Here is a 57,671-nt window from a genome sequence, read left to right as displayed (position 1 = left end):
GACCTTCCCGTGGAGTTGGTACAGGATATTATCCTTGGGGTCGCCAGTGGCTCAGCGGGTGATACGGCCGTGGGGCTGCGTGCCATCATGTTGAGCAACAGGTTTTTAAAGGCGTCGGTATTGGGTAGGAGGTCGGTCAAGGAGCATTACGATTTTATGAAACCGTTGATAGGCGCCTTCAAAGCGATCAAACCCCAGCTGGCGATTCACCAGATAAATAGCCAGATGTTGGCGTTGATGGGGCCTAAACAGCGCAAGGCGCTGGTCACGGCCGCCCTCGGTCTGGCCGACGACTGGCACAAGGCCACGGCGATCGCCGGGTTGGGCGCCGGGCTGGCGGCTCTCGAACGGCCGCAACAACAAGCGCTGGTCACGGCCGCCCTCTGCCTGGCCGGCGACTGGGACAGGGCTCGGGTGATCGCCGGGTTGAGCACCGGGCTGGCGGCTCTCGAACGGCCGCAGCAGGAGGAACTGGTCAAGGCCGCCCTCGGCCAGGTCGACGGCGGGCACAAGGCTTGGGGGATCGCCGTATTGGGTGCTGGGCTGGTGGCTCTCGAAGGGTCGCAGCAGCAGGCGCTGGTCAGGGCCGCCCTCCGCCTGCCCGACGACAGACACAAGGCCGAGGCAATCGCCGGGTTGGGTGTCGGGCTGGCGGCTCTCGAACAGTCGCAGCAGGAGGCGCTGGTCACGGCCGCCCTCGGCCTGGCCGGCGAGAAGCACAAGGCCCAGGCGATTGCCGGGTTGGGCCCCGGGCTGGCGGCTCTCGAACAGTCGCAGCAGGAGGCGCTGGTCACGGCCGCCCTCGGCCTGGCCGACGAGAAGCACAAGGCCGAGGCGATCGCCGGGTTGGGCGTCGGGCTGGTGGCTCTCGAAGGGTCGCAGCAGGAGGCGCTGGTCACGGCCGCCCTCGACCTCGCCGAGTCTTGGGACAAGGCCAAGGCGCTCGCCGGGTTGGGTGCCGGGCTGGCGGCTCTCGAACCGCCGCAGCGGCAGGCGCTGGTCACGGCCGCCCTCGGCTTGACCGACGTGTGGCCCAAGGCCCAGGTGATCGCCGCGCTGGGCGCCGGGATGGCGGCTCTCGAGCGGCGGCAGCAGGAGGAGCTGGTCACGGCCGCCCTCCGCCTGCCCGAAGGGTTTCAAAAGGCCCTGGTGATCGCCGCGCTGGGCGCCGGGCTGGCGGCTCTCGAAGGGTCGCAGCAGGAGGTGCTGGTCACGGCCGCTCTCCGCCTGCCCGACGAGAGGCACAAGGCCGAGGCGATCGCCGGGTTGGGCGCCGGGTTGGGCGCCGGGCTGGCGCACCTGAGCGAGTCGCTGCAGCAGGTGCTGGTCAAGGCTGCCCTCGGCTTGGCCGACGAGAGGCACAAGGCCAAGGTGATCGCCGGACTGGCCAATGGTTATCAAGCTTCGAGGGTTCGTGACTATCTTCGTTGAAAGACTGGCCGATACCCTGCGCAAGCTGGGGGCTCTAAGCCGGCCCCCCAGAAAACTCCGTCATCCCAGATTTAACCCGGCCACGAGTGCCCCAGGTTGATCGTCGTTGTGAAACGTGTAATGCCCGTTTAGTAGGATATGCCGCCAGGCAGCTAGTGTTCTGCTCTCGAATTAACATTTCTCCGATATTGGCTACAACGTTCGAAGAGCCGCAGGTGAACGCACTCAACATCGGCTTCAGCTCAGAAGATCACGCCCAACTAAGCCGGCGTGTACGTTCACCATCAGCCAGCGCGACGGCCATCACGCACGAGTGACTCTGTTGGCGGCCAAGGGTATACGCGAGTAGAGATTGCCCGGTTGACCAGGTTCTTACTCCCAGTTATCACGTGAGAGGGCCACATCAGTTCGCTACGCGAACTGGAGACCTCGATGACCACGTTCCTGGCTTTGCAAAATGCGCAGCCGACTCGGTATATCCGGAACGCAAAAGGCGAAAATCTTGAATGTAATTCAGTGCGCCCGTGAGGCAATGGCCTCACAAGCTGGGTAGATTGTTTCGAGAAGGGCACATTAGGTGCCTTTGCCAGGCGGATCGGTGATCACGGATTTATAGGGCTGCCCAATAACCTGCTGTAGCCGTTCATGTTGATGAAAGTTCAAGCGTATGGGAACCAGGCAGGCTGGAAGCAGCACTAAATCAAGTCACTACTTTGAAATTTCAACATCAACCTGGCTATCACCGTTTATGGAAGCTGAAGCCATTTGATATCAAATGCAAGGGGATATAAATGGGTGGCTGTATTTCGCGAGACAAGATGGGGCCTGACCTCGCGACACCTCTTTTCACAGTGCCACAACCGACACCTGCCCCTGCGCCCACACCACCCACCCACCTGTTGACTCCCCGCAATCCGGAACGTATGGATGCGAACGGGGCGCTGATTCGGGCGGGCAAGTCCTCACAAAAAACTTCGCTGTCCCAGGTGGCCCTTAAGGCGGCCCTTGATCGATCGGACACCTCGCCCAAGACCGGACTCCGGGACCTTCCCGTGGAGTTGGTACAGGCTATTATCCGTGGTGTAGCAGCCAGTGACTCGGCGGGTGATGCGGCCGGGGGGTTGCGTGCCATCATGTTGAGCAACAAGTTTTTAAAGGGAGCGGTATTGGGTGAGCAGTCGGTCAAGGAGCATTACGAATTTCTGCAACCGTTGATAGGCGCCTTCAACGCGCTCAAACCTCAGCTGGCGATTCACCAGATAAATAGCCAGATGCTGGTGTTGATGGGGCCTAAACAGCGCCAGGGGCAGGTCACGGCCATCCTCGACCTGCCCAACTCCTGGGACAAGGCTCTGGCGATCGCCGGGTTGGGTGCCGGGCTGGCGGCTCTCGAAGGGTCGCAGAAGCAGGCGCTGGTCACCGCCGCCCTCGGCCTGGTCAACGGGTTGCACAAGGCCCACGCGATCGCCGGGTTGGGTGCCGGGCTGACGGCTCTCGAACGGCCGCAGCGGCAGGCGCTGGTCACCGCCGCCCTCGGCCTGGCCGACGGCTGGCATAAGGCTCAGGCAATCGCCGGGTTGGGCGCCGGGCTGACGGCTCTCGAAGAGCCGCAGCGGGAGGCGCTGGTCACCGCTGCCCTTGGCTTGGACAAGGGCCCCAAGGGACTGGCGATCGCCGGGCTGGGTGCCGGGCTGGGGGCTATCGAACTGCCGCAGCAGGAGGCGCTGGTCACCGCTGCCTTCGGCCTACCCGACTCCTGGGAGAAGGCCCAGGCGATCGCCGGGTTGGGTGCCGGTCTGACGGCTCTCGAAGAGTCGCAGCAGGAGGCGCTGGTTACGACCGCCCTCGGCCTGGCCGCCGGGTTTCAAAAGGCCCGGGCGATTGCCGGGTTGGGTGCCGGGCTGGAGGCTCTCGAACGGCGGCAGCAGGAGGCGCTGGTCACGGCTGCCCTCGGCTTGGACATCGACTGGGACAAGGCCCAGGCGATCGCCGGGTTGGGTGCCGGGCTGACGGCTCTCGAACAGCCAAAACAGCAAGAGCTGGTCACGGCCGCCCTCGGCTTGGCCGGGGGGTGGGACAAGGCCCAGGTGATCGCCAGTCTGGGCGCGGGCCTGACGGCTCTCGAACGGTCGCAGCAGGAGGCGCTGGTCACCGCCGTCCTCAGCCTGACCTACGAGAAGGACAAAGCCCTGGCGATCGCCGGGCTGAGCGCCGGGCTGACGGCTCTCGAACGGCCGCAGCAGCAGGCGCTGGTCATGGCCGCCCTCGGCTTGGCCGACGACAGGTACAAGGCCGAGGCGATCGCCGGGCTGGTCAATGGTTTTCAAGCTTCGAGGGTTCGTGGCTATCTTCGTTGAGGGGTTGACCGATCCCAGGCGAGGACACCCCTGTTAATCACTGGGTCCGCGAAAAGAACGACACCCTCCGTGAGTATCTGGCGAACACCAACCCTCAAGGCTATTTGCGCGACAACGCGGAAATAGCCCTCGCAGTATTCAGTTCATGACAAACCCATACATTCGCCCCTGCGCTTCATGAGCCAGGAGGATTTCCCCATGGGTCAGGTAGCTGTAGCCGGAACTCGAACCGCGCTCATACCACCCAAGACATTCGACACACAGGGCCGTGAATCAACCCACGGTTACGCCGCCGGCTTCCGTGTGCCGGCCGTCAACTGAACCGCAAGGAATCTACAACCAATGACGCGTATTTCCTCTGCCAGCCCGCCGCCACCCGCTGTTGTGCCAGACGTAACAGCCTCCGCAGTCGTCTCCATTTCGACTTCAACGACAGCGACACCAGAGCCACCCGGGAAGCGCATGGATCGTACGGATGCGACAGGGACACCGATCAAACCGGGCAAGTCCTCACAAAAAACTTCGTTGTCCTCGGCGGTCCTTGAGGCGGCCCTTGATCGATCGGACACATCGCCCAAGACCGGACTCCGGAACCTTCCCGCGGAGTTGCTACAGGAGATTATCCGTCGGGTCGCCAGTGGCTCAGCGGGTGATACGGCCGCGGGGTTGCACGCCCTCATGTTGAGCAACAGGTTTTTAAACGCGTCGGTATTGAATGGGAAGTCGGTCAAGGCGCATTACCTTTTTCTGCAACCGTTGATAGGCGCCTTCAAAGCGCTCAAACCCCACCTGCCGATTAATGAGATAAATAGCCAGACGCTGGCATTGATGGGGCCTAAACAGCGCCAGGGGCTGGTCAATGGTTATCAAGCTTCGAGGGTTCGTGACTATCTTCGTTGAGGGGTTGGCCGATACCATGCGCAAGCTGGAGGGGCTAAACCAGCCCCCCTGAAAATTCCGTCACCCCAGATTTTACCCCGGCCGCGAGTGCCTCCTGGTCGAACACTTTGCCGTCGTTGTGAAACGTGTAATACCCGTTTAGTAGGATATGCCGCGAGGCAGCTAGCGAGCTGTTCTCGAATCAATATTTCTCCGACATTGGCTACCTTCCTGTGTCTTCCAGCGTTTGGAGAGACGCAAGTGAACGCACTCAATATTGTCCTGAGCCCAGAAAAAAAGGCCGTGCCTTATACGCTGGACACTCACGAGCGTCAGCTTCCGCGATGAGAGAGTGAAATTACGGTTGTGTTATATGGCGTCTGGCTAAATGGGAAAATAGGACGGTCGGGCGCTCGCCAAAGCTGTGGGTCACCAGTAAAGGACCAGGCCCTCGGGGTGCAGCTGAATCTGACATCACACGTTCTCTGCGGATGTTAGTAAAATAAATATTTTATTTGGAACCGAAGGGGCCAGGTGTGTCACATCAGAGATGTATATAGCCGTTTTGTTAAAATCTGAAGGCGGAGCGTTTTGTATCGCCGGCTAGGTGTCGAGACGCTTGGTTAAATAAAATGTTGCAATTGAATTTTGACGTTGACAGTGTCGAACTAGCGGAATGTTTACAGTGAAGTTTGCACTGGTAACCGGCGCATGGGGGGGGGCGACGCTTTGTTTCGAGTTATCATGCTCGGTAGAAACAAATACCGTTGTTGACATGTCTAGGTGAAAAGTTGGTGTTGAATTGATTTGCAACAAAGGCAGTATGGTTCATCTAATTTAGCGGGATGCTTCTAAGGTTTAGGAAAATGACAACGGTTTTGACCTTAAAAAATAATTTTTGAGCACTAAATCACACCGTCAACGCAGAAGCGTCCAATGAGGCTCTGTTGTTGCTGAAACAAATAAGGGAGAGCGCTGACGGTGTTTTTCGAAGTGATGTAGAAAGCATATAATTGTATCTGAATTAAATAAATGGCTTGTGTCTAGAGTTGGAGGTGCAATGGTAAGCATTGCTTCTGTTGCTGGGATAAGCTTTCAATTTATAGTGCTTTTTAATAGTGAATGGTATTGTGCTGAGGATGCGCATAGCATTGATACGTTGCGTTGAGTCTTGGTTTCTAATTGTGATGATGTGCATGAAGGAGCATCTATGATGGGTTGCGGTGATATTGACCTGCCTCAAATAATGCAGAGTAAAGGTGTAAGCTATTTTTTCATGATGCATCTAGCTGCCGCGCTCACTATATTGATAGGGCGGCGATTGATAATATCTTCAATCAATATCTGGAACAAGCATGCCAAAATGTGGGGGTGCAATACAGAGAAGTCGGGAATTTTAATAGGAGGCAAAACACGTATCAACAAATTTTGAAAAGACTCTTGACCAAAGAGAGTGGACTCTAGAACCGTTTGAAAAACTCAAAACCCGCCTTGGGGGCTGATTGTATCATTCGAGCGAGTGTATTGCTCCCCCTTCCCTCTGAAGAGGGGGGCTAATAATTTATTTATATAAGGAAATGGTATGGACAATCGTGCGTTAAAATTGCTGGGTAGCGTCAATTGGGGCGACATCCCCCCTGTTAACATCTATCATGAATATCTGATCGAACAGGAGCATCGCTGGTTGACGAGTCTCGGCATGAACCAAGATAGTCCTGTATTGGACCGTTATAAAAAAATCAATGTGCCTTTGCTCGCTGCTATGACTCACCCATGTTCGACTGAAGAAGGTTTGTCAATAGCACACCGATTCATGTCATGGTTGCTAATACTTGATGACCAATTCGATGAAAGCAGTACCACAGAAAATTATGCGCTTTTACAAGCTGTGTTAAATAATGTAAAGCGGGTTTTGGCCGGCGAGCCAGTTGCGGAACATAGTCATGCTGGTCTTTTTAGAGGGCTCGCCGATATCTGGTCTGACCTGGCGCGTATCACCTCCCCTCATTGGCAGTCCCGCTTTACACAACACGTTATCGATTTTCTGAATGCCTATGCATGGGAGTACGATAATCGCCGGGACAATCGAGTACCCTCGGTAGAGGAGTACCTTACGTGGCGTCAGGCCACTGGTGCCGTGTTGCCATGTTTCGATCTTCTTATTCCTACGCTAGGTATAGAATTAGACGAACTGGCTTCCTCGGCGCACGAACTTGGAATTTTAGAGTTTTTAGCGTGTGAAATTATTACACTTTCGAATGACCTGGTGTCCTATCATAAAGAGATTAAAGCGCAAGATTTCCATAATCTGGTCACCATATACACTCGTAACGGTTTCAGTACTCAGTCAGCGATGGAGCGGGTGGTCCAAAAGATTAAACTGGACATCGCGGAATTCGACCGCGTAGCCAATCTGCAGCTCTCCGTAAGTCCGAGCGTCAACTTGGCCCGCTATATTTCCGCGTTGAAGAACTGGACCACCAGTAACTTTTACTGGTCCACTGTGAGTGCGCGCTATTCGCTTGATTCTTGATGCCACAAGGCAGCATGCGAGCGAGCGCAGTTTGCAAGAGCTTCGGAAGGCCAGGTCAACGCAGATCTGTGCCTCAAGAGGTGGGTTGAGCGAGCGCACGTCTTTGTCAGCCACGATACCCACTCTAGTTTGGGTGAGTGCTGCAATGCCTGCCTACTCGGACTGGCCAGATCGAGTTCAAGTGTAAGCGCTCCATACACCCACATTCAAAGTTACCACCTGACCCCGATGCTGTGCTCTCGATTCCTTTCCTGAGCCAGCGCATCATGATGCGTTCCGACGTAAAGTCGAAAAAATCTATCTCTACCCAAGCACGTCGACTTCCGAAACTCCATTGGTGCTCGTTGCTCCGGTCACACTGGACATCACGGTCGCAATGTTAGACTAAGTGCTTTTCGTGTTTATCAACAAACCTCGAAATCGAGTGCAGATTTTGTATTGGGGACACAGCGGATTATGCCATCGGCTAAAGCGATCTGAGCCAGATTGCTTAAAACATCGCGGGAATATTCGGATGGACGCATGCGCACCGAAATGCATATTACTGCAAGAGTGCAACCAATTTAAATTTAGATTTTTTTATGGAGAGACCTGTCTGCATAATAGCTAATCGCCTATCAGGTTTCGAGGAAAAACACTGGATTTCTATCAATATTCAGTCTATTTAAAATGGAACCAAACTCTCATTAATGCCACTCATAAAAGACCCTTAGTTAGGATGAGCTGTCATGCCCGAAATCAGCTTCAGTGGATGGAATAGTGGGTTTACATTTGGCGCTCCAAGTCAGGAAGCGGAATTGCCGCTTGTAGGGGAGGGTAATCCCATATCTGTGACTGACCTCGCAATAAAAAATATCAAGGAGGTCGAACACAAAGCCGGGATTTGCGAGGAGCATTTGTTCAAGCTTCATGAGGTCGCAGTGCGTCATGATTGCGTGATTGCGTTTAGACCGGTCAGTAAGCATAATGCCCCGCTTATAGCACTAGGACACCCTACTAAGGGGTTAAATATCAAGGGTAAAAGTTCAAGCCTTGGTCCTCTGTATGGCTTTATACCTGTGCAGCAAGAATTGAGTCGTCCAGGAGAATATAAGCGAGATGCGATATTGTCCGCAAATAAGGAAATAATGTCGTGCATCGCGAAGGGGGAGGTTTCGAAAGCCCCACTAGAACTTTCGTTAAGTCGAATCAATTACTTGGCTGGTAATGGAATAATTAAAGTGCGGCATGCATTAAACGGCTACATGCTTTCTTCAGTGGTGCATCCAGAAAAAGTATTTACTGCCTCCCTGACTAAGCAAGGAAACTACTCAATTTCCATTGATGAAAAGTCAGTCGAAGTTCTCGTGCCAAAAGGAATGGAGAATGAATCTAGTATTGAAAGGTACTATACTGCAGATTACGATCTTCTCTTTTTGATGCCTTCATGGGCGAAGGCGTCAGACCAAAGTGTAAGGCGGTCATCAATTAAGCCTTTGGCTCCGAACGAGAGTCCAACACGGCTAGGGCTATCCAGTCTGCACGGGCTAAGCAATTCTATACAATTACAGCGCCATGTAGATACGGCAGGCGCAGAAAATGTCAATTACATAACGACGCTTGAAGAGCGTGTGATTGCGGATATCAATAAGACTTTGCGTGGTGATATCTTAAATACGCACCCAGGCAGTGGCTCAATAGACTGGAATTTAGTGCGTCATGGCTCTGATGAGGGCAACCCAAACACCGATATGAACAGTAATATTCCTTCAACCATAATTGCGCCGACCGCTTTGGGGCGTTTTGGTGTGGTTTCGATAGCCGGTACCGAGCAAGAATTATCGGCAATCATTCAAGAGGCGAGGGATGCTAATTATGTGCTAACTGGCAATAGAAACTGGTTTGGCAGCATTATTAAAACCAATGTCCGAAAGCAGAGTGAGGACTTTGAACGTAGGATAAGCTGGTCCTCTGTAATTTCATCATCTTCGAGCAGGCGAGGCAGCAATATTTCGGAGATAGACATTGCAGTTCTGAATGCCGCAGCTACACGTCGGAATAGTGTTCCTTTTCTAGCGAATTTGCCGATACGTCGTAGCTCAATAGCCCCAACCACAGACGAAGATAATAGATCGACCTAGTGTCCTGTGTATAAAATAATTTCCTCAGAAACTGGCTATGCTTTGTCGGTCATGATCTCGTTGGAGGCGAACAGATTAGCCACCCAAGATATTTAAGTCCCGAAGAACACACCGAATTAAGCCGATGCACAAGGTTTGCCACTATCAGTCAGCGCGACGGTCGTCGCGCCCGGGTGATCCTGTTAGTCGCTCAAGATTGTTCGCAGATTGAAATAGCCAGCTTGGTTTGGTTTTCCTCTGCGTTCGGTCACTTTTTGGTGTCAGCGTTTTCAAGAACAGCGTCTAGACGAATTGATCGACAAGCTTGGGCGCGGACGCAAGTCCTCCTTGCCATCAGAGGTGCTAACCCAAGTGTTTGAGCGGGTGATTCAAGCACGTATTGGCCAGCCTCGGAGCGGCTGGGATTTCGGCCACCAGCGTGCACAAACTCGGGGCTGCCAATGACTTGAAACCGCACCTGACCCGTATCTTAAAACTGTCCAATGACCCGAGCTTCGAAGATAAGTTTTGGGATGTCATCGGACTCTACCTGGACCCGCCGGACCAGGCATTGGTGCTTTATTGCGGAGTTTTTCAAGAAGATCAATCGAGAAACGCCCAAGCCCCTTCAGCTGTACTTGATCGTCGACAACTATGCCACCCACAAGCATCCAAACGTGAAGGCGTGGCTGGACCACCTGCATTTCACCCCGACTTCCAGTTCGTTGATGAACGTGGTTGAGCGTTTTTTTCGGGACATTTACCGTGTCTTTGCGAGAGGGCAGCGTCGGTTCGTTACGCGAGCTGGAGACCTCGATAACCACTTCCTGACCTTGCAAAATGCGCAACCGACTCAGTATGTCTGGAACGGGGGAACCAGGCAGGCTGGAAGCAACACTAAAGCAAGTAACCACTTTGAAATTTTAACATCAACCCGGTTATCACCATTTATGGCAGTTAAAGCCATTTGATATCAAATGCAAGGGGATATAAATGGGTGGCTGTATTTCACGAGACATAATGAGGCCTGAGTTCATGGCGTCTCTCTCCACAGTGTCACAACCGACACCTGCCTCTGCGCCCACATCACCCACACACACCTTGACTCCCCGCAATCCGGAACGTACGGATGCGAACGGTGCGCTGATTCGGGCGGGCAGCGCCTCACAAAAAACTTCGTTGTCCCAGACGGCCCTTAAGGCGGCCCTTGACCGATCGGGCACCTCGCCCAAGACCGGACTCCGGGACCTTCCTGTGGAGTTGGTACAGGGTATTATCCGTGAGGTAGCAGCCAATGACTCGGCGGGTGATGCGGCCGGTGGGCTGCGCGCCCTCATGTTGAGCAGCAAGTTTTTAAAGGCGTCGGTATTGGGTGAGCAGTCGGTCAAGGAGTATTACGAATTTCTGCAACCGTTGATAGGCGCCTTCAACGCGCTCAAACCCCACCTGGCGATTCACCAGATGAATCGCCACATGCTGGCATTGATGGGGCCTAAACAGCGCAAAGGGCAGGTCTCGGCCGCCCTCGACCTGGCCAGCGAGTGGCACAAGGCTTGGACGATCGCTTTGCTAGGCGCCGGGCTGGCAGCTCTCGAACGGCCGCAACAGCGAGCGCTGGTCAAGGCTGCCTTGGACTTGGACGACGAGAGGGATAAGGCTAAGGCGATCGCTGGCTTGGGCGCGGGGCTGGCGGCTCTCGAACGGCGGCAGCAGGAGGCGCTGATTACCGCCGCCCTTGGCTTGACCGACAACTGGTACAAGGCTCTGGCGATCGCCGGGTTAGGCGCCGGGCTGGTGGCTCTCGAACGGCCGCAGCAGGAGGCGCTGGTCACGGCCGCTCTCGGCCTGACCGACGACTGGCACAAGGCTCAGGCAATCGCCGGGCTGGGCGCCGGGCTGGCGGCTCTCGAACGTCCGCAGCAGGAGGCGCTGGTCACCGCCGCCCTCGGCCTGGCCGACGAGTGGGACAAGGCCCAGGCGATCGCTGGACTGGGCGCCGGGCTGGCGGCTCTGGAGCGGTCGCAGCAGCAGATGCTGGTCACGACCGCCCTCGGCCTAGTCAACGGGTTGCACAAGGCCCAGATTATTGCCGGGTTGGGTGCCGGGCTGGCGGCTTTCGAACGGCTGCAGCAGGAGGCGCTGGTCACAGCCGCCCTCGGCCTGGCCGACGAGTGGGACAAGGCCCAGGTGATAGCCGGGTTGAGCGCCGGGCTGTCGGCTCTCGAACGGTCGCAGCAGCAGGCGCTGGTCACGGCCGCCCTCGGTCTGGCCGGTGGATGGGACAAGGCCCAGGCGATCGCCGGGCTGGGCGCCGGACTGACGGCTCTCGAACGGCCGCAGCAGCAGGCGCTGGTCAAGGCCGCCCTTGGTCTGGCCGATGAGTGGCACAAGGCCAAGGCGATCGCTGGACTGGGCGCCAGACTGACGGTTCTCGAACGGCCGCAGCAGCAGGAACTAGTCATAGCCGCCCTCGGCTTGACCGACGTAAGACACCAGGCCGAGGCGATCGCCGGGCTGGTTAATGGTTATCAAGCTTCGAGGGTTCATGGCTATCTTCGTTGAGGTGCTGGCCGATACCCAACTGACTGAGTCAGCAAGGCCGGCCCTGCAAGCGACGGATCAGGGCGGTGCAGTAGGGTCATAATGAATCTGGGCCTGATCATGGGGCTGTGGAAAAAAGTTCCGTGGCACCATTATCTGTAGCCTGGACAGGGCATTGACCAGGCGGTTGATATCCTAGTAAAAACGGCTTGGCCGTCGCCCTGCGCGAGTTGGGGCGCATCGAGCACACATTGTTTTTTTAGACCGATTGTAAAGCGCTGCGCCGCGTGTGAGTGCTGGGCTGAATAAGGGCGAAGCGCAAAATGCGCTGGGCAAGGCTGTGTTCTTTAATCGGTTGGTTGAAATCCGTGACTGCAATTTCGATCAGCAACGCCGTGATAGTACTTAGGCGCTCACCGGTCTGATACCCGGCTTCGAAAGCCAACGTCAGATGCAGCTGCTTGGGTCGCCAAAGAGAAGGGAGTTCAACGTACGCTAAGCCCGTCGTAACAGTCTGAATTTTCCGCACCAACCTTGGTGTTGCGGCGCCACAGGTAATCGCCGGTCAGGTTGTTGTGCTCCCAGCCCGGCGGCGACAGATACTGCAATAGCGATTCATCGACTGCGTAGCCATGTCCGCGCGGGTCGATGATCTGGAGCCTACGTTGATGCGCAATGGCTATCGCATGAAAGACCTTGTGAGGCAGTTCAACGCCACAGCACACGAATTCAAGGTGTTGTTCAGCAACATGATCCTCTTACGGCCTCTGTTTGCAAGGCAGTAAAGGACTACCCAGCAGCGATGACACCGTCGCCTTCTACGGGCGTCACGCAAGCCTTATCGCTTGGAAGACACCTTCAGCTTCAACTGGAAGCCCCGGTTTATTGCTGTGCGCGTGTTTTCGTCAAGTCCGTGGTCCTGAATGGCCGAATTGACCGCCGCCTCCAACGCTGCTGGGCGTTCTTCACCCGCAGCAGGCGCCAGCGCGGACCAGAGTTGACTCTGCCGCTCGAGATGGCACAGAAATCGTGAAATTTTAGAGCGCTGTCTCCGGTCAAGGTTTTCGGGCAGTTGCGCCATCACTGTTTGGTGTTCGGCCAGTACAGGTTTCAGTTGGACCCGACCGGAAGGCCCCAGCAGAGCCAGATTGAAGCCGTGGTTAAGTGCCGCGCGCGTGTTTTTGTGAAGTCCGTGGTGCTGCATGGCCGAATTGACCTCCGCCTCCAACGCCGCTGTGCGCACTTCGCCCGCAGCAGGCGCCAGCACTGACCAGCGCTGATTCTGCTGCTCGAGGTGGCACAGAAATCGTGAAATATTAGAGCGCTGTTTCGAGTTAAGGGTGTCGGGCAGTTGCGCCATCACTGTTTGGTGTTCGGGCAGCGCAGGTGCCAGTCGGACGTAACCGGAAGGCCCCTGCAGAACCAGGTTGAAGCCTTGGTTAAGGGCCGCGCGCGTGCCTTCGTCAAGTCCGTGGTGCTGCATGGCGGTATTGACCGCCGTCTCCAACGCTGCTGGGCGCACTTCTTCCGCAGCAGGCGCCAGCACTGACCAGCGCTGATTCTGCTGCTCGAGATGGCACAGAAATTGTGAAATTTTAGAGCGGTACGACCGGTTAAGGGTTTTGGGCAGTTGCGGCATCACGGTTTGGTGTTCGGCCAATAATGGTTTGGTTCCCCGCGTGGGGCCAGAGGACTGGGTCGACGACGGATAGGGGCGAGCAGCCCGTTCCTTGCCCCTGCGAGTGCGGGAAACGCCTGTGGTGGATGGGGCCGACGCGGCGTCGGCTCTGGACACAATGTGCCCAAAAGGATGTGCGCCTTCGTCAAGCAGCGTCGGCGGTGCCCAGTATGATTCAGAGTGGTCGGAATCTCGTGAGGCCTTGCTCGACATCGTCTCCCGGCTCTCAGTCGTGCTGCCCGACGGCAGGGACGGCCCCGAGATGTTCTGCGGACTCCGTCTCTGAATCAAAGCACTGCGCAGTTGCGCTTCTGAGCGTGAGCGCGCGCGGAGGAAATCTTCAGAAGTCAGGTGGCGAGTTAGCAATAAGTCAGTCACGACGGGTGTTATATCCGCGAGGGTATAATTCGCGCTGTCGGAGCTATTCTGAGCCCGTTGCCGATTCAACTTCTCCAGCACAACCGTCTTTGGGTTGGGTAGGGCGTAGTCCTCGGACGGCAATGAATGCAGATAGTTCTTTGAGGAGGGTGAGAGCTCTCTGCGCGATGGGCCCGTGAACTCGGCGGGTTGGGATGTTGATTGCCTCGACGAGCCGCCAGCAAGGTTTGAACGGTGCTGTTGTACATCCTCTGTGGTGTAAGGTGCTGTGGCTTTCGGCAAATGATCTGGTCCAACAGTCGATTGCGTAGAGGCCTCCAATGGCGCTAAATCGCTAGGGCTTCCTGGTGGGTGGCATTGGGAGCCGGGGCCGATGCAGCGAAGTTGGCGAGGTATGCAGAATATGGGGAAAGGGGGCGCACTCTTCTCTCCTTTAGGGACGAATAGCAGGCAGTCTCCTGCCAAAGATCGTTCGACCGAATGCAAGCCACGGCCACGTGCATAGCCTGTTGGGTGGTCTGGGGGCGAGTTGGGGTTCCAGGGCACGGGAAAGTCGATGGGGCGGTCCGGCTGAATGGGTGTTCAACCCCCGCACCCAGCGAGGGCTAGGGGGCATGCCGAGATAAGGAAAAATCAGGATATTTGCTTTGCAAGCGGGTTCTATAAAGGCTTTCATGCAATCCATCTCGAGTCCTCCTGAATGGCTGGCCACCTCGGACAATTCGCGCACGCCTAGCGCGTTGTCTCAGAGTTTTCAATGCCGATAAGTAGTTGCAGACCCCATGAGTGAATGTCCCCTCATCTGGGCATGCCCCTGGTGAGCTCCCCCTAGAGGACGAGCACGCAGTGATAACAGCCCGTCGTCATCTACTGATATGACGCAAGCCTTATCGTCTGGAAGGCGCCTTCAGCTTCAACTTGAAGCCGTGGTTAATTGCCGCGCGCGTGTTTTTGTCAAGTCCGTGGTCCTTAATGGCCGTATTGACCGCCGCCTCCAACGCTGCTGGGCGCTCTTCACCTGCAGCAGGCGCCAGCGCGGACCAGCGCTGATCCTGCTGCTCGAGATGGCACAGAAATCGTGAAATATTAGAGCGGTATGACGGGGCAAGCCTTTTGGGCAGTTGCGCCATCACTGTTTGGTGTTCGGGCTGCACAGGTGCCAGTCGGACCCGACCGGAAGGCGCCTGCAGAACCAGGTTGAAGCCGTGGTTAATTGCCGCGCGCGTGTTTTTGTCAAGTCCGTGGTCCTTAATGGCCGTATTGACCGCCGCCTCCAACGCTGCTGGGCGCTCTTCACCTGCAGCAGGCGCCAGCGCGGACCAGCGCTGACCCTGCTGCTCGAGATGGCGTAGAAATACTGAAATATAAGAGCGCTGTTGCGGGGAAAGGCTTTTGGGCAGTTGCGCCATCACGGTTTGGTGTTCGGCCAGTAATGATCCGACTCGCCGCGTGGGGGCGATGGATGACAGCGCGCGCGAGGGCCCGGAGGACTGGGTCGACGACGGATAGGGGCGAGCAGCCCGTTCCTTGCCCCTGCGAGTGCGGGAAACGCCTGTGGTGGATGGGGCCGACGCGGCGTCGGCTCTGGACACAATGTGCCCAAAAGGATGTGCGCCTTCGTCAAGCAGCGTCGGCGGTGCCCAGTATGATTCAGAGTGGTCGGAATCTCGTGAGGCCTTGCTCGACATCGTCTCCCGGCTCTCAGTCGTGCTGCCCGACGGCAGGGACGGCCCCGAGATGTTCTGCGGACTCCGTCTCTGAATCAAAGCACTGCGCAGTTGCGCTTCTGAGCGTGAGCGCGCGCGGAGGAAATCTTCAGAAGTCAGGTGGCGAGTTAGCAATAAGTCAGTCACGACGGGTGTTATATCCGCGAGGGTATAATTCGCGCTGTCGGAGCTATTCTGAGCCCGTTGCCGATTCAACTTCTCCAGCACAACCGTCTTTGGGTTGGGTAGGGCGTAGTCCTCGGACGGCAATGAATGCAGATAGTTCTTTGAGGAGGGTGAGAGCTCTCTGCGCGATGAGCCCGTGAACTCGGCAGGAAGGTGCTGTTGCACGTCCTCTGTGGTGTTCTGCAAATGATCTGGTCCAAAAGCCGATTGCGTAGAGACTTCCAATGGCGCTAAATCGCCAGGGCCTCCTGGTGGGTGGGGGGCATTGGGAGCCGGGACTGATGCAGCGAAGTTGGCGAGGTATGCAGAATATGGGGAAAGGGGGCGCACTCTTCTCTCCTTTGAGGACGAATAGCAGGCAGTCTCCTGCCAAAGATCGTTCGACTGAATGCAAACCACGGCCACGTGCATAGCCTGTTGGGTGGTCTGGGGGCGAGTTGGGTTCCAGGGCACGGGAAAGTCGATTGGGCGCTCCGGCTGAATGGGGGCTTGCCCCGTACCCGGCGAGGGCTAGGGGTATGCCGAGATAAGGCAAAATCAGGGTATTTGCTTTGCAAGCAGTTCTTCTAAAAAAGGTTTTCATGCAGTCCATCTCGAATCCTCCTGAATGGCTGGCCACCTCGGACAATCCGTGCACGCCTAGCGCGTTGTCTCAGGATTTTCAATGCCGACAAGTAGTTACAGATCCCGTGAGTGAATGTCCCCACATCTGGGCATGACCCTGGTGAGCCCCCTTAGAGAACCAGCATTCAGCGATAACAACCATCGCCTTCTACCAGCGCCTGGAAGGCGCCTTCAGCTTCAACGTGAAGCCGTGGTTAATTGCCGCGCGCGTGCTTTCGTCAAGTCCGTGGTTCTTAATGGCTGTATTGACCGCTGCCTCCAACGCTGCTGGGCGCACTTCGTTCGCAGCAGGCGCCAGCGTGGACCAGCGCCGATTCTGCTGCTCGAGATGGCACAGAAATCGTGAAATATTAGAGCGGTATGCTGAGGAGAGGCTTTTGGGCAGTTGCGCCATCACTGTTTGGTGTTCGGGCTGCACAGGCGCCAGTCGGACCCGACCGGAAGGCCCCACTAGAGCCAGGTTGAAGCCGTTGTTAAGTGCCGAGCGCGTGCTTGTGTTAAGTCCGTGGTCCTGCATGGCCGTATTGACCGCTGCCTCCAGCGCTGCTGGGCGCCTGTCGCCCACAGCAGGTGCCAGCGCGGACCAGCGCTGATCCTGCTGCTCGAGGTGGCACAGAAATCCTGAAATCGCAGAGCGGTATGGCGAGCTAAGGTTTTTGGGCAATTGCGCCATCACTGTTTGGTGTTCGGCCAGTAATGGTTTCAGTCGGACCCAACCGGAAGGCCCTACAAGAGTCAAATTGAAGCCCTGGTTAAGTGCTGCGCGCGTGGTTATGTTAAGTCTGTGGTCCTTAATGGCCGTATTGACCGCCGTCTCCAGCGCTGCTGGGCGCTCTTCACCTGCAGCAGGCGCCAGCGCGGACCAGCGCTGATCCTGCTGCTCGAGATGGCACAGAAATCGTGAAATTTTAGCGCGGTACGACCGGTCAAGGGTTTTGGGCAGTTGCGCCATCACTGTTTGGTGTTCGAGTTGCACAGGTGCCAGTCGGACCTGACCGGAAGGCCCCACTAGAGTCAGGTTGAAGCCGCGGTTAAGTGCCGCGCGCGTGTTTTTGTAAAGTCCGTGGTCCTGAATGGCCGTATTGACCGCCGTCTCCAACGCTGCTGGGCGTTTTTCTCCTGCAGCAGGTGCCAGCGCAGACCAGCGCAGACCTTGCTGCTCGAGATGGCACAGAAATTGTGAAATTTTATAGCGGTACGACCGGTTAAGGGTTTTGGGCAGTTGCGCCATCACGGTTTGGTGTTCGGTCAATAATGGTGTGGCTCCCCGCGTCGGGACGGTGGATGGCAGCGCGCGCGAGGGGCCAGAGGGCTGGGTCGACGATGGATAGGGGGGGGCAGCCCGTTCCTTGCCCCTGCGAGTGCGGGAAACGCCTGAGGTGGATGGGGCCGACGCGGCGTCGGCTCCGGACACAATGTACCCAAAAGGATGTGCGCCTTCGTCAAGCAGCGGCGGCGGTGCCCAGTGTGGCTCAGAGTGATCGGAGTCTCGTGAGGCCTTGCTCGACGTCGTCTCGCGGCTCTCGGTCGTGCTGTCCGACGGCAGGGACGACCCCGAGATGTCCTGCGGACTCCGTCTCTGAATCAAAGCACTGCGCAGTTGCGCTTCTGAGCGTGAGCGCGCGCGGAGGAAATCTTCAGAAGTCAGGTGGCGAGTTAGCAATAAATCAGTCACGACGGGTGTTATATCCGCGAGGGTATAATTCGCGCTGTCGGAGCTATTCTGAGCCCGTTGCCGATTCAACTTCTCCAGCACAACCGTCTTTGGGTTGGGTAGGGCGTAGTCCTCGGACGGCAATGAATGCAGATAGTTCTTTGAGGAGGGTGAGAGCTCTCTGTGCGATGAGCCCGTGAACTCGGCGGGTTGGGATGTTGATTGCCTCGACGAGCCGCCAGCAAGGTTTGAACGGTGCTGTTGTACATCCTCTGTGGTGTAAGGTGCTGTGGCTTTCGGCAAATGATCTGGTCCAACAGTCGATTGCGTAGAGGCCTCCAATGGCGCTAAATCGCTAGGGCTTCCTGGTGGGTGGGTGGCATTGGGAGCCGGGGCCGATGCAGCGAAGTTGGCGAGGTATGCAGAATATGGGGAAAGGGGGCGCACTCTTCTCTCCTTTAGGGACGAATAGCAGGCAGTCTCCTGCCAAAGATCGTTCGACCGAATGCAAGCCACGGCCACGTGCATAGCCTGTTGGGTGGTCTGGGGGCGAGTTGGGGTTCCAGGGCACGGGAAAGTCGATGGGGCGGTCCGGCTGAATGGGTGTTCAACCCCCGCACCCAGCGAGGGCTAGGGGGCATGCCGAGATAAGGCAAAATCAGGATATTTGCTTTGCAAGCGGGTTCTATAAAGGCTTTCATGCAATCCATCTCGAGTCCTCCTGAATGACTGGCCACCTCGGACAATCTTAGAGGACCAACATACAGTGATAACAACCGTCGCCTTCTACTGGCGTCACGCAAACCTTATCGCCTGGAAGGCGCCTTCAGCTTCAACTTGAAGCCCCGGTTTATTGCCGAGCGCGTGCCCAGGTCAAGTCCGTGGTCCTTAATGGCCGTATTGACCGCCGCCTCCAAGGCTGCTGTGCGCTTTTCACCCGCAGCAGGCGCCAGCGCGGACCAGCGCTGATCCTGCTGCTCGAGATGGCACAGAAATCGTGAAATACAAGAGCGGTACGACCGGCCAAGGCTTTCGGGCAGTTGCGCCATCATTGTTTGGTGTTCGGGCAGCACAGGTGTCAGTCGGACCCGACCGGAAGGTCCCACTAGAGCGAGGTTGAAGCTTTGGTTAAGTGCTGCGCGCGTGCCTTCGTCAATTATGTTCTCCTTAATGGCCGTATTGACCACCGCCTCCAACACTGCTGGGCGCATGTCGTCCGCAACAGGTGCCAGTACTGACCAGCGCTGATTCTGCTGCTCGAGATGGCATAGAAATCGTGAAATATTAGAGCGCTGTTGCGAGTTAAGGGTTTTGGGCAGTTGCGCCATCACTGTTTGGTGTTCGGGCTGTACAGGTGCCAGTCGGACGTAACCGGAAGACCCCCGCAGAACCAGGTTGAAGCTCTGGTTAAGGGCCGAGCGCGTGCTTGTGTTAAGTCCGTGGTCCTGAATGGCCGTATTGACCGTCGCCTCCAACGCTGCTGGGCGCCTGTCGTCCGTAGCAGGCGCCAGCGCGGACCAGCGCTGATCCTGCTGCTCGAGATGGCACAAAAATTGTGAAATATAAGAGCGGTATGACGGGGCAAGCCTTTCGGGCAGTTGCGCCATCATCGTTTGGTGTTCGGCCAGTAATGGTGTCAGTCGAACCTGACCGGAAGTCCCCAGCAGAGCCAGGTTGAAGCCGTGGTTAAGGGCCGCGCGCGTGCTTGTTTGAAGTCCGTGGTCCTTAATGGCCCTATTGACCGCTGCCTCCAACGCTGCTGGGCGCTTTTCGCCTGCAGCAGGCGCCAGCGCGGACCAGCGCTGATTCTGCTGCTCGAGATGGCACAGAAATCCTGAAATCAGACTGCGGTATGATGAGGAGAGGCTTTCGGGCAGTTGCGCCATCACTGTTTGGTGTTCGGGCAGAGCAGGTGCCCGTCGGACCTGACCGGAAAGCCCCACTAGAGCCAGGTTGAAGCTGTGGTTAAGTGCCGCGCGCGTGCTTGTTTGAAGTCCGTGGTCCTTAATGGCCGTATTGACCGCTGCCTCTAACGCTGCTGGGCGCTTTTCGCCCGCAGCAGGTGCCAGCGCGGACCAGCATTGACCTTTCTGCTCGAGATGGCACAGAAATCGTGAAATTTTAGAGCGGTACGACCGGTCAAGGGTTTTGGGCAGTTGCGCCATCACGGTTTGGTGTTCGGCCAGTAATGATCCGACTCGCCGCGTGGGGGCGATGGATGACAGCGCGCGCGAGGATCCGGAGGACTGCGTTGACGACGGGTAGGGGGGAGCAGCCCGTTTCTTGCCCCTGCGATTGCGGGAAACGCCTGTGGTGGATGGGGCCGACGCGGCGTCGGCTCCGGACACAATGTGCCCAAAAGGATGTGCGCCTTCGTCAAGCAGCGGCGGCGGTGCCCAGTGTGGCTCAGAGTGATCGGAGTCTCGTGAGGCCTTGCTCGACGTCGTCTCGCGGCTCTCGGTCGTGCTGTCCGACGGCAGGGGAGACCCCGAGATGTCCTGCGGACTCCGTCTCTGAATCAAAGCATTGCGCAGTTGCGCCTCTGAGCGTGAGCGCGCGCGGAAGAAGTCGTCAGAAGTCAGGTGGCGAGTTAGCAGTAAGTCAGTCACGACGGGTGTTATATCCGCGAGGGTATAATTCGTGCTGTCGGAGCTATTCTTGGCCCGTTGCCGATTCAACTTCTCCAGCACAACCGTCTTTGGGTTGGGTAGAGCGTAGTCCTCGGCCGGCAATGAATGCAGATAGTCCTTTGAGAAAGGTGAGACTTCTCTGCGCGATGAGCCTGTGAGCTCGGCGGGTTGGGGGGGGGACTGCCTCGACGAGCCGCAAGCAAGGTACTGTTGCACATCCTCTATGGGGTTCGGCAAATGATCTGGTCCAAAAGCCGATTGCGTAGAGACTTCCAATGGCGCTAAATCGCTAGGGCCTCCGGGTGGGAGGGTGGCATTGGGAGCCGGGGCCGATGCAGCGAAGTTGGCGAGGTATGCAGAATATGGGGAAAGGGGGCGCACTCTTCTCTCCTTTAGGGGCGAATAGCAGGCAGTCTCCTGCCAAAGATCGTTCGACCGAATGCAAACCACGGCCACGTGCATAGCCTGTTGGGTGGTCTGGGGGCGAGTTGGGTTCCAGGGCGCGGGAAGTCGGTGGGGCGTTCCGGCTGAAGGGGTGTCCGGTGATGAGATGATCACCCCGCACTCATGCGCCGTGAGATGCAGAGGGAAGCGTTGACAGGGGAAACCGATGGGCTAGTCATTGAATCGCGTTATCAGGAATCCGGAAGGCCGATGCTGTTAAGCGACCCAGAAGGCAATCCGGAGCATGGCGTTATACGCCAATGCCTCGAAAACACGACTGATTGAGTTTGGTCGTTTTGCTGCGAGAAATTGTAGGAAGCAAGGTTTATACAGACCGGAGGCGTTTGACGTCCTGGGCTTCACGCATTGTTGCACTGCCGACAGAAAAGCGGGGGATCTCAAATCCTGCGACTGACGGTCAAGAAACAAATGTGTACAACGCCGCTGGCTATTCGGGATGAGCTGAAACGCCAACGTCATGAACCTGTTCGACTCGTCGGTCAGTGGCTTACCCCCCCGGTGGTCAGCGGGTACATCAATTACCACGAGGTGCCGGAAAATCTGATGCATCTTTGTGGTTTTCGGTTCGCGGTATGCCGTCTATGGCGGTAGGCCTTTAAGCGACGCACTTAGCGTAACCGGTTTCAATGGTCGCGCTACGGATGCCTGCCGATCTTTATATACCTAGACCCAAAAATGCACATCCTTACCTGTAACGACCTGATTGCAGGTCCGTTGACTCCTGTAGCCGTTCATGTTGATGGAAGTTCAAGCATATGGGAACCAGGCAGACTGAAAGCAACACTAAGACCAAATAACTGTTTTGAAATTTTAACATCGACCTGGCTATCTCCGTTTATGGCAGTTGAAGCCATTTGATATCATTGCAAGGGGATAGAAATGGGTGGATGCATTTCACGAAACGACACGAAGCCTGTGTTCATAGTGTCTCTCTCCACAGTGCCACAACCGACACCTGCCTTTGCGCCCACATCGCCCACACCCCCCTTGGCTCCCCGCAATCCGGAACGTATGGATGCGAACGGGGCACGGATTCAGGCGGGCAAGTTTTCACAAAAAACTTCGTTGTTCCAGACGGCCCTTAAGGCGGCCCTTGGCCGATCGGGCACCTCGCCCAAGACCGGACTCCAGGACCTTCCCGTGGAGTTGGTACAGGGTATTATCCGTGAGGTAGCAGCCAGTGACTCGGCGGGTGATACGGCCGGTGGGCTGCACGCCCTCATGTTGAGCAACAGGTATTTAAAGGGGGCGGTATTGAGTGAGCAGTCGGTCAAGGAGCATTACGATTTTCTGCAACCGTTGATACGCGCCTTCAAAGCGCTCAAACCCCACCTGGCGATTCACGAGATGAATCGCCACATGCTGGCGTTGATGGGGCCTAATCAGCGCCAGGGGTTGGTTATAGTCGCCCTCGGTCTGCCCGACTCCTGGGACAAGGCCAAGGCGATCGCCGGGTTGGGCGCCAGCCTGGCGGCTTTCGAACGGCCGCAGCAGCAGGCGCTGGTCACGGCCGCCCTCGGCTTGGTCAACGGGTTGCACAAGGCCCGGGCGATCGCAGGGCTGGGTATCGGGCTGACGTCTCTCGAACGGCCGCAGCGGGAGGCGCTGGTCACGGCCACCCTTGGCTTGGCCGGTGGCTGGAATATGGCCCAGGCGATCACCGGGCTGGGAGCCGGGCTGGCGGCTCTCGAATGGCCGCAGCAGGAGGCGCTGGTCACGATCGCCCTCGGCCTGGCCGGCGGGTTGCACAAGGCCCAGGCGATCGCCGGGTTGGGCGCCGGGCTAGGGGCTCTCGACGTGTCGCAGCAGCAGGCGCTGGTCACGGCCGCCCTCGGCCTGGCCGACGGGTGGCAAAAGGCCCAGGCGATTGCCGGGTTGGGCGCCGGGCTGGCGGCTCTCGAAGGGTCGCAGAAGCGGGCGCTGGTCATGGCCGCCCTCGGTCTGGTCAACGAGGGCAACAAGGCCCAGGCGATCGCCGGGTTGGGCGCCGGGCTGGCGGGTCTCGAACGATCGCAGCAGCAGGAGCTGGTCACAGCCGCCCTTGGCCTGGCCGAAGGGGTTCAAAAGGCCCGGGCGATCGCCGGACTGGGTGCCGGGCTGTCGGCTCTCGAACGGTCACAGCAGCAGGCGCTGGTCACGGCCGCTCTCAACCTGGTCCGCGGGTGGGACAAGGCCCGGGCGATCGCCGGATTGGGCGCCGGGCTGAGGTTTCTCGAACGGCCGCAGCAGGAGGCGCTGGTCACGGCCGCCCTTGGTCTGGCTGACGGGTGGGTCGACGGGTTGCACAAGGGCCAGGCGATCGCCGGGTTGGGGGCCGGGCTGGGGCACCTGAGCGAGCCGCAGCAGCAGGCGCTGGTCATGGCCGCCCTCGGCTTGGCCGACGTAAGACACCAGGCCGAGGCGATCGCCGGGCTGGTCAATGGTTATCAAACTTCGAGGGTTCATGGCTATCTTCGTTGAGGTGCTGGCCGATACCCAACTGACTGAGTCAGCAAAGCCGGCCCTGCAAGCGACGGATCAGGGCGGTGCAGTAGGGTCATAATGAATCTGGGCCTGATCATGGGGCTGTGGAAAAAAGTTCCGTGGCACCATTATCTGTAGCCTGGACAGGGCATTGACCAGGCGGTTGATATCCTAGTCAAAACGGCTTGGCCGTCGCCCTGCGCGAGTTGGGGCGCATCGAGCACACATTGTTTTTTTAGACCGGTTGTAAAGCGTTGAGCTGCGCCGCGTGTGAGTGCTGGGCTGAATAAGGGCGAAGCGCACAATGCGCTGGGCAAGGCTGTGTTCTTTAATCGGTTGGTTGAAATCCGTGACTGCAATTTCGATCAGCAACGCTACCCGCGCGGACATGGCTACGCAGTCGATGAATCGCTAGTGCAGTATCTGTCGCCGCTGGTCTGGGAGCACAACAACCTGACCGGTGATTACCTGTGGCGCCGTAACACCAAGGTTGCGGAAAATTCAGACTGTTACGACGGGCTTAGCGTACGTTGAACTCCCTTCCCTTTGGCGACCCAAGCAGCTGCATCTGACGTTGGCATTCGAAGCCGGGTATCAGACCGGTGAGCGCCCAAATACTATCCCGGCACATCAATGATCTGGAGCCTACGTTGACGCGCAATGGCTATCGCATGAAAGACCTTGTGGGGCAGTTCAACGCCATAGCACACGAATGCAAGGCATTGTTCAGCAACATGATCCTCTTACGGCCTCTGTTTGCAAGGCAGTAGAGGACTACCCAGCAGCGATGACACCGTCGCCTTCTACCGGCGTCGCGCAAGCCTTGTCGCCTATGAGGGCGCCTTCAGCTTCAACTGGAAGCCCCGGTTAATTGCCGCGCGCGTGCCTCGGTCAAGTCTGTGGTGCTGCATGGCCGTATTGACCGCCGCCTCCAGCGCTGCTGTGCGCTTTTCGTCGGCAACAGGCGCCAGGGCGGACCAGCGCTGATTCTGCTGCTCGAGATGGCACAAAAATTGTTAGTGCGCTGTCTCGGGGTAAGGATTTCGGGCAGTTGCGCCATCACGGTTCGGTGTTCGGCCAGTAATGGTCTGGCGCCCCGCGTGGGGCCGAAGGACTGCGTCGACGACGGATAGGGGGGAGCAGCCCGTCCCTTGCCCCTGCGAGTGCGGGAAACGCCTGTGGTGGATGGGGCCGACGCGGCGTCGGCTCCGGACACGTGCCCAAAAGGATGTGCGCCTTCGTCAAGCCGCGGCGGTGCCCAGTATGATTCAGAGTGGTCGGAGTCTCGTGAGGCCTTGCTCGACGTCGTCTCCCGGCTCTCAGTCGTGCTGCCCGACGGCAGGGACGGCCCCGAGATGTTCTGCGGACTCCGTCTCTGAATCAAAGCACTGCGCAGTTGCGCCTCTGAGCGTGAGCGCGCGCGGAGGAAATCTTCAGAAGTCAGGTGGCGAGTTAGCAATAAGTCAGTCACGACGGGTGTTATATCCGCGAGGGTATAATTCGCGCTGTCGGAGCTATTCTGAGCCCGTTGCCGATTCAACTTCTCCAGCACAACCGTCTTTGGGTTGGGTAGAGCGTAGTCCTCGGGCGGCAATGAATGCAGATAGTCCTTTGAGAAAGGTGAGAGCTCTCTGCGCGATGAGCCCGTGAACTCGGCGGGAAGGTGCTGTTGAACGTCCTCTATGGTGTTCGGCAAATGATCTGGTCCAAAAGCCGATTGTGTAGAGGCTTCCAATGGCGCTAAATCGCCAGGGCCTCCTGGTGGGTGGGTGGCATTGGGAGCCGGGGCCGATGCAGCGAAGTTGGCGAGGTATGCAGAATACGGGGGAAGGGGGCGCACTCTTCTCTCCTTTGAGGACGAGTAGCAGGCAGTCCTGCCAAAGATCGATCGACCGAATGCAAGCCACGGCCACGTGCATAGCCTGTTGGGTGGTCTGGGGGCGAGTTGGGTTCCCAGGGCACGGGAAAGTCGATGGGGCGCTCCGGCTGAATGGGGGCTACCCCCGTACCCAGCGAGGGCTAGGGGGCATGCCGAGATAAGGCAAAAATCAGGACATTTGCTTCGCAAGCGCCGCGCACGCCTATCGCGTTGTCTCAGGATTTTCAATGCCGACAAATAGTTGCAGATCCCATGAGTGAATGTCCCCTCATCTGGGCATGACCCTGGTGAGCCCCCCCTAGAGGACGAGCATGCAGTGATAACAACCGTTGCCACCGGCGTCGCGCAAGCCTTATCGCCTGGAAGGCGCCTTCAGCTTCAACTTGAAGCCCCGGTTAATTGCCGCGCGCGTGCTTTCGTCAAGTCCGTGGTGCTGCATGGCCGTATTGACCGCCGCCTCCAACGCTAGTGGGCGCTCTTCGCCCGCGGCAGGTGCCAGCGCGGCCCAGCGCTGATTCTGCTGCTCGAGATGGCACAGAAATCGTGAAATATTTGAGCGGTATGCCGAGGAGAGGCTTTCTGGCAGTTGCGCCATCACTGTTTGGTGTTCGGGCAGCCCAGGTGTCAGTCGGACCCGACCGGAAGGTCCCACTAGAGTGAGGTTGAAGCCCCGGTTAAGTGCCGCGCGCGTGTTTTCGTCAAGTCCGTGGTCCTGAATGGCCGTATTGACCGCCGCCTCCAACGCTGCTGTGTGCTCTTCGCCTGCAGCAGGCGCCAGCGCGGACCAGTGCTGATTCTGCTGCTCGAGATGGCACAGAAATCGTGAAATATTAGAGCGGTACGACCGGCTAAGGGTTTGGGGCAGTTGTGCCATCATTGTTTGGTGTTCGGCCAGTAATGGTGCCAGTCGGACCCGACCGGAAGGCGCCACTAGAGCCAGGTTGAAGCCGTTGTTAAGTGCCGCGCGTGTGCTTGGGTCAAGTCCGTGGTGCTGCATGGCCGCATTGACCACCGCCTCCAACGCTGCTGGGCGCTTTTCGCCTGCAGCAGGCGCCAGCGCGGACCAGCGCTGATTCTGCCGCTCGAGATGGCATAGAAATCGGGAAATACAAGAGCGGTGCGACCGGTCAAGGATTTTGGGCAGTTGCGCCATCACTGTTTGGTGTTCGGGCAGCCCTGGTGCCAGTCGGATCTGACTGGAAGGCCCCAGCAGAAGCAAATTGAAGCCGTGGTTAAGTGCTGTGCGTGTGGCGATGTTAAGTCCGTGGTCCTTAATGGCCGCATTGACCACCGCCTCCAACGCTGCTGGGTGCTCTTCGCCTGCAGCAGGCGCCAGCGCGGACCAGCGCTGATTCTGCTGCTCGAGATGGCGCAGAAATCGTGAAATCGCAGAGCGGTATCTCGGGTTAAGGATTTCGGGCAGTTGCGCCATCACGGTTCGGTGTTCGGCCAGTAATGGTGTGGCGCCCCGCGTGGGGCCGAAGGACTGCGTCGACGGCAGATAGGGGCGAGCAGCCCGTCCCTTGCCCCTGCGAGTGCGGGAAACGCCTGTGGTGGATGGGGTCGATGCGGCGCCGGCTCCGGACACAATGTGCCCAAAAGGATGTGCGCCTCCGTCAAGCAGGGGCGGCCCCCAGTGTGGCTCAGAGTGGTCGGAGTCTCGTGAGGCCCTGGTCGACATCGTCTCCCGGCTCTCGGTCGTGCTGCCCGACGGCAGGGACGGCCCTGAGATGTCCTGCGGACTCCGTCTCTGAATCAAAGCACTGCGCAGTTGCGCTTCTGAGCGTGAGCGCGCGCGGAGGAAATCGTCAGAAGTCAGGTGGCGAGTTAGCAATAAGTCAGTCACGACGGGTGTTATATCCGCGAGGGTATAATTCGCGCTGTCGGAGCTATTCTGAGCCCGTTGCCGATTCAACTTCTCCAGCACAACCGTCTTTGGGTTGGGTAGAGCGTAGTCCTCGGGCGGCAATGAATGCAGATAGTCCTTTGAGAAAGGTGAGAGCTCTCTGCGCGATGAGCCCGTGAACTCGGTGGGAAGGTGCTGTTGAACGTCCTCTATGGTGTTCGGCAAATGATCTGGTCCAAAAGCCGATTGTGTAGAGGCTTCCAATGGCGCTAAATCGGCAGGGCCTCCTGGTGGGTGGGTGGCATTGGGAGCCGGGGCCGATGCAGCGAAGTTGGCGAGGTATGCAGAATACGGGGGAAGGGGGCGCACTCTTTTCTCCTTTGAGGACGAGTAGCAGGCAGTCTCCTGCCAAAGATCGTTCGACCGAATACTAACCACGGCCACGTGCATAGCCTGTTGGGTGGTCTGGGGGCGAGTTGGGTTCCAGGGCACGGGAAAGTCGATAGGGCAGTCCGGCTGAAGGGGTGTCCGGTGATGATATGGTCACCCCCGCACCCGGCGAGGGCTAGGGGGCATGCCGAGATAAGACAAAATCAGGACATTTGCTTCGCAAGCGCCGTGCACGCCTAGCGCGTTATCTCAGGATTTTCAATGCCGACAAATAGTTGCAGATCCCATGAGTGAATGTCCCCTCATCTGGGCATGACCCTGGTGAGCCCCCCCTAGAGGACGAGCATGCAGTGATAACAACCATCGCCTTCTACCGCGTCACGCAAGCCTTATCGCCTGGAAGGCGCCTTCAGCTTCAACTTGAGGCCTTGGTTAAGTGCCGAGCGCGTGCCTCGGTCAAGTCCGTGGTCCTTAATGGCCGTATTGACTGCCGTCTCCAACGCTAGTGGGCGCTTTTCGCCCGCCACAGGCGCCAGCACAGACCAGTGCTGCCCCTGCTGCTCGAGATGGCACAGAAATCGTGAAATATTAGAGCGCTTCCTCGGATCAAGGCTTTCGGGCAGTTGCGCCATCACTGTTTGGTGTTCGGGCTGCACAGGTGCCAGTCGGACCCGACCGGAAGGCCCTACTAGAGCCAGGTTGAAGCTGTGGTTAAGTGCCGCGCGCGTGCCTCGGTCAAGTTCGTGGTCCTTAATGGCGGTATTGACCGCCGCCTCCAACGCTGCTGCGTGCTTTTCGCCCGCAGCCGGTGCCAGCGCGGACCAGCTCTGATTCTGCTGCTCGAGATGGCACAAAAATTGTGAAATATAAGAGCGGTATGACGGGGCAAGCCTTTCGGGCAGTTGCGCCATCACTGTTTGGTGTTCGGCCAGTAATGGTGTCAGCCGGACCCGACCGGAAGGCCCCACTAGAGCCAGGTTGAAGCCGTGGTTAAGTGCCGAGCGCGTGTTTGAGTCAAGTCTGTGGTCTTTAATGGCTGTATTGACCGCCGCCTCCAACGCTGCTGTGTGCTTTTCGCCCGCAGCCGGTGCCAGCGCGGACCAGTGCCGACCCTGCTGCTCGAGATGGCACAGAAATCGTGCAATCGCAGAGCGGTATGGCGAGCTAAGGATTTTGGGCAATTGCGCCATCACTGTTTGGTGTTCGGGTAGCCCAGGTGCCAGTCGGACCTGGCCGGAAGGCCCCACTAAAGCCAGGTTGAAGCTCTGGTTAAGTGCCGCGCGCGTGCCTGTGTGAAGTCTGTGGTGCTTCATGGCCGTATTGACCGCCGCCTCCAACGCTGCTGGGCGCTCTTCGCCCGCAGCAGGTGCTAGCGCAGACCAGCGCTGCCCCTGCTGCTCGAGATGGCGCAGAAATCCTGAAATATTAGAGCGCTGTTGCGCGGTAAGGTTTTCGGGCAGTTGCGCCATCACTGTTTGGTGTTCGGCCAATAATGATCCGACTCCCCGCGTAGGGGCGGTGGATGGCAGCGCGCGCGAGGATCCGGAGGACTGCGTCGACGGCAGATAGGGGGGGGCAGCCGGTTTCTTGCCCCTGCGAGTGCGGAAAACGCCTGAGGTTGATGGGGCCAGCAGCGACGGCGGTGGCCAGTGTGGCTCAGAGTGGTGGGAGTCTCGTGAGGCCCTGGTCGACGTCGCCTCCCGGCTCTCAGTCGTGCTGCCCGACGGCAGGGACGGCCCCGAGATGTTCTGCGGACTCCGTCTCTGAATCAAAGCACTGCGCAGTTGCGCTTCTGAGCGTGAGCGCGCGCGGAGGAAATCTTCAGAAGTCAGGTGGCGAGTTAGCAATAAATCAGTCACGACGGGTGTTATATCCGCGAGGGTATAATTCGCGCTGTCGGAGCTATTCTGAGCCCGTTGCCGATTCAACTTCTCCAGCACAACCGTCTTTGGGTTGGGTAGAGCGTAGTCCTCGGACGGCAATGAATGCAGATAGTCCTTTGAGAAAGGTGAGAGCTCTCTGCGCGATGAGCCCGTGAACTCGGCGAGAAGGTGCTGTTGCACGTCCTCTATGGTGTTCGGCAAATGATCTGGTCCAAAAGCCGATTGCGTAGAGGCCTCCAATGGCGCTAAATCGCCAGGGCCTCCGGGTGGGAGGGTGGCATTGGGAGCCGGGGCCGATGCAGCGAAGTTGGCGAGGTATGCAGAATATGGGGAAAGGGGGCGCACTCTTCTCTCCTTTAGGGACGAGTAGCAGGCAGTCTCCTGCCAAAGATCGTTCGACCGAATGCAAGCCACGGCCACGTGCATAGCCTGTTGGGTGGTCTGGGGGGGAGTTGGGTTCCAGGGCACGGGAAAGTTGTTGGGGGGCTGACTGAATGACCGGCCACCTCGAACAATCCGCGCACCTTGGTCAGCCCCCTAAGGAAAACTCTGAAAAAGACTTCCAGATTCGGTGAAATACTCACCTCGCACAATACAGAACGGTTGGGCCCCGATGAAACAGATGTTCTTCGCCGATGCCGAGTATGCCGGCAAACGTAAGCAGACCCGCCGCGAGCGCTTCCTGATCGAGATGGATCAGGTGGTGCCCTGGAAGGGTTTGATTGCCTTGATCGAGCCGTATTATCCAAAGGGTGAAGGCGGTCGGCCGGCGTATCCGTTGCTGGCCATGTTGCGGGTTCATCTGATGCAGAACAGGTTCGGTTATAGCGATCCGTCGATGGAAGAAGCACTTTACGAGACCACGATCCTGCGTCAGTTTTCGGGGCTGCATCTGGATCGGACTCCTGATCAAATCACGATCCTCAACTTCCGGCGGCTGCTGGAGAAACATGAGTTGGCGGGCGGGATTTTGCAGGTTATCAATGGCTATCTGGGTGATCGTGGTTTGATGCAGCGTCACGGCCCGGTTGTCGATGCGACGATCATTCATGCGCCGAGTTCAACCAAGAACAAGGACGGTAAACGCGCCCCTGAAATGCATCAGACGAAGAAAGGAAACCAATATTTCTTCGGGATGAAAGCGCACATCGGCGTCGACGCCGAATCCGGCTTGGTGCATAGTCTGGTCACCGCAGCGAATGTTGCGGACGTTGCGTGCAGATCGAAGAACTTACGGCGGGCATGGGCCATGCATCCGATTTCAGTGATGCCTTGCTGGAAGCTTGCTTTGTAACCGACGAAATCATCGCAAACCAGCTTGCCGTTCCATAGGCCAAGAAAGTTGCGTGCATGTTCGCCCGCACGGCTCGGGCTGAAGTCGTAAACGACTGCCCTGACCGCCGAAAACGGCGTAATGCAGTAGGCTCAGACGTAAGCACGGTGGGTCTTCTTCTGGCCCGGCGCGAGCATCTGCATTGGCGTTTCGTAATCATGGATCACGCCTTGGGCAAGTGCCGCTTCGCGTAGCGCATCGACCAAGGGCTGGAGTTGCACACCGGCTTGGCCGACCCATTGCATCAGTGCCGAGCGGGCGATAGCCAGACCGGCGCGGCCAAAGATTTTCTCTTGCCGGTACAGCGGCAAGTGGTCGGCGAATTTGGCCACCATCACGTGAGCCAGCAGCCCTGCGGTCGGGATATCCTTGTCGATTACCTGGGCCAACCGGTGCCTGAGTCAGCGTTTCGCACTCGCGGCAGACCCACTTCCCACGCACATGCTGCGCCACGGTGAAAACGCCCGGCGTGTAATCCAACTTCTCTTTGACGTTCTCACCGATCCGCTGGAGCTGGCAGCCGCAGGCGCATTGGGTGTTGTCTGGTTCGTGATAAATCACGGTACGCGGAAACTGCGCAGGCAAAGGAACACGCTTGCGTGGTTCGGCCGGCGCAGCCGGCGAATTCAATGCTTTCAGCTCGGCTTCGATGGCCGCGATGTCGGTATCGGCAGGTCGTCAAGCAGGCTGCTTTGAGCAGGACTCAAATGCTCACTGCGCTTGGCAAACTTGTTACGTTTGAACCAGGCGATTTCGTGGGTGAGTTGCTCGATGATGGCTTGGTCGCGGCCGTTTTTCTTGCCCATCCGGTTGACAGACAGATAAGCGCAGTGCGGCTTCGCCGCACCGAACACCGCGTTCACTCTGGCCAGCGCAGTTTCAGTGCCGACACGCATGCCCATGGCTCGGTGGCGAGCTAGATGGCGTCGATACGAATCATTGAGTGAATCCACGGACAAAGCGGGCGCAGCCTTCAGGATCTCAAGTTGGCCATTTCACTGTGATCGATTGCTCGCCAAGCGGCAGCTCATAATCGCCAACGCTTCCGCCTGCCGTTTGGGCGTAGCTCTCAACGGAACGAAAGCCGGCAACGCCGCTGGCGGCTGGTCTCGGTGAAGCGGTAGCCACTGCGGATAACGTTGGCGTTGATGCCGTGGCTGATGGCAACGTTGAATAGGGTTGCGCCCGATTGCAGGCATTCCTGAATAACCTGGGCCTTGAAGGGCTTCGGGGAAGAGCTTCGTTGGCGCATGGAAATCCTGACGTTAGGGGCTATCGCGTCCGCTTTAATGATCTGACCCCGAATACGCGGACACCATCGTCCTTAATGCTGGAGTTCGGAAGTTGTGTTGGCTGGACGCTTACTCAGCTTCAACTTGAAGCCCCGGTTAATTGCCGCGCGAGTGCTTAGATGAAGTCCGTGGTCCTTAATGGCCGTATTGACCGCCGCCTCCAACGCTGCTGTGCGCTCTTCTCCCGCAGCAGGCGCCAGCGCGGACCAGCGCTGACCCTGCTGCTCGAGATGGCACAGAAATCGCGAAATATTAGAGCGGTATGACTGGGTAAGGGTTTTGGGCAGTTGCGCCATCACGGTTTGGTGTTCGAGCAGCACAGGTGCCAATCGGACCTGCCCGGAAGGTCCCAGCAGAGCCAGGTTGAAGCCCTGGTTAAGTGCCATGCGTGTGTTTATGTGAAGTTTGTGGTGCTGCATGGCCGTATTGACCGCCGCCTCCAGCGCTAGTGGGCGCCTGTCGCCCGCAGCCGGCGCCAGGGCGGACCAGCGCTGATCCTGCTGCTCGAGATGGCACAGAAATCGTGAAATATTAGAACGGTATGACTGGGCAAGGGTTTTGGGCAGTTGCGTCATCAGTGTTTGGTGTTCGGGCTGCACAGGTGCCAGTCGGACCTGACCGGAAGGCGCCACTAGAACCAAGTTGAAGCCGTGGTTAAGTGCCGCGCGCGTGCCTCGGTCAAGTCCGTGGTGCCGCATGGCCGTATTGACCGCCGCCTCCAACGCTGCTGGGCGCTCTTCACCTGCAGCCGGCGCCAGTGCGGACCAGCGCTGACCCTGCTGCTCGAGATGGCGTAGAAATCCTGAAATATAAGAGCGCTGTTGCGGGGAAAGGCTTTTGGGCAGTTGCGCCATCACGGTTTGGTGTTCGGCCAGTAATGATCCGACTCGCCGCGTGGGGGCGATGGATGACAGCGCGCGCGAGGGCCCGGAGGACTGGGTCGACGACGGATAGGGGCGAGCAGCCCGTTCCTTGCCCCTGCGAGTGCGGGAAACGCCTGTGGTGGATGGGGCCGACGCGGCGTCGGCTCCGGACACAATGTGCCCAAAAGGATGTGCGCCTTCGTCAAGCAGCGGCGGCGGTGCCCAGTGTGGCTCAGAGTGGTCGGAGTCTCGTGAGGCCTTGCTCGACGTCGTCTCGCGGCTCTCGGTCGTGCTGTCCGACGGCAGGGGAGACCCCGAGATGTCCTGCGGACTCCGTCTCTGAATCAAAGCATTGCGCAGTTGCGCCTCTGAGCGTGAGCGCGCGCGGAAGAAGTCGTCAGAAGTCAGGTGGCGAGTTAGCAGTAAGTCAGTCACGACGGGTGTTATATCCGCGAGGGTATAATCCGTGCTGTCGGAGCTATTCTGAGCCCGTTGCCGATTCAACTTCTCCAGCACAACCGTCTTTGGGTTGGGTAGAGCGTAGTCCTCGGACGGCAATGAATGCAGATAGTTCTTTGAGGAGGGTGAGAGCTCTCTGCGCGATGAGCCCGTGAACTCGGCAGGAAGGTGCTGTTGCACGTCCTCTGTGGTGTTCTGCAAATGATCTGGTCCAAAAGCCGATTGCGTAGAGACTTCCAATGGCGCTAAATCGCCAGGGCCTCCTGGTGGGTGGGGGGCATTGGGAGCCGGGACTGATGCAGCGAAGTTGGCGAGGTATGCAGAATATGGGGAAAGGGGGCGCACTCTTCTCTCCTTTGAGGACGAATAGCAGGCAGTCTCCTGCCAAAGATCGTTCGACTGAATGCAAACCACGGCCACGTGCATAGCCTGTTGGGTGGTCTGGGGGCGAGTTGGGTTCCAGGGCACGGGAAAGTCGTTGGGGCGGTCCGGCTGAATGACTGGCCACCTCGGACAATCCGTACACGCCTAGCGCGTTGTCTCAGGATTTTCAATGCCGACAAGTAGTTATAGATTCCATGAGTGAATGTCTCCTCATTTGGGAATGACCGTGAGCCCCCCTTAGAGAACCAGCATGCAGCGATAACAACCGTCTTCTTCTACCAACGTCGCGCAAGCTTTATCGCCTGGAAGGTGCCTTCAGCTTCAACTTGAAGCCCCGGTTAATTGCCGCGCGCGTGTTTTGGTCAAGTCCGTGGTCCTTAATAGCCGTATTGACCGCCACCTCCAACGCTGCTGGGCGCTCTTCGCCCGCAGCAGGCGCCAGCGTGGACCAGCGCTGACCCTGCTGCTCGAGACGGCACAGAAATCGTGAAATAAAAGAGCGCTGTCTCCGGTTAAGGGTTTCGGGCAGTTGCGCCATCACGGTTTGGTGTTCGGGCTGCACAGGTGCCAGTCGGACCCGACCGGAAGGCGCCACTAGAGCCAGGTTGAAGCCGTGGTTAAGGGCCGCGCGCGTGTTTGGGTCAAGTTCGTGGTCCTGCATGGCCGTATTGACCGCTGTCTCCAACGCTGCTGGACGCATGTCGTCCGCAGCAGGCGCCAGCGCGGACCAGCGCTGACCCTGCTGCTCGAGATGGCACAGAAATCGTGAAATATTAGAGCGCTGTTTTTTGTTAAGGCTTTCGGGCAGTTGCGCCATCACTGTTTGGTGTTCGGGCAGCCCAGGTGCCAGTCGGACCTGACCGGAAGGCCCCTGCAGAAGCAAATTGAAGCCCTGGTTAATTGCCGCGCGCGTGCCTTGGCCAAGTCCGTGGTCCTTAATGGCGGTATTGACCGCCGCCTCCAACACTGCTGGGCGCTTTTCGCCCGCTGCAGGCGCCAGCGCAGACCAGCGCTGACCCTGCTGCTCGAGATGGCGCAGAAATTGTGAAATATTAGAGCGCTGTTGCGATCTAAGGTTTTTGGGCAGTTGCGCCATCACGGTTAGGTGTTCGGCCAGTAATGATCCGACTCGCCGCGTGGGGGCGGTGGATGGCAGCGCGCGCGAGGGGCCAGAGGGCTGGGTCGACGATGGATAGGGGGGGGCAGCCCGTTCCTTGCCCCTGCGAGTGCGGGAAACGCCTGAGGTGGATGGGGCCGACGCGGCGTCGGCTCCGGACACAATGTGCCCAAAAGGATGTGCGCCTTCGTCAAGCAGCGGCGGCGGTGCCCAGTGTGGCTCAGAGTGATCGGAGTCTCGTGAGGCCTTGCTCGACGTCGTCTCGCGGCTCTCGGTCGTGCTGTCCGACGGCAGGGGAGACCCCGAGATGTCCTGCGGACTCCGTCTCTGAATCAAAGCATTGCGCAGTTGCGCCTCTGAGCGTGAGCGCGCGCGGAAGAAGTCGTCAGAAGTCAGGTGGCGAGTTAGCAGTAAGTCAGTCACGACGGGTGTTATATCCGCGAGGGTATAATTCGTGCTGTCGGAGCTATTCTGAGCCCGTTGCCGATTCAACTTCTCCAGCACAACCGTCTTTGGGTTGGGTAGAGCGTAGTCCTCGGACGGCAATGAATGCAGATAGTCCTTTGAGAAAGGTGAGAGCTCTCTGCGCGATGAGCCCGTGAACTCGGCGAGAAGGTACTGTTGCACGTCCTCTATGGTGTTCGGCAAATGATCTGATCCAAAAGCCGATTGCGTAGAGACTTCCAATGGCGCTAAATCGCCAGGGCCTCCGGGTGGGAGGGTGGCATTGGGAGCCGGGGCCGATGCAGCGAAGTTGGCGAGGTATGCAGAATATGGGGAAAGGGGGCGCACTCTTCTCTCCTTTAGGGACGAGTAGCAGGCAGTCTCCTGCCAAAGATCGATCGACCGAATGCAAACCACGGCCACGTGCATAGCCTGTTGGGTGGTCTGGGGGCGAGTTGGGTTCCAGGGCACGGGGGGAAAGTCGATGGCAGTCCGGCTGAATGACTGGCCGATCAGTACATGCCATTTGTCCACCGGCATCCGGTTGGTCACCGGCGTCGAGCGGTTGCCGTAATGGTCGTTCGGCAGCTCGAGCATGTCGCGCCGTTGCGCAGCGGTAAACGGTGCCAGGCCCCAGTCGTTCAGGATCAGCAAATCGGTCTTGGCATAACCCGCCATCATTTTCGCGAAGCGACCGTCGCCGTGGGCCAGGCCCAGTTCCTCCATCAAGCGCGGCAGGCGCAGGTAGCGCACGCTGTAACCGTCGCGGCAGGCCTTGTGAGCCAGAGCGCAGGCGAGCCATGTTTTGCCCTCGTCAGTCGGGCCGCCGATGATCAGGTTCAGGCCATCGCGCAGCTACTGGCCGCTGCCTGGTTGCAGGATCAGAGTCTTGTCCAGGCCACGCGGGCTGCGGCGGTCGATGTTTTCCAGGCAGGAGTCAACGAACAGCTTTTCACCTGCGCGGTGCTCCTGGCGCATGACCACATCAACCTAGATAGCCCATTTTATATCGAGGCGGCGTAGTTCAGTATGCGCCGATGCATCGGACGCTGATCGCTTGGAACCGTCGGTGCAGGCGGGAACAGACATTGCTCCAGTTCGGCGCCTGATAACGATGTCGGTCAAGTCAGCCCGCAAGCGTTGAAACGGTGCAGGTAATTGCCGGCACCGAACTTTAGGCGTAGTACCTCTCGGATTTTACGCATGGATATACGCTTCAAGATGACCTCTTCGCTTCAATAAAAGAGGTCGCTACCTGCCTTGGCTTGGGTCGGATCAGTGACAGATCACTGTCCAAGTGGTCGTGGAATCCGCACCTTATCGCCAAGAAGGCGCCTTCAGCTTCAACATGAAGCCCCGGTTAATTGCCGCGCGCGTGTGTGAGGCAAGTCCATGGTCCTTAATGGCCGTATTGACCGCCGCCTCCAACGCTGCTGGGCGTATGTCGTCCGCAAAAGGCGCCAGCACTGACCAACGCTGATCCTGCTGCTCGAGATGGCACAGAAATCGTGAAATACAATAGCGGTACGACCGGCCAAGGCTTTCGGGCAGTTGCGCCATCATTGTTTGGTGTTCGGGCTGCACAGGTGTCAGCTGGGGCCGGCCGGAAGGCCCCACTAGAGCCAGGTTGAAGCCATGGTTAAGTGCCGCGCGCGTGCCGGGGTCAAGTCTTTTTTCCTGAATTGCCGTATTGATCGCCGTCTCCAGCGCTGCTGGGCGCCTGTCGCCCGCAGCAGGCGCCAGCGCGGACCAGAGCTGACCCTGTTGCTCGAGATGGCACAGAAATCGTGAAATATTAGAGCGGTATGCTGAGGAGAGGCTTTTGGGCAGTTGCGCCATCACTGTTTGGTGTTCAGGTTGTACAGGTGCCAGTCGGACCTGACCGGAAGGCCCCACTAGAGCCAGGTTGAAGCCGTTGTTAAGTGCCGCGCGTGTGCTTGGGTCAAGTCCGTGGTGCTGCATGGCCGCATTGACCACCGCCTCCAACGCTGCTGGGCGCTTTTCGCCCGCAGCAGGCGCCAGTGCGGACCAGAGCTGATCCTGCTGCTCGAGAAGGTACAGAAATCGTGAAATATAAGAGCGGTATCGATGGTCAAAGGATTGGGGCAGTTGCGCCATCACTGTTTGGTGTTCGGCCAGTAATGGTTTCAGTCGGACCCAACCGGAAGGCCCTACAAGAGTCAAATTGAAGCCCTGGTTAAGTGCCGCGCGCGTGTTTTGGTCAAGTCCGTGGTCCTTAATGGCGGTATTGACCGCCGCCTCCAACGCTGCTGTGCGCTTTTCGTCCGCAGCAGGCGCCAGCGTGGACCAGCGCTGATCCTGCTGCTCGAGATGGCACAGAAATCGTGAAATTTTAGCGCGGTACGACCGGTCAAGGGTTTTGGGCAGTTGCGCCATCACTGTTTGGTGTTCGGGCAGAGCAGGTGTCAGTCGGACCTGACCGGAAGGCCCCACTAGAGTCAGGTTGAAGCCGCGGTTAAGTGCCGCGCGCGTGTTTTTGTTAAGTCCGTGGTCCTGAATGGCCGTATTGACCGCCGTCTCCAACGCTGCTGGGCGTTTTTCTCCTGCAGCAGGTGCCAGCGCAGACCAGCGCAGACCTTGCTGCTCGAGATGGCACAGAAATTGTGAAATTTTATAGCGGTACGACCGGTTAAGGGTTTTGGGCAGTTGCGCCATCACGGTTTGGTGTTCGGCCAGTAATGGTGTGGTTTGCCGCATGGGGGCGGTGGATGGCAGCGCGCGCAAGGGGCCGGAGGACTGCGTCGACGACGGATAGGGGCGAGTAGCCCGTTCCTTGCCTCTGCGAGTGCGGGAAACGCCTGAGGTGGATGGGGCCGACGCGGCGTCGGTTCCAGACACAATGCGTCCCAAAGGATGTGCGCCTTCGTCAAGCAGCGGCGGCGCCCAGTGTGGCTCAGAGTGGTCGGAGTCTCGTGAGGCCCTGGTCGACGTCGCCTCCCGGCTCTCAGTCGTGCTGCCCGACGGCAGGGACGGCCCCGAGATGTTCTGCGGACTCCGTCTCTGAATCAAAGCACCGCGCAGTTGCGCTTCTGAGCGTGAGCGCGCGCGGAGGAAATCTTCAGAAGTCAGGTGGCGAGTTAGCAATAAATCAGTCACGACGGGTGTTATATCCGCGAGGGTATAATTCGCGCTGTCGGAGCTATTCTGAGCCCGTTGCCGATTCAACTTCTCCAGCACAACCGTCTTTGGGTTGGGTAGGGCGTAGTCCTCGGACGGCAATGAATGCAGATAGTTCTTTGAGGAGGGTGAGAGCTCTCTGCGCGATGAGCCCGTGAACTCGGCAGGAAGGTGCTGTTGCACGTCCTCTGTGGTGTTCTGCAAATGATCTGGTCCAAAAGCCGATTGCGTAGAGACTTCCAGTGGCGCTAAATCGCCAGGGCCTCCTGGTGGGTGGGTGGCATTGGGAGCCGGGGCCGATGCAGCGAAGTTGGCGAGGTATGCAGAATACGGGGGAAGGGGGCGCACTCTTTTCTCCTTTGAGGACGAGTAGCAGGCAGTCTCCTGCCAAAGATCGTTCGACCGAATGCAAACCACGGCCAGGCGTATCGCCTGTTGGGTGGTCTGGGGGCGAGTTGGGTTCCCTGGGCACGGGAAAGTCGATGGGGCGCTCCGGCTGAATGGGGGCTACCCCCGCACCCAGCGAGGGCTAGGGGGCATGCCGAGATAAGGCAAAATCAGGATATTTGCTTTGCAAGCGGGTTCTATAAAGGTTTTCATGCAATCCATCTCGAGTCCTCCTGAATGACTGGCCACCTCGGACAATCCGCGCAGGCCTATCGCGTTGTCTCAGAGTTTTCAATGCCGATAAGTAGTTGCAGACCCCATGAGTGAATGTCCCCCTCATCCGGACAACCTATATCCCTTAGGTACTTTGACCAAGACCTGTTCCGTTTCTACTCCATAGTCTTCCGGCAGCTCAACAGTGTGACAGGTAAGGAGGTGTCGCCTCTGCTTAGTTGTTGTACGGAGTTTTAACGCAGCTCACCGTAGCGATCTAACTCGGATTGTGGCAGTACGCGTAGCTACTGTGGTCGGCCCGCTGGGCCGCATAGGGTTTATGGAATGAGGTTCAGTCTCGATACACGCTGCAGGGAGGTACCCCGTACAAATCCACTATCGCGGCCACCCATCCAATGGATAATGAAACAGGTTAAACCTGACTTGTATGAGCGCCGGCCGTGCTTTGGAGCCTTGATCAACCGCGCCGCGACTGTCGCCTTTCTGAGACGACCCGAGAAAGTGGAACCTGATGGCGTCTGAAACCACCCACTGTGATCAAGAGAGAAGGTGGTTGAATGGACATCCGACATATCGCGGACATTTCGGGCAATGTTGTGGCTTCCGGCATCGATGCGGTGCACCAGTTTACGATTGCTGGAACGATTCACAAGGTTAATGCCCTGTCGTTGCGGTGGTTGGGCCAAGCCGGTGCTTCCATTGGCGGGCGTATCGTTGCCGATATCAAGAATGGCAAGTTGTTCCAGATGGCTTCTCGCGGTGCCGCTGTTTTTGGCACTCCTGCGTTTTCGGAGCGGGGGGTGACATATCGACCCCTGCTCAACTTCAAGGCGGGCGAGCACCGAGGCCTGGACCTTGTCAGTGTAGACATGGAAGACGATGCAGGCCGTAAGAGTCAGTGGGGGGCTGCGCCTGGGCATGAGGTGCAACCTTCATCGATGCCTCACCAAGCGCCACTTGGGCCGCGCCAACTTATACGCAAACCTCGCCTTGCAGCACAACCGGCGCTCCAGGCATCGTCCCATCCCAGCTTGAGGACGAGCGCAGTGGTTGGCAGCCAGACTACGGCGCGGTCCGTGCCAGACAAGGTAGCGCCTCCACTTCCGCCCCGACCGGCGCCGCCAGGGCCGCGACAACTGACGAACCGTCCTCGTGCTGTCACAGAGCCAATGCTGCCCCAGGCAGCGCGCCTGCCTGACTTGAAGTCGACGAGCTTTCTGGGTGGCCATATTTCAGCAGAGGCATTGGCAGGCATCGAACTGCCGGTAGTGCCAGCAAAACCACCGGAACTGACTCGGCCGGTAGTGCCAGCAAAACCACCGGAACTGACTCGGCCGGTAGTGCCAGCAAAACCATCGGAACTGACTCGGCCGGTAGTGCCAGCAAAACCACCGGAACTGACTCGGCCGGTAGTGCCAGCAAAACCACCGGAACTGACTCGGCCGGTAGTGCCAGCAAAACCACCGGAACTGACTCGGCCGGTAGTGCCAGCAAAACCACCGGAACTGACTCGGCCGGTAGTGCCAGCAAAACCACCGGAACTGACTCGGCCGGTAGTGCCAGCAAAACCACCGGAATTGACTCTGCCGTCAGTAACTCCTGAATCGACGCAAGAGAGCGCGCCCCAGATAGCCGCTCGCCCGGTCAAAATAGGGCTTCAACAACTGATAGAAAAGCTTCGTGCGGAAACCGTACCGCCCCGGCAGCGACCGGTGGCGTTACGCCGCACCAGTGAGCCACCCCTTAGGAGCACTGATGAGTTTTCCACTGTGCGTATGCAGCACCCCTCGGCGTTACGGTCAGGTGCACCCACCTTGCGCCCGAGTGTAGGTGAGCCGAACAGCGCCATGGAGGCGCGTATGCGCTTTATGCCGCCTGCTACCGTCGTCGGCGGCGTCAGTTCGTCGGAAGTGGTAAAATTCAGCGATTTGCAGCCCATGATTCGGGTATACATGGGCGAGGAGAAGGGCAAAGTATTCGGTACCTCGGTCAAGTACTTGAACAAGGAGGAGCGTGCCCGTTACAAAGTGACCATTCGCGACGGCAAAGTCTTCGATGCCGATGGCAAGCCTTTTGAAACCCGTCAGGCGTCAACGGCGTTCGAGGTCGATAAGGGGCGGGCGATTTTTGTCATGGATGCACAGGGTTCGATCTACATCTCGAACGAGCAAACTCGAGGCAAATTTCACCACTCCAGCTTTCTCGCTGGCCAACCGGTCGCGGCGGCTGGGGACATCCGTATTGAAAACGGTTTCATCACTGCCATTTCCAGAAAGAGTGGTCACTATCGCCCAACCCCCGAGCAACTGAATCAAGTTGTGCAACAATTGGCCCATCAAAACATATCAGGAATCTTCGTTGATGAAGACCTCAGCTAATCTCAATTTTTTGCGCATTCCCATGAGCATGCTTTACGACATCGCCCAGCCGGAGGCTTTCCCAGGGTTGTCGCCCGCGCAAACCGAGCGGCTGACTCAGGAATACACCCCGGATGAGCTGGCCGGCATTCTTCAGGCGCTGGATTATGCGCTGCAGAATCCAACGTACGATTTCAAGGCGCTCATGCCAGACTTGCCCCATGGCAACGTTCAGATCAGCGAGTTTCTAAAGCGCATGCGTCTGTCGATTCCGCTTTAACAGGTCAGCGTAACTGCGCCGCAGTGATCGATTGGGATTACGAGCTGCGGTATTATCTGTCTATAGGCAAAGACGTTGTGATAAAGCATGCCCATATGATGCGTCCTCCCTCCATAAGCGGGCGCAGTGCTCGAGCTTACTAGCAGGCATCAAGGTTTTCACTACAGGCGCTAACTGATCACAGAAACATAGCTCAGTTTCGAAATTTTTTTCGGAGGCAGCATGTTAGTTGCCCAGTATGCATCGGTCTCGAGTCCGCTCAAGACACACTGCCAGTAGCCCCTTGCTGTTTGGCGAACTGGATTGTAGCTGGTGGTCTTGGGTTGCCGGCGTCGTATACAGCGCTATCTAAAATCGGAATATAGAAGGAGATTGATACTCGATTCAACGTCGGGCAAAACTCATATTCTAAGATTGAGCACAGTCTGTACCTTTAGCCACTAACCCTCAGTTCATGATAGCCATTGACCAGTCCAGCGATCGCCTTGGCCTTGGCTTGCTCATCGAACAGACCGAGCGCTGCATCGACCAGGTCCTTGCGTTGTGACTCGTTCAGGTAAGCCAGCCCTGAGCCCAGATCGGCGATCGCGTCGGCCTTGTAACTTTCGTATATCAAGTTAAGGGTGGTGTCGATCAAGCCTTGGCGCTGTGTCTCGTTCAGGTGCAGCAGCCCGGTGCTTAACCCGGCGATCGCTTGAGTCCTGTACGCCTCATGGGCCAGGCCGAGAGCAACGTTGACCAGGCCCTGGCGCTGTGTCTCGTTGAGGTGCAGCAATCCGGCGCTTAACCCAGCGATCGCTTGGGCTCTGTATTCATCATGGGCCAGGCCGAGAGCGACGTCGAGCAAGGCTTGGCGCTGCGGTTCGCTCAGGTGCACCAGTCCCGCTCCTAGCCCGGCGATCGCCCTGACTTTTTCCCTCTCATCGGTCAGGCCGAGGGCGGCATTAACCAGGGATTGGAGCGGTGACTCACTCAGATGCACGAGCGCGGCACCCAGCCCGACGATAACCCTGGCCTTGCACCACTCATCGGTCAGATCGAGGGCGGCAGCAACCAGATCTTGGCGCTGCACCTCGCTCAGGTGCGCCAGCCCGGCACTCAGCCCGGCGATCGCTTGGGCCCTGTACTTCTCATCGGTCAGGCCGAGGGCGGCGTCGACCAGGTCTCGGCGCAGAGCCTCTTTCAGGTGCGTGATTCTCGCACCCAGCCCAGGGATCGTCAGGCTCTTGGACCATTCATGAGTGAGACCGAGGGCGGTTTTGACCAGGTCCTGACGCTGCGCCTCGCTCAAGTACTCCAGCCCGACGCCTAGCCCGGCAATCGCCTCGGCCTTGCGCCACTCATGGGGTAGGTCGAGGGCGGCCTTGACCAGGTCCTGGCGCTGCGATTCGCTCAGATACGCCAGCCCGGTACCTAACCCGGCGATCGCCTCGGCCTTTCGCCACTCCTGGGTCAGACCGAGGGCGGCGGTGACCAGACTCTGCCGCTGCGACTCGCTCAGATGCACCAGCCCGGTGGCCAACCCGGAGATTGCCGTAGCCTTGTGCATTTCACTGACCTGGCCGAGGGTGTAGTTAACCAAATCCTGCCGTTTGTTCGGACTCAATAATCCTAACGGTCTGCCAAAGGAATAGGCCTTCATTGACCGAATCAATGCATAGGCACCGAGGCGATTAGCGTTGGATATCAGGGCGAGTTTATTGTCCTCGAGGGCCTTGTCCCTCAGTTCCTCTACCCTTAACCCCCCGGCGCTTGGCAAAACGAGCAGCAGATTCAAGAATGTTTCAACGCAGAGTCACTGCGCAGCTCACCAAAAATCTTCTGTTTTAGTGCTATGGGAAAGTTTTTGAGTCCGGTCGGGGGCAGGGGAGCTGATCGCTCAATGACTTCCCGCATCAACGATGTCTTTTCTGCCAGCATACCTGCCTGGATCAATAGTCGCCTCGTATTGTGATCAACTGTGGATCGATCTGTCACTTGAGTCACAGTTAACATTGGAGAGCCCGGAGAGGGGACCGGCCTCTGTCCTACAGTTGCCTGGTGCCAGTTGCCGGAAATACAGATTTCCATCGGCCATGGATTCCTTAAGAATTATGCAGGAAAGGGTGACTGCGTTCTGACGCCCTAAGACTTGGCACGCAGATGAGCGCCTGTGAAGGTCTGTGTCGAGCGTACTGGGTGGCCTGAGAAGCGATTCTGGTTCCGGGGAGTACGCGAAAATCGAGCGGGGTAGTCCGGCAAACACCGCATGAGATCGATGCGTCCAACCAATACTTTATTAGGCCACTTCTGATTGCGGGCAATTACGCTACATACAAACCCCGGAAGGTGAAGGCTTGACTTAAAAAGCACAAGCGTTCCACATACATTTCCATCCCGACATCCGGCTCGTGGATAAACACGGTTGAGCGCTTCTTTCGCAACATCACGGTGTAATTGCGTGACGGCAATTTCAGCTTGTCTCGTGAGTTAGAGAGTTTGATCGCTGCACTCCTAGCACTGTGAAAGGGCAGCCACCCGTCATGTCTGGAATGTAAAGGGAGAGCTATTTTTAGTAGAATATAGCGAACCCATGAGGGGGGGCTCACAGGTTGATAGTCAGTAATTTCAAAACATCACAAGTAGGTGAAGGCAAAAGAATCCCAATTTCAATTGCCTTCACTTGCAGTCTTAGGTTTACCAGGCAGGCGGATATGCCATCGCCGATTGTGTAATGAATGCGGCAGAAAACAGAGTAGCACTGGTAATCAGATATTTGATAAAGCTCATGGTTATTCCTCTTTATTTGAATAGCTAAGCCGAAAATTCAGCTGAGCTACGCTATTAGTAGTTCACCTTGTCAATTCAGTTCCCTTTAATTCAGATGGTACGTCGAGGCTAAGCTTACCGGCGAAAAAATCTTCTTCTCAGGCAGTCACCGAGCCAGGAACGATCTCAAGCGAGACCCGGCGGTTGCGCTAGGAATGACAGTCACCTGTGCCCCAGCACAGATCCATATGTGCTGATTACCGCATCCTGCCTTGCGTTTTGACGCCGAAGCGGGTTATGGGGGAAGGATACATCGGTAAGGGCAACTACTTGTTGAGCATCCAAATCGTAACAATGAGGCACTGGATAAGACGGTACATGATTTGTTGGCCGAGATGCGCAATTGCGTTATCGGCAAGTGCATCCCCGCAACGAACCGCAGCAAGAGCCTGTCCAGTCCTGGTCGGGATCGATTGGTGCCAGTCAATCCCTGATCCTCCTACGCCTCTGTTTTGCAAGGCAGTAGCCACCAGCGATGACACCGTCGCCTCTATCGGCGTCATCGCTGCATGTTTGTCCCCTCAAGGGGGCATCAGAGTCATGCCCAGATGAGGGGACATTCACTCATGGGGACTGTAACTACTTATCGGCGCTTGCGAAGCAAATGTCCTGATTTTGCCTTATCTCGGCATGCCCCCTAGCCCTCGCTGGGTGCGGGGGGTGAACACCCATTCAGCGGGAGCGCCCCATCGACTTTCCCGTGCCCCGGAACCCAACTCGCCCCCAGACCACCCAACAGGCGATACACCTGGCCGTGGTTTGCATTCGGTCGAACGATCTTTGGCAGGAGACTGCCTGCTATTCGTCCCAAAAGGAGAAAAGAGTGCGCCCCCTTCCCCCGTATTCTGCATACCTCGCCAACTTCGCTGCATCGGCCCCGGCTCCCAATGCCACCCACCCACCAGGAGGCCCTGGCGATTTAGCGCCATTGAAGGCCTCTACGCAATCGACTGTTGGACCAGATCATTTGCCGAAAGCCACAGCACCTTACACCACAGAGGATGTACAACAGCACCGTTCAAACCTTGCTGGCGGCTCGTCGAGGCAATCAACATCCCAACCCGCCGAGTTCACGGGCTCATCGCGCAGAGAGCTCTCACCCTCCTCAAAGAACTATCTGCATTCATTGCCGTCCGAGGACTACGCTCTACCCAACCCAAAGACGGTTGTGCTGGAGAAGTTGAATCGGCAACGGGCTCAGAATAGCCCCGACAGCGCGAATTATACCCTCGCGGATATAACACCCGTCGTGACTGACTTATTGCTAACTCGCCACCTGACTTCTGACGACTTCTTCCGCACTCGCAGGGGCAAGGAACGGGCTGCTCCCCCCTATCCGTCGTCGACGCAGTCCTCCGGCCCCACGCGGGGAACCAGGCCATTATTGGCCGAACACCAAACCGTGATGGCGCAACTGCCCAAAACCCTTAACCGGTCGTACCGCTCTAAAATTTCACAATTTCTGTGCCATCTCGAGCAGCAAGGTCTGCGCTGGTCTGCGCTGGCACCTGCTGCAGGAGAAAAACGCCCAGCAGCGTTGGAGATGGCGGTCAATACGGCCATTCAGGACCACGGACTTAACAAAAACACGCGCGCGGCACTTAACCAGGGCTTCAACCTGGCTCTGCGGGCACCTTCCGGTCGGGTCCGACTGACACCATTACTGGCCGAACACCAAGCAGTGATGGTGCAACTGCCCCAAAGCCTTGTCCAGCCATATCGCTCTAATATTTCACGATTTCTGTGCCATCTTGAGCAGCAGGGTCGGCGCTGGTCCGCGCTGGCGCCTGCTGTGGGTGAAGAGCGCCCAGCAGCGTTGGAGGCGGCGGTCAATACGGCCATTAAGGGCCATGGACTTGACACAGGCACGCGCGCGGCAATTAACCGGGGCTTCAAGTTGAAGCTGAAGGCGCCTTTCAGGCGATAAGGTTTGTGCGACGCCAGTAGAAGGCGACGGTTGTTATCGCTGCAACTGGTCCTCTAAGGGGGCTCATCAGGGGCATGCCCAGATGAGGGGATATTCACTCATGGGATCTGCAACTACTTTCGGCATTGAAAATCCTGAGACAACGCGCTGCGCCTGCGCGGATTGTCCGAGGTGGCCAGCCATTCCGCCGGAGCGCCCCAACGACTTTCTCATGCCTTGGAACCCAACTCGCCCCCAGACCACCCAAGAGGTTATACACGTGGCCGTGGTTAGCATTCGGTCGAACGATCTTTGGCATGAGACTGCCTGCTATTCGTCTCCAAAGGAGAAAAGAGTGCGTCCCCTTCCCCCATATTCTGCAGACCTCGCCAACTTCGCTGCATCGACCCCGGCTCCCAATGCCAATGCCACCCACCCACCAGGAGGCCCTAGCGATTTAGCGCCATTGGAGGTCTCTACGCAATCGGCTTTTGGACGAGATCATTTGCCGAAAGATACAGCACTTTACACCACAGAGGACGTGCAACAGCTTGACGAAGGTGCACGTCCTTTTGGGCACATTGTGTCCGTAGCCGACGCCGCGTCGGTTCCATCCACCACAGGCGTTTCCCGCACTCGCAGGGGCAAGGAACGGGTTGCCCCCCCCTATCCGTCGTCGACGCAGTCCTCCGGCCCCTCACGGGCGCTGCCATCCACCGCCCCCACGCGGGGAGCCACACGATTACTCGCCGAACACCGAACCGTGATGGCGCAACTGCCCAAAAGCCTTAGCTCGCCATACCGCTCTGCGATTTCACGATTTCTGCGCCATCTCGAGCAGCAGAATCAGCGCTGGTCCACGCTGGCGCCTGCTGCGGGAGAAGAGCGCCCAGCAGCGTTGGAGGCGGCGGTCAATACGGCCATTAAGGACCACAGACTTCACACAAGCACGCGCGCGGCACTTAACCACAGCTTCAACCTGGCTCTAGTGGGGCCTTCCGGTCGGGTCCGACAGACACCTGCTCTGCCCGAACACCAAACAGTGATGGCGCAACTGCCCAAAAGCCTCTCCTTGCCATACCGCAGTATGATTTCAGTATTTCTGTGCCACCTCGAGCAGCAGAGGCAGCGCTGGTCCGCGCTGGCACCTACTGCGGGCGAAGAACGCCCAGCAGCGTTGGAGGCGGTGGTCAATACGGCCATTAAGGGCTACGGACTTCAAACGAGCACGCGTGCGGCACTTAACCACAGTTTCAACCTGGCTTTAGTGGGGCCTTCCGGCCAGGTCCGACTGGCACCTGTGCAGCCTGAACACCAAACAGTGATGGCGCAACTACCCGAAAGGCTTGACCGGTCATACCGCTCTAAAATTTCACGATTTCTGTGCCATCTCGAGCAGCAGGGTCAGCGCTGGTCCGCGCTGGCGCCTGCTGCGGGAGAAGAGCGCACAGCAGCGTTGGAGACGGCGGTCAATATGGCCATGCAGGGCCACGGACTTCACCCAAGCACGCGCGCGGCAATTAACCGGGGCTTCAAGTTGAAGCTGAAGGCGCCTTCCAGGCAATAAGGCTTGCGCGACGTCGGTAGAAGACGCCGGTTGTTATCGCTGCATGCTGGTCCTCTAAGGCATAGTTATCTACACATCTCTAAAGTCTTCAGCTGGTCACCCAGCCGATGGCTTCTGATGGGTGCGCCAGGCATGGCGCGTTGCGCGCAAGCGCAACCAGCTTGGCTGTGGTGGCCTCGCTGGTGACTTGGAGGTGAAAGTCCTCTACACACCCGGCAAGGGGAAGTGTTAGCCAGAGGCAAGGGTGTCGTGGGTGACTGCGAATCTGAAGGAAGCCCGAGGCAGAAAAATGCTGGCCTGACGAACAGGAAGCGGATAGAGGCGGCGCAGCGGGGTAAGACGGCCCAAACCGTTAAAGCCCAATGTAGTGGTCTAATGAAACCGGACACCCATTTAGGCGAGAATACTCGCCAGATCGAGGTGTCAAATGACCAAACAACGCCGTTCCTTTTCTGCTGAATTCAAACGCGAGGCTGCCGACCTCGTGCTCAAGCAAAACTACAGCTACATCGAAGCCAGCCGTTCACTCGGCGTCGGCGAGTCTGCGCTACGCCGCTGGGTCGAGCAGGTTCAGCAAGAGCGTCAAGGTGTCACCCCGCAAAGCAAAGCACTGACCCCGGAACAGCAAAAAATTCAGGAACTGGAAGCTCGTATCGCCCGACTTGAGCGAGAGAAATCCATCTTAAAAAAGGCTACCGCGCTCTTGATGTCGGAAGATCACGGGCGTACACGCTGATCAATCAGCTGAGCGTCCATGAACCGATTGATTGGCTGTGCAAAGTGTTTGAAATCACCCGCTCAAGTTACTACGCCCACCGCCTCAGGCGCCGAACGCCTGATGTTGAACGGCTTCGGTTGCGCAGCCGGGTAAGCGAGCTGTTCTCGCAAAGTCGCAGTGCTGCCGGCAGTCGTAGCATTCTTTCATTGATGCGTGACGATGGTGAGCAACTCGGTCGGTTCAAAGTGCGCAGCCTGATGCGTGAGCTTGACCTCGTCAGTAAACAGCCAGGTTCTCATGCCTATAAACGAGCGACGGTTGAACGGTTGGATATCCCGAACATCTTGAATCGGGAGTTCGATCTCCCGGCACCCAATCAGGTGTGGTGCGGCGACATCACCTACATTTGGGCCCAGGGGAAATGGCACTATCTGGCGGTCGTACTGGATCTTTGCGCGCGCCGGGTGGTGGGCTGGGCATTGTCGGAAAAGCCGGACTCCGAGCTGGTTATCAAGGCGCTGGATATGGCCTACGAACAACGTGGAAGGCCTCAGGGCCTGCTGTTTCCTCGGATCAAGGGTCGCAGTACGCGAGTCGTTTATTTCGCTAGCGGCTGTAGCGTTATCGAATGCGTCAGAGCATGAGTCGCCGGGGAAATTGCTGGGACAACGCGCCGATGGAGCGCGTGTTTCGCAGCTTGAAAACTGAATGGACCGACCGTGGGCTACAGAACTGCTCAAGAAGCCCGGCGAGATATCAGCCAATTCTTGATGCATAGGTACAACTGGGTTCGACCCCATCAATTCAACGGTGGACTGGCGCCAGCTCGGGCCGAAGAAAAACTTAACGTCGTGTTCGGGATTAGTTGACCACTACACAATACTTGCACGGAACGCTGTGACGTAGATCCGACAGGCATAAGCAGGAAGGTCGCGCGAATTACCCTGGGAGATCTGCACGTTTGCCAGTGTGCTACCGAGCGTCGCGAGGCGACGGGATGAACGTGCAGAAGTCAGCCGAGGCCGTAGTAAGTGGCAAATAACCCTGTCACCAAGGGCCGAACAGGTTATGCCGCCAGTAGGCGTCAGAGTCTCGTCGAATGTCGAAATGCAGAAATTTCTCCGAGGGAGAACTGTGACCCCAAGTTCCGGACAGAATCCGCGGGCGACGGCTGGTAGTGCGCAGGCATCGGCGGCGTCTGTGACGTGGACGAACGCGGAGCCGGATACGCTGATGGAGCGGGTGCTCGCACCCGCCAACCTCAGGCGTGCGTATCACCGCGTGGTCAGCAACAAGGGTGCGCCGGGTGCCGATGGCATGACGGTCGACCAGTTGGCGGGCTACGTGAAACAGTATTGGCCGACCCTCAAGACTCGGTTGCTGGCTGGCGAGTATCACCCGCAAGGTGTACGCGCCGTCGATATTCCCAAACCCAAAGGCGGAACACGGCAATTGGGTATTCCCAGTGTTGTGGATCACCTGATTTAACAGGCGCTGCTGCAACAGCTCACGCCGATCTTCGATCCGCTGTTCTCGGACTACAGCTATGGTTTTCGTCCGGGCAGACGCGCTCTCCAAACCATCGAAACCGCTCGCGGCCATGTGACAGCGGGTCACCGCTGGTGTGTGAAACTTGATTTGGAGAAGTTCTTTGATCGGGTCAACCACGATGTCCTGATGGCCTATGTGGCGCGTCAAATCGAAGACAGGCGTGTGCTCAGACTGATTCGTCGTTATCTCGAGGCCGGTGTGATGTCGGGCGGGATCGCCAGTCGACGACAGGAGGAGACGCCGCAAGGCGGCCCGCTCTCGCCGCTGCTGTCGAACATCCTGCTTAACGAACTCGACCGCGAGCTGGAACGGCGTGGCCATCGCTTCGTGCGTTATGCCGATGACGCGAACATTTATGTGCGCAGTCAGCGGGCTGGCGAACGGGTGATGGCCGGCGTCGAGCGCTTCCTGAGGCAGCGCTTGAAACTGACGCTGAATCGGGAAAAGAGCCGCGTGGCACGGTCTTGGGCTTGCGACTACCTGGGTTATGGGATGAGCTGGCATCAACAGCCGAGACTAAGAGTGGCAACGATGAGTCTAGGTCGCTTGCGAGACCGATTGAGAATGCTGTTACGTCATGCTTGGGGCTGCAAAATGGCGACTGTCATCGAGCGGATAAACCCCGCACTGCGTGGCTGGGCAGGATACTTCAAGCTAAGTCAGAGCAAGCGGCCGCTTGAGGAGATTGACGGCTGGGTGCGTCACAAGCTCGCTGTGTCGTATGGCGTCAATGGAAGCGGCCCTCTACGAGGGCGCGCAACTTGATACGTTTGGGACTCGGTGAGGTACGGGCGTGGAAATCGGCAGTCAATGGCCGAGGCCCATGGTGGAACTCAGGAGCGCCACATGTGAATCAGGCGCTACCGAAGAAGCTGTGGGATCGACTCGGGCTGGTCTCGATACTGGATACGATAAACCGGCTTAACCGCATAACCTGAACCGCCGTATACGGAACCGTATGTATGGTGGTGTGAGAGGACGGCAGCTGTGAAGCCGCCTCCTACTCGATCTTCTTTAGCAAAACCCGCCAGTTCTTGGGGAGTGCATTACTCCAGTGTCTCGCACGTTGCCAGAAGCATGTATCGACCGACCGACCGACCAGCAGAGCAGAAGCTGTTACCGGCTGCGAACGCTTCATTTGTCAACCAGACAGGCGAATCCGGTTTCACCGCTTTCTTGCTGCCAGTTCTCCAGCTGATGCCCCACCCCCTTTGAGCAGTTTGAAGTAGGACTCGATACAGCAGCGCCAGTAATAACAAAGCGCCAGGCGTTCACTTGCGCCCCCCGGCTCAAGGTTGCTCAGCAAATATCATTCGGCCAACAGGCTGCCATCGTCTCCCAGTATTCGGCTAACGATGAGCTGAGCAGGTAAAGTCTCACCGGACTTGCGTAGCGTCTTGCGGTCTGCCCTGTCTTTGCTGAAGGGCTGAGTTTGACGAGTCAACACGACGGCTGTTTCTCACGCCCCTTGAATCAGACTGTGTGAAAACGCACTGAAGGTGGTTCAAGCAAACGCCCCGACTTGTTCGCGTTTGTGTGTCAGCAGATGAAAACAGGCTTTTCAGCCCATCAACGCCATCAACTGGCGTGCGCCGAGCACGTTGATCGCTCTTTTCAGGTTATAGGCGTTCACCGCCAAGGCCATTTTCAGCCCTCGTTCCTTCAAGCTGTCGCAACAAGAAGCGAGCGGTGCCAAACAACCACAGCTTCAGATTGCCGAATGGATGCTCCACGATAGATCTTCGGCTGACCATCATTTCAGGGTGTGCTTGCATACGCCGTTCCATTCGCTCGAAAGCCTCTTCGTGCAGGTGGCGTGAGATGTATCGGCGTTGGGCGTCGGTGCATTGCGCCTTTAACGTCACGATCCGTGACGAGCAGGCTGCTTTGCAGTTCGTAACCGATGTCACCCCGGTGGGTCATTTGCAGGCGGTCAGCCTTGCTGTGGTGGTGCATGTAATTGAGTCGAGACCAATCGTGCATGACCGGCGCGTAATGATCGCAGTCATCTAGACACCCCTCGTGAGCCAGCGCCAGCAGCGGTTTGACCAGATCTACGGGCCTGACTCGGTCATTACTCAAAAACCTCCATAGTGCTTGCGTCTGTGCGAAAGCCTTGTCGCTTCGCGGCAAGGCTTTCATCCCGGCGGCCAGAACCGGTAGTCCATTACTGTGTCTCATGACTAGCTCGTCGTATCGTTTTATCAGTCGGGCATCTAGCCCGGTCATTTGATATCCATGCCGTCTCTTTATAGACCAGGATCATAGACCAGGATCGGGAGATGTGTAGATACCTATGTTCATCTGGGCATGACCCTGGTGAGCCCTCCTTAGAGGACCAGCATGCAGCGATAACTACCGTCGCCTTCTACCAGCGTCGCGCAAGCCTTATCGCCTGGAAGGTGCCTTCAGCTTCAACTTGAAGCCCCGGTTAATTGCCGCGCGCGTGCGTTCGTCAAGTCCGTGGTCCTTAATAGCCGTATTGACCGCCGCCTCCAACGCTGCTGTGCGCTCTTCTCCCGCAGCAGGCGCCAGCGTGGACCAGCGCTGATTCTGCTGCTCGAGATGGCACAGAAACCGTGAAATCGCAGAGCGGTATCTCGAGTTAAGGGGGGTGGGCAGTTGCGCCATCACTGTTTGGTGTTCGAGCAACACAGGTGCCAGTCGGACCTGACCGGAAGGCCCCTGCAGAAGCAAATTGAAGCTCAGGTTAAGGGCCGCGCGCGTGTTTGAGTCAAGTCCGTGGTCCTTAATGGCCGTATTGACCGCCACCTCCAACACTGCTGGGCGCCTGTCGCCCGCAGCAGGCGCCAGGGCGGACCAGCGCTGACCCTGCTGCTCGAGATGGCACAGAAATCGTGAAATTTTAGAGCGGTACGACCGGTCAAGGATTTTGGGCAGTTGCGCCATCACTGTTTGGTGTTCGGGCTGCACAGGTGCCAGTCGGACCTGACCGGAAGGCGCCACTAGAACCAGGTTGAAGCCGTGGTTAAGTGCCGCGCGCGTGCTTGTGTGAAGTCTGTGGTCCTTAATGGCCGTATTGACCGCCGCCTCCAACGCTGCTGGGCATTCTTCACCCGCAGCAGGTGCCAGCGCAGACCAGCGCTGACCCTGCTGCTCGAGATGGCGCAGAAATCCTGAAATATTAGAGCGCTGTTGCGAGCTAAGGTTTTTGGGCAGTTGCGCCATCACGGTTTGGTGTTCGGTCAATAATCGTGTGGCTCCCCGCGTGGGGGCGGTGGATGACAGCGCGCGCGAGGATCCGGAGGAGTGCGTCGACGACGGGTAGGGGGGAGCAGCCCGTTTCTTGCCCCTGCGAGTGCGGGAAACGCCTGAGGTGGATGGGGCCGACGCGGCTCCGGACACAATATGCCCAAAAGGATGTGCGCCTTCGTCAAGCCGCGGCGGCGGTGCCCAGTATGATTCAGAGTGGTCGGAGTCTCGTGAGGCCTTGCTCGACGTCGTCTCCCGGCTCTCAGTCGTGCTGCCCGACGGCAGGGACGGCCCCGAGATGTTCTGCGGACTCCGTCTCTGAATCAAAGCACTGCGCAGTTGCGCCTCTGAGCGTGAGCGCGCGCGGAGGAAATCTTCAGAAGTCAGGTGGCGAGTTAGCAATAAGTCAGTCACGACGGGTGTTATATCCGCGAGGGTATAATTCGCGCTGTCGGAGCTATTCTGAGCCCGTTGCCGATTCAACTTCTCCAGCACAACCGTCTTTGGGTTGGGTAGGGCGTAGTCCTCGGACGGCAATGAATGCAGATAGTTCTTTGAGGCGGGTGAGAGCTCTCTGCGCGATGAGCCCGTGAACTCGGCAGGAAGGTGCTGTTGCACGTCCTCTGTGGTGTTCTGCAAATGATCTGGTCCAAAAGCCGATTGCGTAGAGACTTCCAGTGGCGCTAAATCGCCAGGGCCTCCTGGTGGGTGGGTGGCATTGGGAGCCGGGGCCGATGCAGCGAAGTTGGCGAGGTATGCAGAATACGGGGGAAGGGGGCGCACTCTTTTCTCCTTTGAGGACGAGTAGCAGGCAGTCTCCTGCCAAAGATCGATCGACCGAATGCAAACCACGGCCACGTGCATAGCCTGTTGGGTGGTCTGGGGGCGAGTTGGGTTCCAGGGCACGGGAAAGTCGATGGGGCGTTCCGGCTGAATGGGTGTCTACCCCCACACCCGGCGAGGGCTAGGGGCATGCCGAGATAAGGCAAAATCAGGGTGTTTGCTTCGCAAGCGGTTGTTCTATAAAGGTTTGCATGCAATCTTTGACCAGGGCCTGTTCCGTTTCTACTCCATAGTCTTCCGGCAGCTCAATAGTGTGACGGGTAGAGAGGTGTCGCCCCTGCTTGGTTGTTGTACGGAGTTTTAACGCAGCTCACAGTAGCGATCTAATTCGAATTGCGGCTGTACGCGTGGCTTACCGTGGTCGGCCCGCTGGGCCGAATGGGGTTTATGAGCGGACGATGCCAAACGGATCGCGACCGGTCATATTGCGCCTAGCCTTCGAAAACAACAGCAAGTTCGTGCGTGGCAAAAAGTGGGCAAAGGAGAACATTGAGCGTTACTGCCTGGAACCCTAGGGTATGAAGCCGCTGGAGTCTGGCAACTACTCGTTGAGCATCCCATATCGTAACGATGAGACACTGGATGAGACGGTACATGATTTGTTGACCGAGATCAGCCAAGAGGCCGAGATGCGCAATTGCATTATCGAAGCGGACGCCTGGGAAGAAGGCGCTGAGTGGCAGTGGTAAAGCTTGCGTTGGTTTTTGGTACCATTGCTCCCCAAGCCCCAGTGCCAGCTTTATCCCTCGCGATCAGAGAGTCTGCGAGATCAGCTGCACCCCGGACGGACCTGGCTAAGCGGTCAGGTTTTTGGTCAACGAGTGTATCCCCGCAACGAACCGCAGCAAGAGCCTGATCCAGCCCTGGTCGGGATCGATTGGTGCCAGTCAATCCATGATCCTCTTACGCTTTGTTTGCCAAGGCAGTAGAGGGCCAGCCAGCAGCGATGACCGTCGCCTTCTACCAGCGTCGCGCAAGCCTTATCGCCTATGAAGGCGCCCTCAGCTTCAACTTGAAGCCCCAGTTAAGTGCCGCGCGCGTGCCTCGGTCAAGTCCGTGGTGCTTAATGGCCATATTGACCGCCGCCTCCAACGCTGCTGGGCGCACTTCGCCCGCAACAGGCGCCAGCACTGACCAGCGCTGATTCTGCTGCTCGAGATGGCACAGAAATCGTGAAATATTAGAGCGCTGTTTCACGGAGAGGCTTTCGGGCAGTTGCGCCATCACGGTTTGGTGTTCGAGTTGCACAGGTGCCAGTCGGATCTGGCCGGAAGGCCCCACTAGAGCCAAATTGAAGCCGTGGTTAAGTGCCGCGCGCGTGCTTGTGTGAAGTCCGTGGTCCTGAATGGCCGTATTGACCGCCGCCTCCAACGCTGCTGGGCGCCTGTCGCCCGCAGCAGGCGCCAGCGCGGACCAGCGCTGATCCAGCTGCTCAAGATGACACAGAAATCGTGAAATATAAGAGCGCTGTTGCGGGGGAAGGCTTTTGGGCAGTTGCGCCATCACTGTCTGGTGTTCGGGGAGCGCAGGTGTCAGTCGGACGTGACCGGAAGGCCCCACTAGAGCCAAGTTGAAGCCCTGGTTAAGTGCCGCGCGTGTGCTTGTCTGAAATGCGTGGTCCATAATGGCGGTATTGACCGCCGCCTCCAACGCCGCTGGGCGCCTGTCGCCCGCAGCAGGTGCCAGCGCTGACCAGCGCTGATTCTGCTGCTCGAGGTGGCACAGAAATCGTGAAATTTTAGAGCGGTACGCCCGGTCAAAGGTTTTGGGCAGTTGCGCCATCATTGTTTGGTGTTCGAGCAACACTGGTGCCAGTCGGACGTGACCGGAAGGTCCCTGCAGAAGCAAATTGAAGCTGTGGTTAAGTGCTGCGCGCGTGTTTTTGTGAAGCCCGTGGTCCTTAATGGCCGTATTGACCGCCGCCTCCAATGCTGCTGGGCGCACTTCGCCTGCAGCAGGCGCCAGCGCGGGCCAGCGTTGATCCTGTTGCTCGAGATGGCGCAGAAATTGTGAAATATTAGTGCGCTGTCTTGGGGTAAGGGTTTCGGGCAGTTGCTTCATCACGGTTCGGTGTTCGGCCAGTAAGGGTGGGTGGCATTGGGAACCGGGGCCGATGCAGCGAAGTTGGCGAGGTACGCAGAATACGGGGGAAGGGGCCTCACTCTTTTCTCCTTTGGGACGAGTAGCAGGCAGTCTCCTGCCAAAGATCGTTCGACCGAATGCTCACCACGGCCATGTGTATAGCCTGTTGGGTGGTCTGGGGGCGAGTTGGGTTCCAAGGCACGGGAAAGTCGATGGGGGGATCCGGCTGAATGGGTGTCCGGTAATGAGGTGGTCACCCCCGCACCCAGCGAGGGCTAGGGGGCATGCCGAGATAAGGCCAAATCAGGACATTTGCTTTGCAAGCGCCACGCACGCCTATCGTGTTGTCTCAGGATTTTCAATGCCAACAAGTAGTTACAGACCCCATGAGTGAATGTCCCTTCATCTGGGCATGACCCTGGTGAGCCCTCCTGAGAGGACCAGCATGCAGTGATAACAACCGTCGTCTTCTACCGACGTCGCGCAAGCCTTATCGCCTGGAAGGCCCCTTCAGCTTCAACTTGAAGCCCCGGTTAATTGCCGTGCGCGTGCGTTCGTCAAGCCCGTGGTCCTGCATGGCCGTATTGACCGCCGCCTCCAACGCTAGTGGGCGCATTTCGCCCGCAGCAGGCGCCAGCGCGGACCAGCGCTGATCCTGCTGCTCGAGATGGCACAGAAACCGTGAAATCGCAGAGCGGTATCTCGAGTTAAGGGGGGTGGGCAGTTGCGCCATCATTGTTTGGTGTTCGAGCAACACAGGTGCCAGTCGGACCCGACCGGAAGGTCCCTGCAGAGCCAGGTTGAAGCCCTGGTTAAGTGCCGTGCGCGTGCTTATGTGAAGTCCGTGGTCCTTAATGGCCGTATTGACGGCCGCCTCCAACGCTAGTGGGCGCATGTCGTCCGCAGCAGGCGCCAGCGCGGACCAGCGCTGACTCTGCTGCTCGAGATGGCACAGAAATCGTGAAATCGCAGAGCGGTGTAACCGGTCAAGGCTTTCGGGCAGTTGCGCCATCACTGTTTGGTGTTCGAGCTGCACAGGTGCCAGTCGGACCTGACCGGAAGGTCCCTGCAGA

28 protein-coding genes and 13 pseudogenes (1 of these 41 running past the window's edge) are annotated in these 57,671 nt (G+C 57.9%); 20 read left to right on the top strand and 21 right to left on the bottom strand.

The genetic code is table 11. The annotated features are described in order from the left end of the window. Positions 1 to 156: 156 nt before the first annotated feature. The 9 genes and pseudogenes from PSH69_RS20380 to PSH69_RS20340 form a co-directional block, all read left to right on the top strand. Positions 157 to 1,431 carry a hypothetical protein gene (locus PSH69_RS20380; protein ID WP_305409607.1) on the top strand — a complete coding sequence of 425 codons (1,275 nt, stop codon included), beginning with the start codon at positions 157 to 159 and terminating at the stop codon, positions 1,429 to 1,431. Positions 1,432 to 1,824: 393 nt separating this feature from the next. Continuing rightward, a pseudogene (locus PSH69_RS20375) lies at positions 1,825 to 1,984 on the top strand (IS630 family transposase); the annotation flags it as partial. Between the two features lie 370 nt (positions 1,985 to 2,354). Next, positions 2,355 to 3,788 (top strand): hypothetical protein, encoded by a 1,434-nt coding sequence (locus PSH69_RS20370; RefSeq protein ID WP_305409606.1) that lies wholly within the window; start codon positions 2,355 to 2,357, stop codon positions 3,786 to 3,788. Between the two features lie 462 nt (positions 3,789 to 4,250). Beyond that, positions 4,251 to 4,688, top strand: a complete 438-nt coding sequence (locus PSH69_RS20365) for a hypothetical protein (RefSeq protein ID WP_305409605.1) — start codon at positions 4,251 to 4,253, stop codon at positions 4,686 to 4,688. A gap of 1,561 nt (positions 4,689 to 6,249) precedes the next feature. Then, positions 6,250 to 7,200 carry a terpene synthase family protein gene (locus tag PSH69_RS20360; protein WP_305409604.1) on the top strand — a complete coding sequence of 317 codons (951 nt, stop codon included), beginning with the start codon at positions 6,250 to 6,252 and terminating at the stop codon, positions 7,198 to 7,200. Positions 7,201 to 7,928: 728 nt separating this feature from the next. After that, a complete protein-coding gene (locus PSH69_RS20355; protein ID WP_305409603.1) occupies positions 7,929 to 9,320 on the top strand; it encodes an anthrax toxin-like adenylyl cyclase domain-containing protein in 1,392 nt (463 codons plus the stop codon). Positions 9,321 to 9,394: 74 nt separating this feature from the next. Then, a pseudogene (locus PSH69_RS20350) lies at positions 9,395 to 10,168 on the top strand (helix-turn-helix domain-containing protein); the annotation flags it as partial. A 385-nt stretch (positions 10,169 to 10,553) separates the two neighbouring features. Next, positions 10,554 to 11,861, top strand: a complete 1,308-nt coding sequence (locus PSH69_RS20345; protein WP_305409602.1) for a hypothetical protein — start codon at positions 10,554 to 10,556, stop codon at positions 11,859 to 11,861. Between the two features lie 170 nt (positions 11,862 to 12,031). Then, positions 12,032 to 12,234: pseudogene (locus PSH69_RS20340) on the top strand (Tn3 family transposase); the annotation flags it as partial. Between the two features lie 444 nt (positions 12,235 to 12,678). Here PSH69_RS20340 and PSH69_RS20335 read toward each other — a convergent pair. The 4 genes from PSH69_RS20335 to PSH69_RS20320 form a co-directional block, all read right to left on the bottom strand. Further along, complete coding sequence (locus PSH69_RS20335; protein ID WP_305409601.1) at positions 12,679 to 13,500, bottom strand: hypothetical protein; 822 nt, start codon at positions 13,498 to 13,500, stop codon at positions 12,679 to 12,681. 1,283 nt (positions 13,501 to 14,783) lie between these two features. Further along, complete coding sequence (locus tag PSH69_RS20330; RefSeq protein WP_305409600.1) at positions 14,784 to 15,305, bottom strand: hypothetical protein; 522 nt, start codon at positions 15,303 to 15,305, stop codon at positions 14,784 to 14,786. Positions 15,306 to 16,560: 1,255 nt separating this feature from the next. Further along, a complete protein-coding gene (locus PSH69_RS20325) occupies positions 16,561 to 17,664 on the bottom strand; it encodes a hypothetical protein (RefSeq protein WP_305409599.1) in 1,104 nt (367 codons plus the stop codon). A gap of 1,208 nt (positions 17,665 to 18,872) precedes the next feature. Beyond that, on the bottom strand, positions 18,873 to 20,231 hold the full coding sequence (locus PSH69_RS20320; protein WP_305409598.1) for a hypothetical protein: 1,359 nt from the start codon (positions 20,229 to 20,231) through the stop codon (positions 18,873 to 18,875). Positions 20,232 to 22,301: 2,070 nt separating this feature from the next. Here PSH69_RS20320 and PSH69_RS20315 point away from each other — a divergent pair. Beyond that, on the top strand, positions 22,302 to 23,621 hold the full coding sequence (locus tag PSH69_RS20315) for a hypothetical protein (RefSeq protein WP_305409597.1): 1,320 nt from the start codon (positions 22,302 to 22,304) through the stop codon (positions 23,619 to 23,621). 170 nt (positions 23,622 to 23,791) lie between these two features. Continuing rightward, positions 23,792 to 24,158 (top strand): annotated as a pseudogene (locus tag PSH69_RS20310) (Tn3 family transposase); the annotation flags it as partial. Positions 24,159 to 25,855: 1,697 nt separating this feature from the next. Here PSH69_RS20310 and PSH69_RS20305 read toward each other — a convergent pair. Beyond that, a complete protein-coding gene (locus PSH69_RS20305; RefSeq protein ID WP_305409596.1) occupies positions 25,856 to 26,935 on the bottom strand; it encodes a hypothetical protein in 1,080 nt (359 codons plus the stop codon). Positions 26,936 to 28,128: 1,193 nt separating this feature from the next. After that, positions 28,129 to 29,229 carry a hypothetical protein gene (locus tag PSH69_RS20300; RefSeq protein ID WP_305409595.1) on the bottom strand — a complete coding sequence of 367 codons (1,101 nt, stop codon included), beginning with the start codon at positions 29,227 to 29,229 and terminating at the stop codon, positions 28,129 to 28,131. Positions 29,230 to 30,235: 1,006 nt separating this feature from the next. Between PSH69_RS20300 and PSH69_RS20295 the strand changes: the two are divergent. Continuing rightward, positions 30,236 to 30,835 (top strand): annotated as a pseudogene (locus PSH69_RS20295) (IS5 family transposase); the annotation flags it as partial. Here PSH69_RS20295 and PSH69_RS20290 read toward each other — a convergent pair. The 8 genes and pseudogenes from PSH69_RS20290 to PSH69_RS20255 all read right to left on the bottom strand — a co-directional run. After that, positions 30,829 to 31,743, bottom strand: a pseudogene (locus PSH69_RS20290) (IS66 family transposase); the annotation flags it as partial. The pseudogenes PSH69_RS20295 and PSH69_RS20290 overlap by 7 nt on opposite strands. A gap of 281 nt (positions 31,744 to 32,024) precedes the next feature. Then, positions 32,025 to 32,207 (bottom strand): hypothetical protein, encoded by a 183-nt coding sequence (locus PSH69_RS20285; protein ID WP_305409575.1) that lies wholly within the window; start codon positions 32,205 to 32,207, stop codon positions 32,025 to 32,027. 72 nt (positions 32,208 to 32,279) lie between these two features. Beyond that, positions 32,280 to 33,101, bottom strand: coding sequence for a hypothetical protein (locus PSH69_RS20280; protein WP_305409594.1), 822 nt, complete (start codon positions 33,099 to 33,101; stop codon positions 32,280 to 32,282). Between the two features lie 1,147 nt (positions 33,102 to 34,248). Continuing rightward, positions 34,249 to 35,049 carry a hypothetical protein gene (locus PSH69_RS20275; RefSeq protein WP_305412908.1) on the bottom strand — a complete coding sequence of 267 codons (801 nt, stop codon included), beginning with the start codon at positions 35,047 to 35,049 and terminating at the stop codon, positions 34,249 to 34,251. A gap of 1,008 nt (positions 35,050 to 36,057) precedes the next feature. Beyond that, a pseudogene (locus tag PSH69_RS30345) lies at positions 36,058 to 36,300 on the bottom strand (ATP-binding protein); the annotation flags it as partial. Between the two features lie 120 nt (positions 36,301 to 36,420). Then, positions 36,421 to 36,719, bottom strand: a pseudogene (locus tag PSH69_RS20265) (IS21 family transposase); the annotation flags it as partial. Between the two features lie 112 nt (positions 36,720 to 36,831). Further along, positions 36,832 to 38,232: a hypothetical protein gene (locus PSH69_RS20260; RefSeq protein ID WP_305409593.1), complete on the bottom strand. Its 1,401-nt coding sequence runs from the start codon at positions 38,230 to 38,232 to the stop codon at positions 36,832 to 36,834. Positions 38,233 to 39,590: 1,358 nt separating this feature from the next. Further along, entirely contained in the window at positions 39,591 to 40,193 is a 603-nt protein-coding gene (locus tag PSH69_RS20255; RefSeq protein WP_305409592.1) for a hypothetical protein, read from the bottom strand. A 939-nt stretch (positions 40,194 to 41,132) separates the two neighbouring features. Here PSH69_RS20255 and PSH69_RS20250 point away from each other — a divergent pair. Both PSH69_RS20250 and PSH69_RS20245 read left to right on the top strand, forming a co-directional pair. Continuing rightward, positions 41,133 to 41,651, top strand: a complete 519-nt coding sequence (locus PSH69_RS20250) for a hypothetical protein (protein ID WP_305409591.1) — start codon at positions 41,133 to 41,135, stop codon at positions 41,649 to 41,651. Continuing rightward, positions 41,635 to 41,910, top strand: coding sequence for a hypothetical protein (locus PSH69_RS20245; RefSeq protein ID WP_305409590.1), 276 nt, complete (start codon positions 41,635 to 41,637; stop codon positions 41,908 to 41,910). Before PSH69_RS20250 ends, PSH69_RS20245 begins: the two co-directional genes overlap by 17 nt. Positions 41,911 to 42,343: 433 nt before the next feature. Here the strand turns inward: PSH69_RS20245 and PSH69_RS20240 are convergent, their stop codons facing one another. Further along, positions 42,344 to 43,516 (bottom strand): hypothetical protein, encoded by a 1,173-nt coding sequence (locus PSH69_RS20240; RefSeq protein ID WP_305409589.1) that lies wholly within the window; start codon positions 43,514 to 43,516, stop codon positions 42,344 to 42,346. Positions 43,517 to 46,102: 2,586 nt separating this feature from the next. Here PSH69_RS20240 and PSH69_RS20235 point away from each other — a divergent pair. From PSH69_RS20235 to ltrA, 4 genes and pseudogenes are all read left to right on the top strand, one after another. Continuing rightward, positions 46,103 to 46,645 (top strand): hypothetical protein, encoded by a 543-nt coding sequence (locus PSH69_RS20235; RefSeq protein WP_305409588.1) that lies wholly within the window; start codon positions 46,103 to 46,105, stop codon positions 46,643 to 46,645. A 745-nt stretch (positions 46,646 to 47,390) separates the two neighbouring features. Continuing rightward, complete coding sequence (locus PSH69_RS20230) at positions 47,391 to 48,191, top strand: hypothetical protein (protein ID WP_305409587.1); 801 nt, start codon at positions 47,391 to 47,393, stop codon at positions 48,189 to 48,191. Between the two features lie 427 nt (positions 48,192 to 48,618). Further along, a pseudogene (locus PSH69_RS20225) lies at positions 48,619 to 49,778 on the top strand (IS3 family transposase). Between the two features lie 199 nt (positions 49,779 to 49,977). Beyond that, a pseudogene (gene ltrA, locus PSH69_RS20220) lies at positions 49,978 to 51,398 on the top strand (group II intron reverse transcriptase/maturase). 623 nt (positions 51,399 to 52,021) lie between these two features. Here ltrA and PSH69_RS20215 read toward each other — a convergent pair. After that, a pseudogene (locus PSH69_RS20215) lies at positions 52,022 to 52,361 on the bottom strand (transposase); the annotation flags it as partial. Between PSH69_RS20215 and PSH69_RS20210 the strand changes: the two are divergent. Further along, positions 52,282 to 52,473, top strand: a complete 192-nt coding sequence (locus tag PSH69_RS20210; protein ID WP_305412906.1) for a hypothetical protein — start codon at positions 52,282 to 52,284, stop codon at positions 52,471 to 52,473. The pseudogene PSH69_RS20215 and the gene PSH69_RS20210 overlap by 80 nt on opposite strands. A 375-nt stretch (positions 52,474 to 52,848) precedes the next feature. Here the strand turns inward: PSH69_RS20210 and PSH69_RS20205 are convergent, their stop codons facing one another. Together PSH69_RS20205 and PSH69_RS20200 are read right to left on the bottom strand one after the other, a co-directional pair. Continuing rightward, positions 52,849 to 53,670: a hypothetical protein gene (locus tag PSH69_RS20205; protein ID WP_305409586.1), complete on the bottom strand. Its 822-nt coding sequence runs from the start codon at positions 53,668 to 53,670 to the stop codon at positions 52,849 to 52,851. Positions 53,671 to 54,715: 1,045 nt separating this feature from the next. Beyond that, positions 54,716 to 54,909: pseudogene (locus PSH69_RS20200) on the bottom strand (IS481 family transposase); the annotation flags it as partial. Positions 54,910 to 55,034: 125 nt separating this feature from the next. Between PSH69_RS20200 and PSH69_RS20195 the strand changes: the two are divergent. Further along, positions 55,035 to 55,205: a hypothetical protein gene (locus tag PSH69_RS20195; RefSeq protein WP_305412904.1), complete on the top strand. Its 171-nt coding sequence runs from the start codon at positions 55,035 to 55,037 to the stop codon at positions 55,203 to 55,205. Between the two features lie 36 nt (positions 55,206 to 55,241). Here the strand turns inward: PSH69_RS20195 and PSH69_RS20190 are convergent. The 3 genes and pseudogenes from PSH69_RS20190 to PSH69_RS20180 all read right to left on the bottom strand — a co-directional run. After that, positions 55,242 to 55,416, bottom strand: a pseudogene (locus PSH69_RS20190) (recombinase family protein); the annotation flags it as partial. 87 nt (positions 55,417 to 55,503) lie between these two features. Further along, positions 55,504 to 56,577, bottom strand: coding sequence for a hypothetical protein (locus tag PSH69_RS20185; RefSeq protein ID WP_305409584.1), 1,074 nt, complete (start codon positions 56,575 to 56,577; stop codon positions 55,504 to 55,506). A gap of 511 nt (positions 56,578 to 57,088) precedes the next feature. Further along, positions 57,089 to 57,671: the 3' portion of a hypothetical protein gene (locus PSH69_RS20180; protein ID WP_305409583.1), read on the bottom strand. 797 nt of this gene lie beyond the right edge of the window; only the last 583 of its 1,380 coding nucleotides appear in the window; its start codon lies off the right edge, out of view; it ends in the stop codon at positions 57,089 to 57,091.

The sequence above is a fragment of the Pseudomonas sp. FP1740 genome (assembly GCF_030687165.1).
Classification (GTDB): domain Bacteria; phylum Pseudomonadota; class Gammaproteobacteria; order Pseudomonadales; family Pseudomonadaceae; genus Aquipseudomonas.
Note: the sequence above shows the minus strand (reverse complement) of the source record. Positions and strands in the feature narration are given on the sequence as shown.

Excerpts from the sequence above, each read along its gene's own strand:
- PSH69_RS20370 (WP_305409606.1), top strand. The coding sequence starts at position 2,355 with ATGGATGCGAACGGGGCGCTGATTCGGGCGGGCAAGTCCTCACAAAAA.
- PSH69_RS20245 (WP_305409590.1), top strand. The coding sequence starts at position 41,635 with ATGAAGACCTCAGCTAATCTCAATTTTTTGCGCATTCCCATGAGCATG.
- PSH69_RS20255 (WP_305409592.1), bottom strand. The coding sequence starts at position 40,193 with ATGCCCAGGCGCAGCCCCCCACTGACTCTTACGGCCTGCATCGTCTTC.
- PSH69_RS20250 (WP_305409591.1), top strand. The coding sequence starts at position 41,133 with ATGCGCTTTATGCCGCCTGCTACCGTCGTCGGCGGCGTCAGTTCGTCG.
- PSH69_RS20185 (WP_305409584.1), bottom strand. The coding sequence starts at position 56,577 with ATGAAGCAACTGCCCGAAACCCTTACCCCAAGACAGCGCACTAATATT.
- PSH69_RS20305 (WP_305409596.1), bottom strand. The coding sequence starts at position 26,935 with ATGGCGCAACTGCCCGAAATCCTTAACCCGAGATACCGCTCTGCGATT.
- PSH69_RS20195 (WP_305412904.1), top strand. The coding sequence starts at position 55,035 with ATGAAGCCGCTGGAGTCTGGCAACTACTCGTTGAGCATCCCATATCGT.
- PSH69_RS20380 (WP_305409607.1), top strand. The coding sequence starts at position 157 with ATGAAACCGTTGATAGGCGCCTTCAAAGCGATCAAACCCCAGCTGGCG.
- PSH69_RS20330 (WP_305409600.1), bottom strand. The coding sequence starts at position 15,305 with ATGGCGCAACTGCCCAAAAGCCTTTCCCCGCAACAGCGCTCTTATATT.
- PSH69_RS20365 (WP_305409605.1), top strand. The coding sequence starts at position 4,251 with ATGGATCGTACGGATGCGACAGGGACACCGATCAAACCGGGCAAGTCC.
- PSH69_RS20320 (WP_305409598.1), bottom strand. The coding sequence starts at position 20,231 with ATGGCGCAACTGCCCAAAACCCTTGACCGGTCGTACCGCTCTAAAATT.
- PSH69_RS20260 (WP_305409593.1), bottom strand. The coding sequence starts at position 38,232 with ATGCGGCAAACCACACCATTACTGGCCGAACACCAAACCGTGATGGCG.
- PSH69_RS20275 (WP_305412908.1), bottom strand. The coding sequence starts at position 35,049 with ATGGCGCAACTGCCCAAAAACCTTAGATCGCAACAGCGCTCTAATATT.
- PSH69_RS20360 (WP_305409604.1), top strand. The coding sequence starts at position 6,250 with ATGGACAATCGTGCGTTAAAATTGCTGGGTAGCGTCAATTGGGGCGAC.
- PSH69_RS20280 (WP_305409594.1), bottom strand. The coding sequence starts at position 33,101 with ATGGCGCAACTGCCCAAAAGCCTTTCCCCGCAACAGCGCTCTTATATT.
- PSH69_RS20355 (WP_305409603.1), top strand. The coding sequence starts at position 7,929 with ATGCCCGAAATCAGCTTCAGTGGATGGAATAGTGGGTTTACATTTGGC.
- PSH69_RS20230 (WP_305409587.1), top strand. The coding sequence starts at position 47,391 with ATGGCGCAACTGCCCAAAAGCCTTAGCTCGCCATACCGCTCTGCGATT.
- PSH69_RS20210 (WP_305412906.1), top strand. The coding sequence starts at position 52,282 with ATGTATCGGCGTTGGGCGTCGGTGCATTGCGCCTTTAACGTCACGATC.
- PSH69_RS20285 (WP_305409575.1), bottom strand. The coding sequence starts at position 32,207 with ATGCGCCAACGAAGCTCTTCCCCGAAGCCCTTCAAGGCCCAGGTTATT.